The 54815-nt window shown below is 43.7% G+C and carries 51 protein-coding genes (1 of these 51 cut by a window edge); 30 read left to right on the forward strand and 21 right to left on the reverse strand.

The genetic code is table 11. From position 1 onward, the window contains the following. Positions 1 to 1046, forward strand: the 3' portion of a protein-coding gene (locus tag DN068_RS02335) for a beta-ketoacyl-[acyl-carrier-protein] synthase family protein (protein ID WP_165836258.1). It extends 103 nt beyond the left edge of the window; only the last 1046 of its 1149 coding nucleotides appear in the window; the start codon falls outside the window, past its left edge; it ends in the stop codon at positions 1044 to 1046. Positions 1047 to 2195: 1149 nt separating this feature from the next. Here the strand turns inward: DN068_RS02335 and DN068_RS02340 are convergent. The 9 genes from DN068_RS02340 to DN068_RS02380 form a co-directional block, all read right to left on the reverse strand. Continuing rightward, entirely contained in the window at positions 2196 to 3380 is a 1185-nt protein-coding gene (locus DN068_RS02340) for a M20 metallopeptidase family protein (protein ID WP_110997277.1), read from the reverse strand. Further along, positions 3373 to 3807, reverse strand: a complete 435-nt coding sequence (locus tag DN068_RS02345) for an SPOR domain-containing protein (protein ID WP_110997278.1) — start codon at positions 3805 to 3807, stop codon at positions 3373 to 3375. The genes DN068_RS02340 and DN068_RS02345 overlap by 8 nt, the downstream gene beginning before the upstream one ends. A 22-nt stretch (positions 3808 to 3829) precedes the next feature. After that, a complete protein-coding gene (gene deoC, locus DN068_RS02350) occupies positions 3830 to 4495 on the reverse strand; it encodes a deoxyribose-phosphate aldolase (protein ID WP_110997279.1) in 666 nt (221 codons plus the stop codon). Positions 4496 to 4809: 314 nt separating this feature from the next. Beyond that, entirely contained in the window at positions 4810 to 5871 is a 1062-nt protein-coding gene (locus DN068_RS02355) for a T9SS type A sorting domain-containing protein (RefSeq protein WP_110997280.1), read from the reverse strand. Positions 5872 to 6139: 268 nt separating this feature from the next. Beyond that, the gene (icd, locus tag DN068_RS02360; protein ID WP_110997281.1) at positions 6140 to 7408 is read right to left on the reverse strand and encodes an NADP-dependent isocitrate dehydrogenase; all 1269 of its coding nucleotides are present in this window, start codon (positions 7406 to 7408) and stop codon (positions 6140 to 6142) included. Between the two features lie 176 nt (positions 7409 to 7584). After that, positions 7585 to 8643 (reverse strand): sensor histidine kinase, encoded by a 1059-nt coding sequence (locus DN068_RS02365; protein ID WP_110997282.1) that lies wholly within the window; start codon positions 8641 to 8643, stop codon positions 7585 to 7587. Between the two features lie 9 nt (positions 8644 to 8652). After that, complete coding sequence (locus DN068_RS02370; RefSeq protein ID WP_110997283.1) at positions 8653 to 9339, reverse strand: response regulator transcription factor; 687 nt, start codon at positions 9337 to 9339, stop codon at positions 8653 to 8655. 130 nt (positions 9340 to 9469) lie between these two features. Then, positions 9470 to 10525, reverse strand: a complete 1056-nt coding sequence (locus tag DN068_RS02375; RefSeq protein ID WP_110997284.1) for a T9SS type A sorting domain-containing protein — start codon at positions 10523 to 10525, stop codon at positions 9470 to 9472. Positions 10526 to 10628: 103 nt separating this feature from the next. After that, positions 10629 to 11591, reverse strand: coding sequence for a hypothetical protein (locus tag DN068_RS02380; protein ID WP_110997285.1), 963 nt, complete (start codon positions 11589 to 11591; stop codon positions 10629 to 10631). 44 nt (positions 11592 to 11635) lie between these two features. Here DN068_RS02380 and DN068_RS02385 point away from each other — a divergent pair, with 44 nt between their 5' ends. Together DN068_RS02385 and holA are read left to right on the forward strand one after the other, a co-directional pair. Then, positions 11636 to 12403 carry a 3'-5' exonuclease gene (locus tag DN068_RS02385; RefSeq protein WP_110997286.1) on the forward strand — a complete coding sequence of 256 codons (768 nt, stop codon included), beginning with the start codon at positions 11636 to 11638 and terminating at the stop codon, positions 12401 to 12403. A 137-nt stretch (positions 12404 to 12540) separates the two neighbouring features. Further along, positions 12541 to 13551: a DNA polymerase III subunit delta gene (gene holA, locus DN068_RS02390; RefSeq protein WP_110997287.1), complete on the forward strand. Its 1011-nt coding sequence runs from the start codon at positions 12541 to 12543 to the stop codon at positions 13549 to 13551. A 241-nt stretch (positions 13552 to 13792) separates the two neighbouring features. Here the strand turns inward: holA and DN068_RS02395 are convergent, their stop codons facing one another. Next, entirely contained in the window at positions 13793 to 14728 is a 936-nt protein-coding gene (locus DN068_RS02395; protein ID WP_110997288.1) for a bifunctional riboflavin kinase/FAD synthetase, read from the reverse strand. Between the two features lie 1737 nt (positions 14729 to 16465). On the opposite strand from DN068_RS02395, the gene DN068_RS22470 reads away from it, so the two are divergent. The 7 genes from DN068_RS22470 to DN068_RS02430 all read left to right on the forward strand — a co-directional run bounded on the left by DN068_RS22470 (position 16466) and on the right by DN068_RS02430 (position 24839). Beyond that, complete coding sequence (locus DN068_RS22470; RefSeq protein ID WP_394342322.1) at positions 16466 to 18643, forward strand: DUF3857 domain-containing protein; 2178 nt, start codon at positions 16466 to 16468, stop codon at positions 18641 to 18643. A 1053-nt stretch (positions 18644 to 19696) separates the two neighbouring features. Beyond that, entirely contained in the window at positions 19697 to 20224 is a 528-nt protein-coding gene (locus DN068_RS02405; protein ID WP_110997290.1) for a phage tail protein, read from the forward strand. 39 nt (positions 20225 to 20263) lie between these two features. Further along, the gene (locus DN068_RS02410) at positions 20264 to 20797 is read left to right on the forward strand and encodes a phage tail protein (protein ID WP_110997291.1); all 534 of its coding nucleotides are present in this window, start codon (positions 20264 to 20266) and stop codon (positions 20795 to 20797) included. A gap of 30 nt (positions 20798 to 20827) precedes the next feature. Beyond that, positions 20828 to 21358, forward strand: coding sequence for a phage tail protein (locus DN068_RS02415; protein ID WP_110997292.1), 531 nt, complete (start codon positions 20828 to 20830; stop codon positions 21356 to 21358). Between the two features lie 54 nt (positions 21359 to 21412). Continuing rightward, entirely contained in the window at positions 21413 to 22336 is a 924-nt protein-coding gene (locus DN068_RS02420; protein WP_110997293.1) for a methionyl-tRNA formyltransferase, read from the forward strand. A gap of 42 nt (positions 22337 to 22378) precedes the next feature. Continuing rightward, positions 22379 to 23275, forward strand: a complete 897-nt coding sequence (locus DN068_RS02425) for a hypothetical protein (protein WP_110997294.1) — start codon at positions 22379 to 22381, stop codon at positions 23273 to 23275. Between the two features lie 40 nt (positions 23276 to 23315). After that, entirely contained in the window at positions 23316 to 24839 is a 1524-nt protein-coding gene (locus DN068_RS02430; RefSeq protein WP_110997295.1) for a T9SS type A sorting domain-containing protein, read from the forward strand. 111 nt (positions 24840 to 24950) lie between these two features. Here DN068_RS02430 and DN068_RS02435 read toward each other — a convergent pair whose 3' ends face one another. Genes DN068_RS02435 through DN068_RS02450 form a run of 4 tightly spaced genes read right to left on the reverse strand, consistent with a single transcriptional unit; the run spans position 24951 to position 28678 of the window. Beyond that, positions 24951 to 26135 (reverse strand): hypothetical protein, encoded by a 1185-nt coding sequence (locus DN068_RS02435; protein ID WP_110997296.1) that lies wholly within the window; start codon positions 26133 to 26135, stop codon positions 24951 to 24953. A gap of 3 nt (positions 26136 to 26138) precedes the next feature. Continuing rightward, positions 26139 to 26528 carry a hypothetical protein gene (locus tag DN068_RS02440; RefSeq protein WP_110997297.1) on the reverse strand — a complete coding sequence of 130 codons (390 nt, stop codon included), beginning with the start codon at positions 26526 to 26528 and terminating at the stop codon, positions 26139 to 26141. A 37-nt stretch (positions 26529 to 26565) separates the two neighbouring features. Next, positions 26566 to 27627, reverse strand: a complete 1062-nt coding sequence (locus tag DN068_RS02445) for a hypothetical protein (RefSeq protein ID WP_110997298.1) — start codon at positions 27625 to 27627, stop codon at positions 26566 to 26568. 28 nt (positions 27628 to 27655) lie between these two features. Continuing rightward, positions 27656 to 28678, reverse strand: coding sequence for a hypothetical protein (locus DN068_RS02450; RefSeq protein WP_110997299.1), 1023 nt, complete (start codon positions 28676 to 28678; stop codon positions 27656 to 27658). Positions 28679 to 29153: 475 nt separating this feature from the next. Here DN068_RS02450 and DN068_RS02455 point away from each other — a divergent pair, with 475 nt between their 5' ends. Beyond that, positions 29154 to 29741, forward strand: a complete 588-nt coding sequence (locus tag DN068_RS02455) for an outer membrane beta-barrel protein (protein WP_110997300.1) — start codon at positions 29154 to 29156, stop codon at positions 29739 to 29741. 131 nt (positions 29742 to 29872) lie between these two features. On the opposite strand, the gene kynU is transcribed toward DN068_RS02455, so the two are convergent. Continuing rightward, entirely contained in the window at positions 29873 to 31138 is a 1266-nt protein-coding gene (gene kynU, locus DN068_RS02460; protein WP_110997301.1) for a kynureninase, read from the reverse strand. Between the two features lie 135 nt (positions 31139 to 31273). On the opposite strand from kynU, the gene DN068_RS02465 reads away from it, so the two are divergent. From DN068_RS02465 to DN068_RS02485, 5 genes are all read left to right on the forward strand, one after another. Further along, positions 31274 to 31792: a hypothetical protein gene (locus DN068_RS02465; RefSeq protein WP_110997302.1), complete on the forward strand. Its 519-nt coding sequence runs from the start codon at positions 31274 to 31276 to the stop codon at positions 31790 to 31792. 248 nt (positions 31793 to 32040) lie between these two features. Then, positions 32041 to 32631, forward strand: coding sequence for a LemA family protein (locus DN068_RS02470; RefSeq protein ID WP_110997303.1), 591 nt, complete (start codon positions 32041 to 32043; stop codon positions 32629 to 32631). A gap of 94 nt (positions 32632 to 32725) precedes the next feature. Then, a complete protein-coding gene (locus tag DN068_RS02475) occupies positions 32726 to 33187 on the forward strand; it encodes a TPM domain-containing protein (RefSeq protein ID WP_110997304.1) in 462 nt (153 codons plus the stop codon). Positions 33188 to 33254: 67 nt separating this feature from the next. Then, entirely contained in the window at positions 33255 to 34037 is a 783-nt protein-coding gene (locus tag DN068_RS02480) for a TPM domain-containing protein (RefSeq protein WP_243630064.1), read from the forward strand. Positions 34038 to 34554: 517 nt separating this feature from the next. Further along, positions 34555 to 34866 (forward strand): winged helix-turn-helix transcriptional regulator, encoded by a 312-nt coding sequence (locus DN068_RS02485; RefSeq protein WP_110997306.1) that lies wholly within the window; start codon positions 34555 to 34557, stop codon positions 34864 to 34866. On the opposite strand, the gene DN068_RS02490 is transcribed toward DN068_RS02485, so the two are convergent. Together DN068_RS02490 and DN068_RS02495 are read right to left on the reverse strand one after the other, a co-directional pair. Continuing rightward, entirely contained in the window at positions 34863 to 35720 is an 858-nt protein-coding gene (locus DN068_RS02490) for a glycerophosphodiester phosphodiesterase (protein ID WP_110997307.1), read from the reverse strand. The genes DN068_RS02485 and DN068_RS02490 overlap by 4 nt on opposite strands. Beyond that, positions 35720 to 36316, reverse strand: a complete 597-nt coding sequence (locus DN068_RS02495; protein ID WP_123985209.1) for a hypothetical protein — start codon at positions 36314 to 36316, stop codon at positions 35720 to 35722. Before DN068_RS02495 ends, DN068_RS02490 begins: the two co-directional genes overlap by 1 nt. A gap of 152 nt (positions 36317 to 36468) precedes the next feature. Between DN068_RS02495 and cyoE the strand changes: the two genes are divergently transcribed. The 9 genes from cyoE to DN068_RS02540 all read left to right on the forward strand — a co-directional run bounded on the left by cyoE (position 36469) and on the right by DN068_RS02540 (position 42319). Further along, on the forward strand, positions 36469 to 37368 hold the full coding sequence (cyoE, locus tag DN068_RS02500) for a heme o synthase (RefSeq protein WP_243630066.1): 900 nt from the start codon (positions 36469 to 36471) through the stop codon (positions 37366 to 37368). A gap of 7 nt (positions 37369 to 37375) precedes the next feature. After that, the gene (locus tag DN068_RS02505; protein ID WP_243630069.1) at positions 37376 to 37999 is read left to right on the forward strand and encodes a cytochrome c oxidase subunit 3; all 624 of its coding nucleotides are present in this window, start codon (positions 37376 to 37378) and stop codon (positions 37997 to 37999) included. A 54-nt stretch (positions 38000 to 38053) separates the two neighbouring features. Continuing rightward, positions 38054 to 38797, forward strand: coding sequence for a cytochrome c oxidase subunit 3 (locus DN068_RS02510; protein ID WP_110997309.1), 744 nt, complete (start codon positions 38054 to 38056; stop codon positions 38795 to 38797). Positions 38798 to 38830: 33 nt separating this feature from the next. Then, complete coding sequence (locus DN068_RS02515) at positions 38831 to 39283, forward strand: cytochrome C oxidase subunit IV family protein (RefSeq protein WP_110997310.1); 453 nt, start codon at positions 38831 to 38833, stop codon at positions 39281 to 39283. Between the two features lie 16 nt (positions 39284 to 39299). Then, a complete protein-coding gene (locus tag DN068_RS02520; RefSeq protein WP_110997311.1) occupies positions 39300 to 40016 on the forward strand; it encodes an SCO family protein in 717 nt (238 codons plus the stop codon). A gap of 50 nt (positions 40017 to 40066) precedes the next feature. Beyond that, positions 40067 to 40609, forward strand: coding sequence for a DUF420 domain-containing protein (locus DN068_RS02525; protein ID WP_110997312.1), 543 nt, complete (start codon positions 40067 to 40069; stop codon positions 40607 to 40609). Positions 40610 to 40679: 70 nt separating this feature from the next. Then, a complete protein-coding gene (locus tag DN068_RS02530; protein WP_110997313.1) occupies positions 40680 to 40895 on the forward strand; it encodes a hypothetical protein in 216 nt (71 codons plus the stop codon). A gap of 45 nt (positions 40896 to 40940) precedes the next feature. Next, on the forward strand, positions 40941 to 41666 hold the full coding sequence (locus DN068_RS02535) for a head GIN domain-containing protein (protein WP_110997314.1): 726 nt from the start codon (positions 40941 to 40943) through the stop codon (positions 41664 to 41666). Positions 41667 to 41869: 203 nt separating this feature from the next. Next, positions 41870 to 42319, forward strand: a complete 450-nt coding sequence (locus DN068_RS02540) for a DUF2147 domain-containing protein (RefSeq protein ID WP_207798835.1) — start codon at positions 41870 to 41872, stop codon at positions 42317 to 42319. A gap of 178 nt (positions 42320 to 42497) precedes the next feature. Here DN068_RS02540 and DN068_RS02545 read toward each other — a convergent pair whose 3' ends face one another. Then, a complete protein-coding gene (locus tag DN068_RS02545; protein WP_110997315.1) occupies positions 42498 to 43007 on the reverse strand; it encodes a dihydrofolate reductase family protein in 510 nt (169 codons plus the stop codon). Positions 43008 to 43137: 130 nt separating this feature from the next. On the opposite strand from DN068_RS02545, the gene DN068_RS02550 reads away from it, so the two are divergent. The 5 genes from DN068_RS02550 (at position 43138) to ispF (ending at position 50973) form a co-directional block, all read left to right on the forward strand. Further along, complete coding sequence (locus DN068_RS02550; RefSeq protein WP_110997316.1) at positions 43138 to 44304, forward strand: DNA polymerase III subunit; 1167 nt, start codon at positions 43138 to 43140, stop codon at positions 44302 to 44304. 131 nt (positions 44305 to 44435) lie between these two features. After that, positions 44436 to 45863, forward strand: coding sequence for a T9SS type A sorting domain-containing protein (locus DN068_RS02555; RefSeq protein ID WP_110997317.1), 1428 nt, complete (start codon positions 44436 to 44438; stop codon positions 45861 to 45863). 186 nt (positions 45864 to 46049) lie between these two features. Further along, positions 46050 to 47684 carry a PSP1 domain-containing protein gene (locus DN068_RS02560; RefSeq protein WP_110997318.1) on the forward strand — a complete coding sequence of 545 codons (1635 nt, stop codon included), beginning with the start codon at positions 46050 to 46052 and terminating at the stop codon, positions 47682 to 47684. Positions 47685 to 48799: 1115 nt separating this feature from the next. Beyond that, positions 48800 to 50461: a urocanate hydratase gene (gene hutU / locus DN068_RS02565; protein ID WP_110997319.1), complete on the forward strand. Its 1662-nt coding sequence runs from the start codon at positions 48800 to 48802 to the stop codon at positions 50459 to 50461. Between the two features lie 35 nt (positions 50462 to 50496). After that, the gene (gene ispF / locus DN068_RS02570; protein WP_110997320.1) at positions 50497 to 50973 is read left to right on the forward strand and encodes a 2-C-methyl-D-erythritol 2,4-cyclodiphosphate synthase; all 477 of its coding nucleotides are present in this window, start codon (positions 50497 to 50499) and stop codon (positions 50971 to 50973) included. 244 nt (positions 50974 to 51217) lie between these two features. On the opposite strand, the gene DN068_RS02575 is transcribed toward ispF, so the two are convergent. The 3 genes from DN068_RS02575 to DN068_RS02585 form a co-directional block, all read right to left on the reverse strand. Continuing rightward, positions 51218 to 52333 carry an ABC transporter permease gene (locus tag DN068_RS02575; protein WP_110997321.1) on the reverse strand — a complete coding sequence of 372 codons (1116 nt, stop codon included), beginning with the start codon at positions 52331 to 52333 and terminating at the stop codon, positions 51218 to 51220. Positions 52334 to 52623: 290 nt separating this feature from the next. Beyond that, positions 52624 to 53730 carry an ABC transporter permease gene (locus DN068_RS02580; protein WP_110997322.1) on the reverse strand — a complete coding sequence of 369 codons (1107 nt, stop codon included), beginning with the start codon at positions 53728 to 53730 and terminating at the stop codon, positions 52624 to 52626. A 126-nt stretch (positions 53731 to 53856) separates the two neighbouring features. After that, on the reverse strand, positions 53857 to 54600 hold the full coding sequence (locus DN068_RS02585) for an ABC transporter ATP-binding protein (protein WP_110997323.1): 744 nt from the start codon (positions 54598 to 54600) through the stop codon (positions 53857 to 53859). Positions 54601 to 54815: the final 215 nt, after the last annotated feature.

The following is a 54815-nucleotide window of genomic DNA, read 5'->3' on the forward strand; positions in this document are numbered from 1 at the left end:
GTACGGGTATTCGGCAGCATCATGATCAATCGCTTGCAGATGCACCTTTTTGGGGCGCTGTTATAGATCCGCAGCCCTGGCAGTTGGTTCATGCGCAAACCACGTCCTGGCCTCTGACTGCTTTTGAGAAAATGGCCGTTTATTCTGCATTGCACGCGCTGGAGCAATTGGAGCAAATCATTGATCTGAACGAAACGGTTTTTATTCTTTCTACCACTAAAGGCAATATTGAATTATTGGGCGAAGTGCCTGATGAAAAAATCGGACTGATGCACAGTGCGGAAGCGGTTTCTAAAGCACTGGCTATTCCGGCCAAACCGGTAGTGATTTCACATGCCTGTGTGTCGGGCGTAGTGGCTTTACAATATGCACAAGCTTTGTTGCAGTCAGGCAAATACAAAAACGCAATCGTAACCGGTTGTGATCGTTTTTCGAAATTTGTACTCAGCGGTTTCCAGTCATTTCATGCCGTTGCAGACGGACCTTGCAAACCTTTTGATGTGGCGCGTTCTGGTATTAATCTCGGCGAAGCTGCAGCCACAATAGTTTTGAGCACCGAACTGCACAACGAACCGTTGGCGCAATTGCTTTCCGGTGCTACCTCCAATGATGCCAATCATATTTCAGGGCCTTCGCGTACTGGTGAAGAACTGGGTTTGGCAATCAGCAAAGCCTTGTCACTGGCAGGTTTACAATCTTCAGATATCGATATGATTTCTGCACACGGTACTGCGACGCTTTACAATGATGAAATGGAATCAAAAGCATTTGATATGCTGGGTATGAACAATGTTCCGTTGCATAGTTTAAAAGGCTTTGTAGGACACACTCTGGGTGCCGCAGGTGTGCTGGAAAGCGTAATGATTATCGAGAGTCTGCGTCACCAGCAATTGATTCCTTCCGCCGGATTTGAAAATCTTGGTGTGCCAAAATCCCTCAACATTACACGAAGCGCAACAAATGCGAAGATTAACTATGCTTTGAAAACGGCTTCTGGTTTTGGTGGCTGTAATGCTACTGCTGTCTGGAAGGCCGCTGATCTCTAGCTTTTAACTTCGAACTTTGAACTTCAGAAGTAGGGTGTGCCCCTTCGGGTCGGGCTATCCGCTGCAAGTCCTCGCTCCACGCCGTTTCGCTGCGGGCTTTCCGCTACTATCCCTCACACGTTTTCTGTGTATAGTCATATAGATCAATAGTTTTTTCGTACAAAATGTGTTAAGCGTCGTGCAATGCACTAAGCTGCGATTGCATTGCAATACGCGGGCCTTGCAATGTCTTATGCAAGTCGTACAATGCCTTATGCAAGTAGTACACTATCATACGCAAGTAGTACACTGTCATACGCAAGTAGTACACTGTCCTACGCAAGTAGTACACTGTCATACGCAAGTAGTGCACTGTCATACGCAAGTAGTACACTGCCATACGCAAGTAGTACACTGTCCTACGCAAGTAGTACACTGTTATGCGCAAGTAGTACAATGTCATGTGCAAGTAGTACACTGTCACACGCAAGTAGTACGCTGTGTTATTCAGGTAGTTCACTATCCTACTCTGGAAGTGCGATGCCGCAGGTGGGTTATACAATGGCAACCTGCAAGTTGTACAATAGAAAATCAGACATCAGCGATCAGACATCCGACATTCATTCAAGGTTAATAGATGTTAAAATTTGCAATACAAATTTCCACTTATCGTAAATTTAGGATAACAAAAATCAGTCATTATGAGAGGAGGTGGAAACTGGTTGCCGTTACTCGGAGTTCTGATAGTACTATTTCTTTTGGTGAAAGCGATGGAATGGGGCGTACATTATTTAGTGCATCGATTCCGGCACAGAAGGCATGTGCATCATTAATCTGGCGCGAGTGGAGGTTGCGTGAGGGATAGAAACGGAAAGCCCGCAGCGAAGCGAGGACTTGCAGTGAATAGCCCGACCCGCAGGGGCACGCCCAAATAAAATTAGTGCCGATACAATCGGACTGAATTCATTGAACAAGAATCGAGCTTGGAAGACTCGCCAGTTTGGACAATCGGCAGTCAGAGACTGCTATGTAATATAGACACGAGAGCGCTTCGCTAACGCTCGCGCCAGTGAATTATATATAAGAAGAAAGCGCTCCTTCGGAGCGCTTTCTTGTATGTTTAAATGAGTTGACTTTTGACGTTTCACGTTTGTCACCATTCACCATTCACTATTGCCCCAGCGCATTCAGCGCCAGCCAGGTCATCAAACCAGTGCCTGTTTTCAGGGCATCTTCATCAATGTCAAAATGGGCATTGTGTACAGACGCAGTAAATTCAGTACCTCCTCTGTTGGTTCCCAAGCGGTAAAAACAACCGGGAACTTCGTGTGAGTAAAATGCAAAATCATCAGCTGTCATACGGAGATCCAGCAGTTTTACATTGTTATCGCCGAGAAATTGTTTCGCCCATGATTCGGCTTGTGCAGTAAACACAGGGTCATTGAACAAAGATGGATAACCCTTCGGAATTTCCACCGTGCTCGTTGCCCCGTATGCAGCGCAAGTATGATGCGTGATGTCTTTAATCCACTGATGCGCTTCATTGCGCCATTTTTCATCCATCGTGCGGAATGTACCTTCAATTTCCACTTTGTCTGGAATTACATTATTCACATGTCCGCCGCTGATGCGTCCGAAACTTAACACCGTCGGGATAATAGGATTCGCTTTGCGCGAAACGACCTGTTGCAGATTGGTGATGAGTTGTGCAGCGATCGCAATCGGATCAATTGTGGTGTTTGGTAAAGCGGCATGACCGCCTTTTCCTTCTACCGTAATATAAATTTCATCCGTGCTCGCCATATATTGACCCGAACGGAAACCAACCACACCGGCGGGCAGCGTAGGGTATACGTGCTGTGCAATGATTGCCTGCGGACACGGATTTTCCAATACACCAGCAGCAATTAGTAAGCTTGCACCGCCCGGATGTTTTTCTTCACCGGGTTGAAAAATCAGTTTAATCGTGCCTTCCCATTCGTCTTTCATTTCGTTGAGAATGCGCGCCGCACTGAGCAGGCAAGTTGTGTGTACATCATGACCACATGCATGCATGACACCTTCGTTTTGAGAACGGTAGGCTACATTATTAGCTTCGAGAATAGGCAGCGCATCAAGTTCAGAACGAAGTGCAATACAACGTTTGCCCGGATTTTTCCCTTCAATTAATGCGATGACGCCAGTGCCGGCAACTACCGTTTGATTGGTGATACCATATTCCGTCAGTTTCGAAGCAATGAAATTAGACGTCTGGTACTCTTCAAATGAAAGTTCCGGATGTGCATGAATATGATGGCGGATCGCCTGTATTTCAGAAAAGTGTTCTTCTACTTTTTGGCGTATTTCGTTAATCATCTTTTTGTGTGTTGGTTAATTCTACAATGTCTGGCACAATCATACAAGGGGAATATAAAGTGCTGACTTGTTGATATATTTTTTGTGCTTCTGCCCGCGTCGCAAAATCACCCACTTTTACGCGGAATTGCGGTTGTACATATGTCATATAGGTACGGATACCGGGAAAGCGACGCATAAAATCAAGCTTTATTTCGGATGCCTTAGCACGATCGCTGCCGCTGTATATCTGTACGCGGAAGCCGTGTGTGGAGCGAATGTAGTTCCGTTGCTGTGGTGCGTGGCTTTTGGTGACAAGTGCCAGCCTGGAGTCTGCATGAATAACAACTCCGCCGGTATCATTGGCGCTATAAGAAACCTTCATCTGTGCAAAGCCCGTAAGAGCGCTGCAGCAAAGGCAAAAGAAAAAACTTAGAAACAATCGCATGAATAAATGTTTTTGGTCGGAATTATTGAGCGGTAGCTTCTTTTACTATTTGCACACCAGCCGAACAACCGATGCGTGTAGCGCCGGCGTCAATCATTTCCTGAGCCGCTGCGAAGCTACGAATACCACCTGATGCTTTGATCTCAATATTTTCCGACAAATGAGATCGCATTAATTGCACTGCATGGATGGACGCACCACTAGGAGCATAACCGGTAGATGTTTTCATAAAATCTATGCCAAAAGGTGCATAATGTTGGCAGCAGGCTATTATTTCAGCATCAGTGAGTTCGCCGCTTTCAATGATCACCTTTATTTTTTTTCCGGCATTATGTGCCAGCTTTGTACACGAGCCGATTTCTTCCTCGAGTAATGTCCAGTCGTTATTTTTTAATGCAGCAATATTATGTACAATATCCAGCTCGTCCACGCCATCGGCCAGTGCCTGTCTGATCTCTTCTTGCTTGGCACCAACGCTGCTGTAGCCAAATGGAAAGCCAATAACGGTTGCTGTTTTTACCGGCGAACCCTCCAGTAACTGCTTGGCCATTTTTACAAAGTACGGCGGTACGCAAACTGCGGCGAAGGAATATTGAATGGCTTCTTCGCACAGCTGTTTGATGTCGGCGACTGTAGTCGTTGGTTTCAGAATTGTATGATCGATATACGACGCAATGTTGGAATGCATTGTGCTGATTTTGACGCGGTAAAATTAGGTAATTAAAAAGTCAAAAGTCAAAGGTCAAAAGTCAAAAGCACGGGTTATATAATTTCATGTCATGTCGAGGTAACAAGACACTCGCCCAACACGGGATTGTAGAATTCAACGTGAGTAATACAAAAAACGGATCATTGCGAAGAAGTACGACATGGCAATCTTTCCGATTGTTTGGAGCATCGAGCGGTTGTGTCGCCGCGAGAACCTTTCGGTTCAATTTATGGTGACAAAAAAAGCCGCTGTGAACAGCGGCTATGTGTAAAAGCTTATTTGAATTTTCAGACTTATAATTTCTGGATCGTTGTAAAGCCGATCTGATCAGCACCGTTAGATGTGCGAACCAGATACTGTCCTGCAGCTTGCTTGCTGAGGTCGATATCTGCTTTACCACCTTGAGCTGCTACCAGTTTGCCGCTCATATCATATACTTCAATTGCAAATTCACGCCAGTTTGCAGGAATATTGATGTGGAAAACGCCGTTAGACGGATTCGGATAAGCGCTAACAGCTACTTTTTGAACAGTTACATTGTTGATACCGGTAGGTTTTGTACGGTAGATATCACGGTAGCGGGTAAACATCGGAACAGTAACGCCACTAACGGTAGCGGTTTCAATCCACAATGCCGGGAATTGATCGTTTTGAGTCAGCCAGTAGTAATCGGTTGTGCTTCTGGTGATCGCGAATGAAGCACCGTTGTAAGTGATAGAATCAGTTTCCACTGATGTAGACGCAAGGCGCAAACAGCTGGTAGCCGTAGGATAATAAGGCGTTTTAATAGTACCCCAGCCATCTACATCAGAAATACGGTAACCTTTACCTTTTAGTGAACCGACACTAGGTACCGAAGCACTAAATGCAAAAGTGGTGCTGTCGTGGTTCCCAAAGTTCATTGGGAAGATGTACCATTCGTCTTCATCCTGATAGTTTGCTGCTACCGGAAGGCCCATGAGGGTAATGCCGTAGGCTACAGCATTTAAGCTGGATGCAGAACCGTTCGTTCTTTTCAGGAAGAATGTATAAGGATCGTGTACCGTAATACCGCCGAAGCCAATAGAGTCAATCAGTTTGAAACCAAAAGCATTGGTGGGAACACCAAATAAAATGAAACCGGAATTTGCCTGTGCTACCGTTTTCCAGCTCTGAACATTTTGTGTGTCCATAACCATTGTTGAAAAATCCCAACTCATATTAGCACCTGTGGCCAATGACAGGTTGCTGTCTACCGGCGTGCTGTAGCGGAATGTATCACCGGCAGCTGCAATGATGTTATCCTGGATGGTAATTTGTGCTTTCGCGAGTCCTGCAGTAATGAGCAGGGAAAACATGAGTAAGATTCTTTTCATAATTTCTGATTGATGATGTGAAAGTAATATGTTTTAATACAACTGTTACCAGGGGTTTCTACTTATATTTGATTTTTTTCTTTTCCTGCGACATGTTGCAGATAACGAATGACTTAGCGCAATTTTCATGCCATTTTTGAAGCAGCGGAGTCATTATTCTTCAAAAGCGGCTATTACCAAGCTAAATTTTTTTTGAGCGCAAATATGAAAAAATAAAGTCCGCCAATTGGCGGACTTTCCTTTGTAGTTAATCTAAAGCAGAAATAGATTAGAGGTTTTTAACCAGTTCGTGTGCGAACTCGCTTGTTTTCAGCAAGGTTGCATCGTTCATCAGGTTGTAGAAATCGATTGTAACGCGTTTGCGCATGATTGTTGTGCTCAGTGCGTTTACAATTGAATCCGCAGCTTCTTTCCAACCCATGTATTCCAGCATCATCACACCGCTCAGCAGCAGAGAAGACGGATTCATCGTGTCGGTATTTGCAAAGCGCGGTGCGGTACCGTGTGTCGCTTCGAATACTGCGTGACCAGTTACGTAGTTGATGTTTGCACCCGGAGCGATACCGATGCCTCCAACAGCCGCAGCCAGCGCGTCAGAAATATAGTCACCGTTGAGATTCAGCGTAGCTACTACCGCGAAATCTTTCGGCGCCAGCAGGATTTGCTGCAGGAAGTTATCGGCAATCACATCATTTACGATGATTTTACCGTTTGCCTTTGCCATTTTGATTTCTTCGTTGGCCGCTTCTTCACCGAGGTTTTTCTTAGTTTCTTCCCATTGAGCCCAGGTGTAGACTTTATCACCAAACTCGCGGGTAGCCAGTTCATAGCCCCAGTTTTTGAAACCACCTTCGGTAAATTTCATGATATTGCCTTTGTGCACCAAGGTCACAGTTGGACGGTGATGTTCAATAGCATATTCGATGGCCGAACGGATGAGGCGCTCAGAACCGTCTTTAGAAACTGGTTTTACACCAAATGAAGTTGTTTCCGGGAAACGTACTTTTTTAGAAACACCCAGTTCCTGCAGCAAAGCGAATACTTTTTTCGCTTCAGGAGAGTCGTAGTTAAATTCGATGCCGGCGTAGATATCCTCAGTGTTTTCACGGAAGATTACCATGTCCACATTTTCCGGATGCTTCACCGGTGAAGGCACACCCTGGAACCATTGTACCGGACGCAGACAAACGAACAGGTCGAGTTCCTGGCGCAGTGCAACGTTGAGGGAACGGATACCACCGCCTACAGGTGTAGTAAGGGGTCCTTTGATAGAAACAATATATTCACGGGCAACATCCAGTGTTTCGGCTGGCAGCCATTGTCCCGTTTGGTTAAAAGCTTTTTCTCCGGCCAGCATTTCTTTCCATTCGATGCGGCGTTTTCCGTTGTAGGCTTTCTCTACAGCTGCGTCGATAACAGTTCTGCTGGCGCTCCATACATCCGGGCCGATGCCGTCGCCTTCAATGAAAGGAATAACTGGGTAGTCAGGCACCTGGAGTTTTCCATCAGCACCCATAGTAATTTTTTGCGGAGTCATATTATATTAAGCTGAATTTTAAAAGAGCGTAATTGCGCTGCAAAATTACGACAATTCAGCTATTTGGGCAATTGGTCAATTCGTTAATTCGTTAAATGGGCGATGTGCTAAATATGTTGAATGTGATTAATGTGCATGTGGGTTCACATTGATCGCATTTAGACACATTCGTCACATTAAGAAGTGCGTCCATGATCCAGCGTAAACCCAAACGATGAGCCTACTCCGAGTTTACTACGGACGGTAACGGTTTGATTGTGGGCTTCTACGATGTGTTTCACAATAGCGAGGCCAAGACCTGTACCGCCGATATTGCGGGCCCGGCTGCGATCGGCCCGGTAGAAACGTTCGAAAATACGCGGCAGATGTTCTTCGCCGATACCAGGACCATCATCTGAAATTTCTACGTAGACATGTCCTTCATCCATTTCATAACAGCCTGCAGTTACAGAACCGCCTTCATAGCCGTATTTCATGCCGTTTTCAACCAGATTGACCAACACCTGGTGGATTTTTGGTTTGTCTGCATAAACGACGATTGGTCGTTCTGTGCCCTTTTTAAATTCGAGGTGAATATTTTTTTCCTTTGCTTTCAGCGAAAGCTCTTCGTAGATGTCTTTAATTAAATCCTGGATAACGAACGATTCCTGGATAATTGGAATTTTACCGGATTCCAGCTTGGAAATCTGATTCAGGTCATCGACCAGCTGTACGAGGCGATCAATGCCTTTGGAAGCGTTTGTAAGGAATTTTTTATTGACATTCGGATCTTCCAGTGCACCACCGAGTAATGTATCTACATAACCCTGCACTGTAAAGATTGGCGTGCGCAACTCATGTGCCAGGTTACTGAGAAATTCCTTGCGGAAACGTTCATTTTCCTGCAGCGATTCAATTTCGTCTTTCTTCTGTGTTGCCCATTTCTGCACATCCTTGCTTACTTCTTCAATCGATTTCTGCGGGAGAATATTGTTGTAGAAAAACTCTTCTTTTTTGGTTGCTTTAGTCTGGTAGATAAATTTATAGATCAGTTTGATCTTGCGGTAAATAAAACGCTGCAGGGTATAGTAGTATAAAGAATAAGTGATCACAAAAGTGATCACAAATACTATAATCGGTAAATACCATTCCGATTTTACAATAAGACTGAGTAAGGCGTTGGCTGATGAAATGATTAATGCCGTAATGAACGACAGTAATCTTGGGGAAAGGTTTTTTGTATCAAGAAAAGACATGGTTTAAAACTACGCCATTTCAAATTTGTAACCTACACCTTTCACCGTTGTAATCAGATCAATCCCTACCTTCTGGCGGATCTTGCGGATATGCACGTCGATCGTGCGATCACCTACAATTACATCCGTACCCCAAACGCGTTGCAGAATTTCATTACGTAAAAACACGCGGCCTGGTTTAGAAGCCAGCAATGTCAGCAATTCAAATTCTTTTTTCGCGAGCGAAATTTCTTCCGCTTTGTAAGTAACGCTGAATTTCGTTTTGTTGATTTCCAGATCGCCGAAATTGAGTTTCTGCTCCTGATCTTCCTCTTTGCGGGTACGGCGGAGCGCAGCGCTGATACGCGTGGCCAGCAGTTCCGGTTTGATTGGTTTGGCGATATAGTCATCAGCACCAGTTTTAAGACCGGCGATTTCTGATTTTTCATCGCTCAAAGCGGTGAGGAAAATGATGGCCGTATTTTCAAAGTCTGGCATCTGACGCAGTTCTTTCAGCGTTTCAATACCGTCTTTGTTTGGCATCATCACATCGAGTAGAATGAGATCTGGCATAAATTCACGAGCCTTGCGGATCGCTTCAACACCATCGCGAGCTGTAGAAATATGATAACCCTTGCTCTTGAGGTTATAACTGATGAATTCCACGATATCTGGTTCATCATCTACGATTAGTATTTTTCCTGGTAGCACTTCCATAATTTCCTGACGCAATAATAGGACACGTAAAGTTAACTAAAGTTGGGAGGCGTATTATGTTTGTGTTAACATAGCGCGTATTTAATGTTAAGTGGCACTTTACTTGCTGGCATCCAGTTGGTAAAACTGGTTAATTTTTTATGAATTGTTGATTAATATGCACGCCGGAAATGTTCAGATCTGCAAAATAAATGCCGGCGGCGAGCTGATTGATGTTTAACGGTAGTGTTGTGGCGCCGGATTGACCATAATGATTTTCTTGCTTAAGCACTACGGTACCATTAGCAGCCATCACTTTTACCACTACATCGCCTGGCTGTTTTAGCTCGAAACCAAGATTGACGGTATTCTGTGCGGGATTCGGAAAGCAGGTAACCTTGTATTTCTTAGCGACAATTTCGTTGACTGCAGTTGGGGTACCAGTTGCATAAAAGAAAGAAGTGCCGCCCGTATTCGTTATCGATCCGTTGGGATGAAAAATTTGCCCGAAATCACTTTCAGAATATAGTAGAGGCGTGTGAATGCCAGGATACAGCCAATAGGTTTCTATGGTTAGATCTATGTAAATGTCTTGTTGCATGTAAGTAGTATCTGTGGTGGTACTAGTTATTTTTAATACGTTGTTAAATGTGCCAGAAGGCAACGTCAAACTTCCATAAGCAACGACATTGCGATCAATGATACCGTGTGTGGTCTCCGTGTCGTTACTTGACGGCGCAGTAAAAATTTCATTAATTGTGTCTATATAGTGCGTATTGTAAGTAAGCGGATATCTAAAAACCGAACGAGGATTTGTTACCCAGCCAATGGCCCCACCCGAAGTATCCCCATATCCGAGGTATTTGTAGCTGCTACTGTCAGCATTGTAATAATAATAAATAGTGTCTGACGGATTGTATTGAATGCGAAGGTTCGCGTCTGGGAATGAAAATGCCCCCGGTGTACCAACGGGCGATGAGTAAGCAGATGTAATTGTATTAATGTAACCTTGGGTTTGCGATAAATTGGAAAAATCCCACGCTTGATTTGCCCCGTTTGCTCCTAAATTTAAAGATTGATTGTTTTTCGATTTTATTTCAATTGTTTCTCCTGGCACCGGATTTACATCATACCCATGAATAACAGGCTGTGCATAGACGCCGATAAAAGAGGCTACAGAAAGGAGAAATAGTAATGTTTTTTTCATTTTTTAGGATTTAGCGTAAATAAATTTAATGTAGTAGCAGGAAAATAAAAAGCCTCCACAGCATACTGTGGAGGCTTTTTACACTATTATGAAAATTGTTTGCTTAGTGCAGTGTTACACTGCCGCTGCCTACTTTATAACCATCGTTATAAATTTCGATAGCGTATGTACCTTTTTGGTAGTCGCTGTCTTGATGCCAGTCGATTGTTACGTCTTTCACTGGCTGATTTTGCTGCAGTTGAACCGTTTTAACCATCGTATAGTTCAGAGACGCGCCGTCAGCTGTAGTTGTAATACCTGATCCGTAAGCAGCATTGCTCAGCAGTTTGCCATCAGGACCAGAAACACGCAGATACAGTTCTTTCGGACCGTTTTCGGCGATGCGGTTTTCATCGATATCGAAATAAATGCGCAGAAGATCTACACGTTTAGCTTTTTCTGTTTCTTTTTCTTTTTTACCACCACGACGCAGATCAATTGGAACCATGCGAATATTAGAAGCGTGCAATACCGCGCCCAGACGTACTTTTTGTTGCAAGCCTGTGTTTGCGGTCACTGTGGAGTCACGTTCTTTGGTCAGTGACGTATTCGCGTCAGTCAAATTTTTGTTTTCGCCTTCTAGTTCAGCAATGCGTTCTTCGTAACCTTTTACTTTACCGTTCAGTTCTTCGATCAATTGATGAGCGCGGCGCAGTTCTGCTTTAGATGCGTTTGACTTGCTCATGATTGATTGCACTTCCGCTTTCATTTTTGCGATTTCACCGTCTTTATCAGTGATTTCTTTGTTCAGCGCAGTGTTTTTCGAAACCAGGTCATCCAGTCTTGCCAGAGCGGCGTCATATTCTCCCTTGACAGTGTTACGGTCCAGGATGGTAGAGTCTACCGTTGTGACCATTTGTTGATTCTGGGTAGAAAGCTTATTTCTGTCGATGAGTAAATAGATAATGATAGCGGCGAGTGCGGCAATGATAATCCCAAAGATGAGATTGGTGTTGCTTTTGGGAGATTGATTCGGACCTTTTGACGGGTTTTGTTGAGATGTCGGTTGATTCATTTCTTGACTCATGTGCAACGTGTTTTTTGTTTTACTTTTAGTTATAAATATGCTCAATGAATTTTACTGCTGACCAATTAAGTGCGGTCCTTTTTATCGATATAGAAACCGTGCCATGTGCCCCATTATTTTCCCAAATTTCCCCGGGTTTGCAGGAACATTGGCTTCATAAAGCAAGATATATAAAAAACGCGAATGCTGAAAGTGCTACAGACGAAGAACTTTTTAGTGAGCGGGCGGGGATTTACTCGGAATTCGCCAAAATAGTGTGTATTGGCCTTGGTTGCCTGGTTAAAAAAGAAAAAGAATGGAATTTATTACTCAAATCGATCCATGGAGACGATGAATTTGCGTTACTAAATTCGTTTAATGACGCAGTAAAAAAGTTTGCAGACAATCATCGCAATTTTCGTTTTTGCGGCCATAATATTAAGGAGTTTGACATCCCTTTTATCTGCCGCAGAATGATGATAAATGGCATTCCGTTGCCGCCATATCTGGACCTTGGCGGAAAGCGCCCATGGGAAGTTTCACACATCGATACGCTGGAACAATGGAAATTCGGAGACCACAAACATTTTACTTCATTAGGACTTCTTGCGGAAATTTTCGGTATTCCTTCACCCAAAGATGATATTGATGGTAGCATGGTTGCAGATGTGTACTGGAAAGAACAGAATTTGGAGCGCATTGCAAAATATTGTTCGCAAGATGTGGCTACCGCAGCGAAAGTATTGCTGAGCATGAGTAATTACAGGAACATAATTCCGGAGATGGAAATAATTAATACCCAAACACCCCCATCCCCTGAAGGGGCGTCTTAGCGCGGGCTTCGCTAACAGTTCAGAACATGCAACTGACAATTTGAAATATTGTTTAATAAATGTGGATGCTCGCGCAATGATACCCTTTCAGAGGATAGGGTATTGACCATTCACCATTGACCATTACTTTTGCATCCATGACCGCCGAGTTTAAAAAACTGATTCAATCGCTGCAATCCAAACAATATGCGCCTGTGTACCTGATAGACGGGGAGGAACCGTATTATCTGGATCAGATCACGGAGTATTTTGAGGATCAGATTTTGCAGCCCTCGGAAAAGGATTTTAACCTGATGGTGCTTTATGGTAAAGAAGTAAGCTGGGCGGATGTGGTCAACGCCTGTCGCCGTTTTCCCATGTTTGCCGAGCGCCAGGTGGTGATTCTGAAAGAGGCATCACAACTGAAAGATTTCGGAGAATTAGCGGGCTATATTGAAAAACCATCGCCATCAACCGTTTTCCTCATTGAACACCGTTTTAAGAAAGCGGATGGAAGAAGTAAAGTCGTGAAACTGGCTAAGGAGAAAGGTTTCTATTTCACATCCGAAAAGATCAGAGACGAGCAGGTGCCTGGCTGGATTAACCAATATGGTGATCAGATCGGATTTAAAATTGGTCATCGTGAGTCTGAAATTCTGGCAACTTATCTCGGTAACGATCTGCAGAAAATTGCCAATGAAATACAAAAAGTACGGATCAACGTTCCCGAAGACAAAGAACTGACGGCGCAGCTTATCCAGAAATACATTGGTATCAGCCGTGATTACAATATTTTCGAATTCCCGGAAGCATTGACGAGTGGCAACAAAGAGAAGTTGTACCGCATGCTGTCTTATTTTATTTCCAATCCAAAATCGGCACCGATGCCGTTAGTAGTTGGCGCATTTTATACTCATTTCAACCGGATGTATCAGGCGCAGTTTTTACAAGGCAAGCCGGAGAAAGAAGCCGCTGCAGCACTTGGTACTTATCCGAGCCGCTTGCGGGAAATCATGGCTGCCGCACAGCGTTGTCCGTTGCCTAAAGTAGAACGCTGTCTGATGTTGCTCGCTAAATACAGTACTTACGCAGTTGGTATCGATAACCTTACCGACGATAGTGAATTATTGAAAGAGATGATTGGGAAAATGGAATTGGCACTTTCTTAAAGTCAAAAGTCAAAATATCAATTGACAGTTGACAATGGACAGTTACTTGTGTTGTTGTGTGAATCTTGCAATGTGGCTTCGTCTCCGCTCAGGGGTGACCCTCGTTTTACTATACTCATGCTGTAAAACATGAACAATTACGCGTGTTTGTTATGCCGACGCAGGAGGCATCTCACGTAATGTGAAGTTCTCCTTCTTTGGAAGAGTTAGAGGAGGCAGATACCCGCGCTGTAACTCCCCTTTAGGGGTTGGGGGTTAATATTTGCGTTGCAGTCTCTTTATCGTTGTGCAGTGCTTGTTTCAGTTCATCCAGCGATCCGAATTTCTTTTCATCGCGAAGGCGGGAAATAAAAGCCACTTCCAGCGTTTCGTTGTAAATATCTGCGTTGAAATCAAATAGGTTTACCTCGATATGGCGGATCTTCTCTGTGGTCACCGTAGGGTTGAAACCGATGTTCAGCATGCCATTTAGCCAGGTTTCATTGTGACGCACACGAACAGCGTATACACCATTTGCAGGTACTAGTTGTTCCGGATCAGATGGGCGGATATTGGCAGTAGGGTAACCAATCGTACGGCCTCGCTGTGCGCCGGCGATTACTGTTCCTTCAACACTGTACGGGCGGCCGAGCATATGTGTAGCCTCGGCAACGCGGCCATCATTGAGTGCTTTACGGATTTTCGTAGAACTCACAGCAGCGGCATCAATCAGTTGTGCAGGAATTTCATCTACATGATAATGGCATTTGCCCGCATATTGCTTCAGCAAAGAAATATCACCGGTACGGTCATGTCCGAATTTGTGATCATAACCAATGATGATGCAATCAGGGTGGAAATTCTTTACCAGAAATTGCTCGATGTATTCGGTGGCACTAAGGTTGGCGAATTCCTTCGTAAAAGGAATTACCACTACATGTTGTATGCCTGCTTCCATGATAAGCGAAACTTTTTTTGAAAGCGGAGTCAGTAATTTTAAGGGCTGGTCCGGAAACAACAATTTACGTGGATGCGGCTCAAAGGTCAATACCACTGATTCGCCATGCCGTTCTGCTGCCAATCTTTTCAGTTCTCCGAGAATCGCCCGGTGACCGAGATGTACGCCGTCGAAAGTACCGATGGTAATCACGGCATTGTGAAAGGCGGGCAGTTTTGTGATATCGTAAAATACAGCCATGAGATACGTTGCCGCGCAAAGGTAGCAGATTCCTTCATTTAAGGCGACAGATAATAAAATAGAGGTATAAACGTTGGTTGAAAAACCCTTAAAAATTTACTTTTAAAATTCGTGCAAACGCTTATTTTGTGAGTCTATTAAGCATTTTTAGATTTGAAAAATATGAAACGTCTCGGATTATTGACCCTACTGGTGGCGTCCACCATGACAGCTGCATTTGCACAATCTTATCAACAGGGAATAGACCTTCTGAAACAAAACAAACGGGCTGAAGCGATTTCCGTTTTTGAAAAATTACAGAAAAACGAAAAAGATGGCCCTAAAGCCTCTTTGGCTCTGGCTTTGATCGATGCTGGCAACGGGCATTATCTACAAGGTTTTCGTCATTTTAAAACATTTTTTGATGGCTCCTCTAATCCATATGCTTATGTTTATGCCTTATCCAATTCAGGAATATTTACCTACGGAGAAAGCGCTACCAGCAAGGAAGTGAAGCAATTCCTGGAACAATTGGCCGAAGATCCGAAAGCGGATGAAACCACGCGTTCATTTGCCTACGAACAAATTGCCAGTCGTATGGAGGATGTGGGTAAAATTGAAAACGCCAGAGAGACTTATAAAAAGCTGGCCGATATTGGTCCGTGGACAACGGTAGGTACATTTGAAAATGCTTCCGGAAGCGGGTTTAATAAAGATTACGGTGTGCTCACACATCCTGATAAAACATACAATTTCACCAACAGGACCGGCGCGCAGGTATATTGGTTTGATATGCCAGTTCCGCGCAATGACCGCTGGTGGGACAACGAATACCAATATGACATCACCAATTCGCTGATCTATTCGCAGACATTCGTCAACAGCGAGACAGATCGCGATGTGGTAATGATGGTTGGCGTTTCCGGTTCGATGAAAATATGGGTGAATGATTTTCTCGTTGGTTCAGAAAGTGAGGAAAGAAACACAGACAACGATGTGTATAACTATGTTGTCAAACTGAAAAAAGGCTACAACCGCATTTTGTTGCAGCTGGGTGCCAGTGAAATTACCAACTCTAATTTTATGGTGCGTTTCACAGACACCAATGGTCATCTCATCACAAATCTGACGGCAACAGGCGCATCAAAGCCATATACCAAAGCAGATCCTTACGAAGTAAAACAAATACCGTTTACACCGGAGGAATTCTTCGAAAAACGTACTGCTAAATATCCGGATGACATGGTTGCCAAAATCATGTTGCTGAATGTGTATAACCATAACGATAAACGTTACGAAGCACGTAAAGTAGCTGCGAATCTTAAAGCTATAGCGCCTTCTTCTACACTCGTTTCCGAGTACATCATTGAGGCATTGAGCCGCGATAAAAACAGTACTGATGTAACTAAAGAAATGGAGGCCATTAAAAGCAAAGATCCCGAAAGTCTGTATGGTCTGATACTTCGCTATGATGATGCATCCGGCAAAGAAGACTGGGATGCTTGTTCCAAAATACTGGATAAGCGGATTGCGCTTTATGGCTCAAATGAAGATACACGAGCTAAAGAAATAGACTTGCTGAGCGAGAAAAAAGAGTCAGATAAACTATTAAAAGCAGTTGAAGATGCTTACCGCGATTATCCGAACAGTATCACTTTTGTAACGCTGGAATATCTTTTCAAAGCCAACGGCTCAAAGGATTTGAACGCTGCCGGTTCTGTATTGAGAAACTATCTGAACCGAAACTATAATGTAAAAATGTATGAGCTGCTGATTTCAAACGATCTGAAAACAGGCAACGTTGAGGACGCCATCGGCATTTATAAACGACTCATCAAAGACGCACCGTATGGCATTGGCTATTACACGAAACTGGCCAATATCTATGATGAAATGAAAGACTACAGTTCGGCTCTGGAATGGCAGCAGAAGGCGATTGACAGAGCGCCATACATTGGTTCATTCTACTATGATAAAGGTATGATGTATGATGCGATGGGCGATAAGGACAACGCGAAGGAGATGATGAAGAAAGCCATCATGTATTCGCCCACAAACTATGAAGCACGTAAAAAACTGCGTACACTAGATGGTAAGAAAGATTTGTTCGAATACTTCAGGCCAAATGATGCTGAAGCGCTGTACAAGCAAGCTTTAGCTGATAAAAAAGATATCAAGGAAAATGGTGTATTTCTACTCGATGATAAACAGCAGGTAGTGTATCCGGAAAACGGAGCTGTGGAAGAACATGTGGAATACCTGATACAGGTAGTTACGCAATCGGGTATTGATGATTACAAAGAAGTGAGCCTGCCTTACAATGCATACACACAACGTCTGATTGTAGAGAAAGCAGAAATTTTTAAACAAGACGGCAGCAAAGTGCAGGCAGAAACAAACGATAATGATCTTGTCTTCTCTAGTCTTGAAAAAGGCGATGCAATTCACATTTCATACCGTTTGGAAAATTCTTATTACGGCAAACTGGCGGAGCATTTCTGGGATGATTTTAATTTCAATGGTAGCTATCCGGAGCAGATTGCACGTTACAGCCTGATTGTTCCTTCGGATAGAACCTTCCAATACAAAGTATACAATACCAAACTGGATCCTGTAATCTCTGACGCTGATGGTTACAAAATGTACGTGTGGGAGAAAAAAGATATTCCATCGCTGGAACCAGAGCCGTATATGCCTGCGCGTGCAGACGTTGCAGAAAAGCTGGTGATCACTTCCATTCCTGACTGGAACTATGTAGCGAATTGGTACAATGATGTAAGCAGTGTAAAAGCAAAAGCAGATTTTGAAGTAAAAGAAAAAGTAAAAGAACTGCTCGATACTTACAAGCCACAAACCGATCTGGATAAAGCCAAGGTATTCTACAATTACATCGAATCAAATTGCCATTACAGCAACGTTCCTTTCCTGCATAGCGCACTGGTGCCACAGCGTGCATCGCGTACGCTGAGCACGAAACAGGGCGACTGTAAAGATCTTGCAACTCTGTTTGTGGCGATGTGTAAAGAAGCAGGATTGAACGCTGGTTTAGTGCTCGTGGATACACGAAATAACGGTGATAATAACCTTGATCTGCCTACCATCGGATTTAATCATTGTATCGCGCGCTTGCAAGTTGCCAGCGGCGAAAATTATCTCGTGGAGCTGACTGATAATCATCTGCCGTTTGGTGCGATGGGCTCCGAACTGATCAATGCAAACGGTTTGTTTATTCCACACGAAAATGAAGTGATTACCAATGCCTCGCTCGTAAAGCTGGATTCTAAACTTCGTGGTACAAATATTAGCGACAGACAGACTACGCTTGCTTTTAATGGCTCACAGGCATCCATTCGCCGCGTGGTTTACAAAACAGGAGCGGAAGCATCAGAAATTCGTTCCGGTTATGTGGATACCAAACAAGATGACCGCATTAAAGGGCTGAACAGTAATCTGACTTCAGAATTCAACAAAACGCTGAAGATTGATAATTTTGATCTGAAGAACCTGGAAAGCTTGTCGGACAGCGTAGTGATGGATTACAAATTCACAGTAGATAATTTCACGAGCAATATTGTAGGCATGGAAGTGTTTAAAATGCCTTGGGCCGAGTCTTTCAAATCGGTAGATTTTGTTTCTCTGGATAAACGTAAATACAATCTCACGCTTTATGGTTTGAATGAAACGCCAATAGAAAGAGAGATTATCACGGTGAAACTGCCAACGGGTAAAAAACTCGCGGAGCTGCCGAAAAACATTTCAATCAAATGCCCGATTATGACGTATGATCTGAGATATAGCGTAAAGGCGGATAAACTCGTAGTAACGCGTGAAGTGAAATATCTGAAGGATGCAGTGACGCCGGAAGAGTATACTAGTTTCAAAACCTTTATCAGCAAGGTGAACGAAGCTGATAATAAACAAATGGCTTTGAAATAAGCTAGCAGAAATTAAGGATACAGAGCCGGTTCGTAAGGACCGGCTTTATTTTTTGTTTTTAAGTCTGTCGTTAACAACTCCGTTAAGAATTTCTGTCGGCGAAAAAACTGTTCAGATATTGTAGTTGTATTCTTTTTGAAATGCCTGCCAGTATTGTGTTTAAGGGGAGCTGACAGTGTTCCGGAAATCGGGGATTATAAAATAAATAATCACCTATTCGATAATAGCGTGTTAACGGTCCTTTGGTAAGGTATTCGTTTACATGTCGTTAACCACATATGGTGAAAACTTGATCCATCTTTGTGTTATCAAACGAAGCGAAAAACAATAACGAAAGCAATAATTAGAAACGAAATAATAACCCGGCCGAAACGAAAGCAGCAACCAAAGAACAAACGAATACTAAAATAACGAAAGCGGAAACTGAAAGCGCGAAAGCAACAAACCGATACCCCGAAACGAAGCAACGAATTAATTATAGCAGCAAAAAGATAGTCCCTAAAGAAACGAAAGCGCCCAAACAATAAACGAAGCGACTAACTAAAGAATAAAAGAACCCCTTAAGTAACGAAAGCCGAAACGAAAACAAACCAAAGACAAAGTGTAAGAGTGATAACCAGGGAGTTAAAATATATTTTCTGAGTGCGCGAAAGTAACAAACCGATTTTCTAATCCCCGAAGCGGAAGCAGGCTTTACATAGGGGAGAAAAAGCGAGGCAGTAGATACTGCTTCGCTTTTTGTTTTCTCAGAGGGTACGTATTTTGTTGTTTGTTAATGTATTTTGGGCATTTTCGTTAGAAAACGTATTTGATTCGTGCCCTTATTTACGCAATTTGATTGGTAATTCTTTATATAGTTTAATTAATCAAAAAAAAAGCCCTCAGTCCTACTAAATTCCAAAGTAATTTATACTTTAGCATCCGGATCATATGAGTACTTCTGTCAGGAACGAATGTAATTAAGAAGAATCGTCCTATTTACTGGGGAGGAAATAGAAGATAGAAACGAAAGATCCCAAAACCGTAACGCTTAACCATCAAAACAATAATTCCATGGATCAGTATCTGGGAGAAATCCGCATGTTCGGCGGCAATTTCGCGCCGATCGGCTGGGCTTTATGCAACGGCCAAACATTATCAATTTCCGAAAATGAAGCACTGTACAGTTTAATTGGCACCACTTATGGTGGCGATGGCGTGCAGACATTTGTGCTGCCTGACCTGAGAGGTCGTGCACCTATCCACCAGGGACAGGGTAACGGCCTGACTAACCGCGTAATGGGCCAGACAGTTGGTACTGAAAGCGTGACGCTGAACACGCAGCAAATGCCAGCGCACTCGCACGGCTTTAATTCGTTCAACAATTACGGCACTGCAGCGAGCCCTGCTCAAGGTTTTCCTGCGAAGTCTACAGATGCACAGTTTAATGGTACGCCTAATTATGCGACTTCAACGAATGGCCTGATGAATGCGGCAAGTGTACAACCATCTGGAGGCACACAACCGCATGAGAACTTTCAGCCTACGCTTGCAATTAATTACATCATTGCAACGACCGGTGTTTACCCAACGCAGGGGTAGTAGCTAAATGCTTTTTTCACAAACAAAAAAAATTCGATAATGGATAATGTATATGTAGGAGAAATTCGCATTTTCTCTATGGGCTTCGCGCCAAAAGGTTGGGCGCTTTGCAATGGCCAACTGTTGTCAATTCAACAGAACCAAGCGCTGTTTTCCCTGTTAGGCACTACTTACGGTGGTAATGGTACAACTACTTTCCAATTACCAGATATGCGTGGTCGCGTAGCATTGAATTCCGGCCGTGCACAGAGCGGTACTATTTATAATTTGGGGGAAAATGCAGGTACAGAAAACGTAACCCTGCAGATCAATAACCTGCCAATGCACAACCACGTCGTGGCTGCGATCACCACTCCCGGTACAATTGGCAATCCTGTGGGCGGGTTTTTCGCCAATAGTCAGGATGCAACTTTTAACGGTGTTCCGGTATATGTTCCTTCGGGTCAAAATGTAATCATGAATCCCGGCGCCATCACCAATACAGGTGGCAATCAGCCGCACAATAATATGCAGCCAAGCCTGGTAACCAATTTCTGTATCGCATTGCAAGGCGTTTATCCGTCAAGAAGCTAAACCAATTTCACACAAACAAAACTTTATATCATGGAACCATACGTAGGTGAAATCCGCATGTTTGCGGGTAATTTTGCACCAGCAGGCTGGGCGCTCTGTCAGGGTCAGCTCATGGCTATTCAACAAAACACTGCATTGTTTTCTCTTTTAGGAACAATGTACGGTGGTAACGGTACTTCAACCTTTGGCTTGCCTAATCTTTGTGGTACTGCTCCGGTGGCATTTGGCCAGGGCAACGGTCTGCAGGAATGGGCACAAGGTGAAGTACAGGGTTCAGAAGGCGTCACGCTTTTGACTACCGAAATGCCGGCACATAACCACAACATCGCTGCTAATAACCAATCTGGTAGTGTAGATATTCCAACTAACGCTTATCCGGCCAATTCGCAGGATCCGCAATTTAACGGTAATACGATTTACGCTACTACTGCACCGAATACGACAATGAATCCAATGGCACTCGGCGTTACCGGCGGCAGCGTACCACATAACAATATGCAGCCTTATCTGGTTGTCAATTATATTATTGCGCTTCAGGGTGTGTTTCCGCCAAGAAGCTAGGCATAACTAATACCCGGGGTTGCTGTAACTTTACAGCAACCCCTTACCATTATCATGAAAATCGGAATTATATCAAACGGGGACGTTTGTACTGCGCTGTTGTATTTTTTGAAACAAAACAGAGCAGACGTTCATTTATTTCTTGAAAAATCACGCGATAAACAAGAGGGAGTAATGCATGCCTGTCATGCAATGCAAATACCGCTGACACATGCCGCTGACCAGTCGCTTTATGACTGGGTTTCTACTCTTGCTCCAGATATCATTTTTGTAGTTGGCTACGGCCAGCGTATCAAAATCGCTGCTTTTCCTTCGATTCCTCAGGGTGTCTACAATGTCCATTTTGGCAAATTGCCTGAATACCGGGGTCCTTCGCCTGTTTTCTGGCAAATGAAAAACGGTGAGCCAACAATTGGCGTGACCATTCATAAACTTGTTCCGAAATTGGATGCAGGCGCCATTGTCTGGCAAAAGGAAATTCAGAATGAACCGCATTTTACCTACATCTACGTTAATGCTGTTTTAAGTAATGCTTTCCTGGAAGGTGTTGTTTACATTCTGCAAAATTTATTGACAGGTAAAACATTGTCTGAAACAGTTCAGGACGAAACACGTGCGCATTATGATGCACGACCTGCATTGAAAGATATCGTCATAGATTGGGAAACGATGTCTGCAATGGAGATCAGAAATCTGATACGTGCCTGTAATTCCTGGAATATGGGCGCAGCAACACTTTACGAAGGGATGGAAGTGAAAATTCTTGATGCAGACTGCGGTTCGGCGATACATGATTCCGCTCCAGGTACTATTCTGACGCTTAATGAACAAATGCATGTTGCCTGCCGCAACAATGAAATACTGTTCATTAATATATTGAACCTCGATGGTTCTATAGTACCGGCAAAAAATGCCGCGTTATTCGGCTTTATAAAACAAAAACAATTTAAGGGAATAAACCAATTACAAACAACCTAAACAACAATTTTAGAGAACATTAATTAATTAAACAAAACAACCATGAAAAAGATCGTTACCTCCATTGCATTATTATTTGCTGCCGGATTTGCAAATCAATCGGAAGCCCAGTCTGTAGCTATCAACAGCACTGGTAATGCTGCAGATACTTCTGCGCTCCTCGACCTCACCAGCACTGCCAAAGGTATATTGGTGCCCCGCATGACTTCTACACAAAAAGCTGCTATCTATTTGCCGGCAACAGGTTTGATGGTATTCCAGACAGATGCGCCAGCGGGTTTTTACTACAACTCTGGCACGGGTGCAAGTCCGGTTTGGAATTTATTGCAAACTTCCATTGCGAATGTGACCACTCAAGGCAATACTATTAATGCGGCCAGTGGTTTAGTAAAATTGGATGCTTCCGCAAAAATGCCTGCTGTGGATGGTTCTGCGCTCACAAATTTGAACGGGTCCAATATTTCTTCTGGTACAGTAGCTGATGCTCGTCTATCTACCAATGTTACAATGTTTGGAAATACTACAGTGAATACGGCGAATGGCCTGGTGAAACTTGATGGCTCTGCTAAACTTCCTGCGATTGACGGTTCTCAGCTGACTAACCTGCCAGCTTCTTCACAGCCGCAATCGCAGCCGATATCAATACCTCTGGTAAGTGGTACTGGTTATACGATAACGGCGTCGGCTAACAGAATTTATCTGCTCAATTTTCAAACGGTGGTACCAGGTACGTTTACCGTTACTTTGCCTGCTGCTAATTCTTATACTTCAGGGACAATACTTCATATTTCCTGGGTAAATGCGGGCGGATCGATCACTTTGTATGTGGCTTCTACGTCAAACATTTATGCAGCGGGTGCGCCGGCCACTTCTGTCAATTTGGGCAACGTTAACAACACACAGTTTATTACAGACGGCACAAACTGGTATCGCATTTAGTGTATAAAGTTTTATTCTTTTCACCTCCAATTTTTGAACCATGAAAAAATATCTCTTTATACCAGTCGGGCTGCTTGCATGTATGCAGGCCGATGCACAAACACCAGTGCTTAATTTACACACCAATGTTCAGATGGTTACTTCAGGTGCCGTGCACGTGGTAGTGACTAACGGCAGCACTAATATCGAATCAGGCAGCACTATTAATATCTCCTCTGGTAGCTTAACGATGCATAGCCTGATTACCGGCATCGGTGGCTTTTCGAGTGCTGGTACCGGCGATCTTAAAATGTTACTGACTAATGTAAATGGTAATATTGGTACGTTGAACCTGGCTGGCAGCAACACTATCAAAAGTCTCTCGGTAAGCCTTACAGGAACCAACTCTCCGTCTATAACACTGGGCAGTGATTTGACCGTTACCAACAACGTTACGTTTACGAGCGGTTACATAATGCTTGGCAACCACAATCTCACTGTGGCGAGTAGTGCTTCGGTAACTGGTGGCAATAGCACCGCTTATGCGGTAACTAATGGTACCGGCCGGTTTACGATCCAAAATGTCGGTACGGGGGGTAAAACAGGTTTGACTATTTGGCCCATAGGGGCAGTTGTAGGGTCTTATACACCAATGGGTTTAACAAATAGCGGTACTGCCGATAATTTCAGCGTTGGCGTGTTGGGAGGCGTTTATAGTTCGTACAGCAATGACGTTCCTTCTTCTGCACCACTTACTACGAACGCGGTAAACCGTACCTGGATAATTTCAGAAGGGACCCCCGGTGGTTCTAATGTAGCGTTAACGGTACAATGGAATACGGCTGAAGAACTTTCAGGCTTCACCAGATCGGCTTGTTATCTGTCGCACTACAGCAATGCCACTAATAGCTGGACGCCAGGAGCAACAAGCTCAGCTTCCGGTGCTAATCCGTATATCAAAACACTGAGCGGTATCACCAGCTTTTCTCCGTTTGGTATCGGCAGTGGTGTATCCCCATTGCCACTTGATCTCGTAGCGTTCACCGGCAAAATGACCGGCGAAGATGCAATGATCAACTGGACGACAATGAATGAAAGTAACGTGCGCGATTTTGTGCTGGAACGTTCTGTTTCCGGTTCTGACTTTACGGCGATCAGCACTATGAAACCGCTGGCAACTGCGGATCTGCAGAAACAATATCAGTATCGCGATGCAAACATTACAACATTGAATGCACCACAAGTTTTCTATCGTTTGAAAATCGAAGACAATAATGGCGAATACAAATATTCGGATGTAGTTGCACTAAACGTGGATCGTACTAACCAGCCGGCCGTGGCAATTGTGCCAAATCCGATAAGTGGAAACGTACTGACTTTAAACACGAGTGGCAGCACCAAAGGAAATGCTACTGTGAAAATCGTAGATCTTACGGGTCGTGTTCAGTTAGCTACAACCATTACGGAACAAGACTTTCAGAGCAGTAAAATCTCTTTCGATGTGGCGAATCTGATTCCAGGTTTTTACATTCTTCAGGTAGAAAGTAACGACTGGAAACAGTCTCTGAAATTCAGCAAGCAATAATTTTTCTGAATTCGATCTAAATAAAATGCCCGCAATTTTGCGGGCATTTTATTTTAAGTAAAAATCAAAATGGGGAAGCAATCACAAATCTTCAATCACCAATCGTCAATATCATTGCGGTAAGCTGGCTTGTTCATTTCCGAAGCCCCAGGCAATGCCGAATAATGTAAGCAGCTTCGCTTTCTCTACGCCGAAATCCTTGCCGAACGTGCCGTTGAGGTAAAGGTTGTCACCAATACGGTAGTTGATAAAACCAACCAGTCTTTGTGACTGTAATGATGGTCCTGTAGAATAGTTTCGGTAGACACCTTCTGCACCAATATTTAAACGGTCAAATTGTAGTGAAAGTTTTCCACCCACATCAATTGCGTTAGATGAAGTGACCACACCATTGTCAAGCGTATAACCATCGTACATGTAACGCGCATAACCAGCAATGCTAAAATAGTTTTTTGTGGAATCGCCAATGCCCAATGGAAGGTTAAGTGAAACAGTTGTCCAGACGCCCAGTCTGCCCGTTTTCCAGGTCGTATCTCCAATACCGTACATCGCATAAGCGCCCGCAAAATCCCATGCGAAAATAGGTTTCTCGTCTAGCGTACTTTGAACCTGTGCGGCTAATGCATCCGCTGTCATTTTTTTCGCAGCCTTAAGACTGTCTCTCATACCCGCGAGCTCTTTCGACCGCGATGCTTCTAATTGAACATTACCGGTTCGGGCTGCCGATCTGTAAATACTGTCGTTCATGTCATCGCCGATTTCAGCCAGGGCAGTGTTATGCCAGGCGTCAATTGCATTACCTAGTTTTTTTGCATAACCTGCGCGGTGAATTTTAATCAGCGTTGTACGGACACCCGCTGAAAATACTTTTTGTGTAGTGGTAAAGGTATCAGGCACCATATCCTTATTCACAAAAGCCATTGATACACTCGCGAATTTGAAGGAAGAGAAAGCATTTTCTTTCCATTCGTCTGCATTGGTAATATCGTTGTGTTGTTTTTTTAGTCCGGTAAAATTGTACACATTTCTATTGGCTGGTAAAACCCACCAGTAGGGAGTAAACTCTGCAGAATAGTTCTGTGGCCATCCCTGGGAGTTTTCAATATTCTGCAATACACCCAGTGTAAAAGCTTTTGGGGTGCTTGGCGTTTCTATCAAAGTAGGTGAAACATCCACCAGTTTAAAAGCACTGGATTGCGGAACACTTAGCTGACTCACATCGAAGGTTGGTGTGGTTTGGGCATTCGCTAAATAGCCACCCAGCAATAAACCAGCGACGATAAATAATTTTTTCATGATCTAGTAAAGACTGATGTTTTTATAAAGCTCTACATCTGTGTAATCGCCGTAGATATCGTTCTTAAAGTCGAAAGAATATTCTGCGTGTCCTTGTTGTCCGTTATCTAGTACATACAATGCTTTTAAGCCGTTAAATTCTGCCTGGCGCGCGTTTATATCTTTACCCGTGATGTGGATTTTTGTAGTGATAGAAAGTGTAGATCCCTGAATACTAGCGGCTGTTCCAATAGTCGTCTGACGAATATCGCCGGTGGCATCGCTGGAAGCTGCTACTGATGTCGTCGTAGTGTCGGTCAGCGTAAAAGCTCTTGTAGCGGCCATTCCTGTTGTTGTGATATCAACTGCAAGTTTCACCTGTTGTGTTCCGTTTCCGGTTTGGTACTTGTCCATGGTGTGTTTTTAATGATGATTTTGATGGTGAAAATTATTAGTAACTATTCGGTTTTTTATTGGTAACTGCTGTTGCAATTTTGTTGGAAGCATAAGGAACAACACCAAGACCCAATGCAATCAGTACTGCCGAAAGTCCGCTTAAATCAGGTGCTTTGCCAAAGCTGATATAATAGTAAATGAAAAAGCAGCTCAAACAGGTAGCGAGCGTAAGCGTAATCACCGAAGAGAAAAACGCAATCAGACGACTGCTGCTCGGGCGATAATTTCCTTTCACTTTTTGTATCGCATCTGCATATTCAGACGCTGTCATTTTTGGTTTTACAGGTATTGCATTTGGTGTAATTGAAGTTATTTTTTGTCCACCCTGAATTCCCGAAGTGCTTGCCTCCGAATCTCCGCTTCCTGTGTCGGATGTGCCGGCTGTTGCCGCATCTGTTGAAGGCGCCGGAATTGAAATATTTACATTAGTTGTAGTCAGTGATCCCGCATCTGTATTTATTTGTGGCACGTTCAGATCATTTACCGGCGCAGGTGTAAGTGGAGGCGCCGGTGGGGGCGCAGGGAGCTGGTCGGTATCGGCATCCGCTGCCGGATTTTCTGTCACTGTTACACTTGCTGCTGGCATTGCATCCGGACGGAAGAATGTATTGGTGATTTCAATTGTGGCAGGTAATACCGAAGGAATCATGGTCGCATCTTTCGACGCCATTTGCACTAATGTCGCCGGATTATAGGCAGGATTTACCACGGTTATTTTGGCTTCATCATTTTCTGTAAGGGCTTCACGTAAATTAAATTTCTTCAATGCCCCAAGACCTACAACCATGAGCACAATAAAGAATGCTGCGGGAAGCAACGCAAATAAATACGTCATCGGTTTATAAGCCAGATCAGTTGGCTGCGGCGGCAAGAACGAATTGTTTGTATCTGCGATTGCTGTGCTGATTTGCGTTTGAACCGGCGGTGGGGCAGTAGATGCATTGGCTGGCATTTGTGTATTTGCGCCGTCGATATTTTGTGTGCCTGCACTATCATTCTGTGCAAATGAAAGTGTCGCAGAAAATAACAAAAACAGAAAAATGAAAAATGGTCTCATGATGTATTGATTGATGTAACGGTTGTGATTATTTAGAAGTATTGTCTTTAGAATCGTCTGGTTTATTACCCACCGATCGGATGTTTACTACGCGGTTCATCAGATCAAACCAATAGCTGGCATTGAGTTGCAGCGCAAAAGTCGTAATGAGAACGCCGAGTAATTTTAGCAGAAAATGTTTACTCCATTCAGTTTTAAACTCGCCGTTGTAGCCCAGTTTATAACCGGCAGATTGTTCATATACCACTTTCAGGTTTTGTGTCTGACTCATAAGCGTATTTACGCTGATACTATCTTTTGGAGTAGTACTGTACTTTCCGGCAGTGGTGTAAAATATTTTGCCTGCAGAGTCTTTCACGATGATTGAATCGTTTTGCACTTGTATTTGCGAAAGATGTGCTGCAATCTGATCGGCCGTTTTGCTCAGGTATTTTGGATCGCGGAGTGTGTCATTTGCAATCTTGATCGTATCGATGTTCAATGCGACTGAAATGATGAAGCCTACTATCAGCAGTATTTTCCGAATGTCTTTTTTGTACCAGCCGGTGGTGCGGTCCATCACATTGTTGTAAAACTCTTCGAGCTTTTTCTCGAAAGTGGCAATGTCATTTTTTGCTTGCGCCAGCAGATCTAAAAGCACTTTTTGGAATTGTTTTGGTAGAATGCTGTTTTGGATACCTGCTTTGATTTTGTCCGGCGTATAATTTTCCGCTTTGATCTGTTCAACAACTGTCAGTACAAAATTTGAAGAGGAGATATAGGCAGGAAATTGTCCTTTTGCTTTTACCAATGCCTGAATATGAGGGCTGTTCATAAAATGATTGCGGATGAACGGTTTCCATCCCGGGTCATTGAACATATTTTCCAGCGCTTGCCTGAGGTGCTTCTGGCGTAACTCAAGGAAACCTGCCAGCGCTTCATTAATGGCGGAAAGCACCAGGCTGCCTACGAAATAGGTAAATGAAAGCAGGATCACCAGATCCAATACCGGAGAGTCAAACATATTCGTGGTGGAGGTTTTTATTGTCGTTGTCTTAAAAGCCGGCAACATTGCGCCATTTCTGTTCAAAAAAACTACAATCGCTTCAAGGTAATGTAACTGTAAAACTATTGTATATATACTATTTTGTCAAGATGTAGTGGTGTTGCAATAGATGAGGTTTAGAAGGAAATGATCATTTAAACTTATTGTTGCACCTTTCCTTACAAAACTAAATATTTATTATTTATAAAATGAATTTATCGTTAACAATGTATAAACGTTTATATCCATACCCCCATCATATCTTTACTCTGTTTTCATAGTGATAGGGTTTAGGGAGTGGGTTTCTACCCACTCTTTTTTTTACCCCAAGCCCTGAAGGCGAATTCCATCGCGGGTATTCGCATTTTACACATCTCCCATATTGAACGCATTCATCATCGCGTTCCCACGTTATCCGATCATCGCATTCTTTTAGGTTTTGACTTTTGAATTGGGATATATTTGTTTATATTACAATGTATTTTAATCAAAAAGCCTGTATATGAAAAAAAGCTTACTCACCTCGATCGTCGTTTGTCTTTTGTTATTTACCGGAAAATCGATAGCCCAGCCGTTGGTGGGCGGAAGACATGAATTTGGCGCTTTGATTGGTGTACAAGGTGCGCAGTTTTCTGCAGATCCTAGTATTGACCAGAATATGAAAATCTCCGTCGGTGGAAAATTATACTGGAACTATCTGATTGTGGGCAATTTATTATCTATCCGTGCTGAAGTGGGGGTGGATAACTGGGGTACGAAGATGAAATCAGATACCAGCCTGAATTTATTATATCTCACATTGCCAGCTGTTGCCGCTCAGGTGAAATTTGGTCCGTTAAAAGTTTACGTAGGTCCTCAATTGAATCTATTGCTTTCGGCCAAACAAAAAGACGGTGGTTCTATAGATGCGAAGGATTTGTTTAAAAGCACCGACATTTCAGGAATGGCGGGTGCGGAGGTAAATCTGCCATTTTTCATTATGCTCGGCGCCCGTTATAATTTTGGGCTTTCCAATATTTCGGACATCAGCGAGCAAAAGATTAAAAATGGAGCCTTTATGGTTTATGTGGGCGTACATTTCCGCCGTTAATATTCATTACGTTTTTTCTTCATCGCAATAACCCATAAACAAAAAGAGTACGGTTCGTCCCGTACTCTTTCTATTTTTTTACAGCTCAAAGCTAACGTATAACTTAAAGCTTATAACTCATAGTTTAAAACTTATTCCATTTCTTTCAGCACTTCGTAAAAACGGTAGCAATCTTCGTAAGTATTATACAAAGGCACCGGAGCAATACGAATTACGTTTGGTTCACGCCAGTCAGCAATTACACCTGCTTCGGTCAGTTTATCAAACACTTCGCGGCCACGTTCTGCAAACAGCATTGATAGCTGACAACCGCGACGGTTGCTTTCTGCCGGTGTGATGATCGTAAACGGTAAATGACTGATATCTTTCAGCAAATATTCCATGTAAGCCGTCATACGCAGGCTTTTTTCGCGCAGTGCAGGAATACCGGCTTTGTCATAAATATCAAGAGAAGCACGATGTGCGACCATGTTAAATACCGGAGCATTACTCATTTGCCAGCTTGCAGCACCTTTTTGCGGGGTGAAGCCTTTTTCCATTTTGAAACGGCCTTTTTCTTCATTGCCCCACCAGCCGGCAAGACGGAATGTTTTTGGGTTGTTGCCATGGTGTTCGTGAACGAATGCGCCCGCTACGCCGCCTGGTCCTGAATTGAGGTATTTGTAAGAACACCAGCAAGCGAAATCTACGTTCCAGTCGTGCAACTGTAGTGGTACGTTACCAACAGCATGCGCCAGATCAAAACCTGCATAAGCACCAACGCGATGAGCTGCATCTGTAATGCGTTTCAGATCAAAGAATTGACCAGTATAATAGTTCACACCGCCAAACATTACCACAGCGAGGCTGTCGCCTGCTTCCTGAATAGCAGCAAGAATGTCTTCTTCTTCAATAATGTGTGCACCTTCACGCGGTTTCATTTCAATAATCGCATCTTCAGGATCGTAGCCATACATGCGCACCTGCGTTTCCATTGCGTATTGATCGCTAGGGAAAGCGCCTGCTTCCATCAGAATTTTATAACGGCCTTTTTCAGGACGATAAAAAGAAAGCATCAGCAAATGAAGATTTACAGTCAGCGTATTCATCGCTACCACTTCTTCTTTATTGGCGCCTACGATTTTGGCCAGACTTTCAGAAAAGTTGTGATGGTAAGAAAACCATGGATTGCGTGCCTGGAAATGTCCTTCCACACCATATTTGGCCCAGTCTTCCAGTTCCTGGTTCATCAGGTAAGACACACTTTTAGGCTGAAGGCCCAAAGAGTTGCCGCAGAAATAATAAACGTCCTTACCATTGTGTTGCGGAAAAAGAAAACGTTCACGGAACGGATACAGGAAATCTACCTGATCCTGGCTTTGCGCATATTCCAGTGTAGCTTCAAAATTGGCTTGCATGCAATCATTATTTGCCCGCAAAAATAGTAGCCTCTGCCAATAAATTTATCGACCGCCACCAAAAAAATCCTTGTTTTATTTTTATGGCATCATTTTCAGAAGGTATTTAGTTCATAATTCATCAAAACATTCAATATGAAGAAGATTGCTTATGCATTTTCCGGGTTAGTCGCAGGTGTTTTTTTTGCGTCAAATGTACAGGCGCAAGGAAGTAATCTCGGTCTCGGTTTGCGTATGACTCCAGACGGCGGCGGCTTTACTTTAAAGTATTTTTTTGATCAGAATCTGGCGATCGAAGCGCAGCTCAATGCCGGTGGTATCATAGCGCTGGAAGGCCAGAGCGTTACTGCAGCAGGTTTGGTTGAGTATCACATTAATCTTCCTGATCCGCAATGGCGTATATTCTTTGGTGGCGGCATGCATTTCGGAAATTGGGACAGAGATGATTACCGTGGCAGCCAGTTTATTTTAGGTATTGATGGTATCGGTGGGGTGGAATATGTATTTAAGAAAATACCATTGGGCTTAAGTGGCGATTTCCGTCCTGCGGTCAATTTTTTGACTGATGTTGAATTCTTTCCACACAATTTGTTTGGTGCGGCGGCTCGTTATTATTTTCCGTCCAAGTCTCATGCAAAACATCCGAAGGGATAATTTTCAATTCGTAGTTGACGAATGTTCAAAAACATTGTAGCTGCACGGGACAATCGCAAATCAGAAATATCCAATCTTAAATAAAATAAGTGCAACGGCGAACCAGCAGCCTGGATAGGTGAAAATCCTTGAACGGCCAGGCAGTTCGCCTTTTTGTGTGAATTAGGAGAATTTATATTTACATCATTCATAATTCACCATTTACGAATCATAAAATTCACGTAGGTTTGGATAAAATTTGATTGTCTATGAAAGGAGGAACTATTGCGTTAATCGTTTTAATTCTTATAGTAGTGATTGGCGGATGTGGCACCTGTAACCTGCAAAGATCTATGGTGACCCTCGATGAAAATGTAAAAAGTAAATGGGGTGAGGTGCAAAACCAATATCAGCGTCGTTCAGATCTCGTTCCAAACCTTGTAAATACAGTAAAAGGTGCAGCTAATTTCGAAAAATCTACACTGGAAGCGGTTACCCAGGCGAGAGCCAGCGCTACCAGCCTGAAAGTAGACCCGAATGATCTGTCTCCGGAAAAAATAAAAGAATTCCAGGCGCGTCAGGGCGAATTGAGCCAGGCGCTCGGTCGTTTGCTCATGGTGACTGAAAATTATCCGCAGCTGAAAGCGAATCAAAACTTCCTGTCGCTGCAGGATCAGCTGGAAGGAACGGAAAATCGTATCACTGTAGCACGTAAAGGTTTTAATGACGCGGTACAACAATACAACACCACTATTCGTTCATTCCCGAACAATATTTTGTCCGGTATGCTCGGCTTCCACGTAAAAGGTATGTTTGAAGCGGACGCTGCGGCGCAAAAAGCGCCGACGGTACAGTTCTAGTGGACGTTAGCAGAAATGGTTAAGAATTGTCGGGAATTCACAACTGACAATTGACAACTCACAGTTTGTATTGTTCACCCATTATAGACGCTCTATGTTCTCTTTTGGAAAGAAGAAAAAAGCTTTACTGGCCCCCGAAGTTCAGGAGCTCGTAGTTGATGCGATTAAAAAAGCAGAAAGCAAAACTACCGGCGAAATCCGGGTATATATAGAGTCAAAATGCGATTATGTTGATGCGATGGACCGTGCCCGGGAAATATTTGTAAAGCTCGGCATGATACATACCGTACGGAGAAATGCAGTATTGGTTTACATTGCATTCGATCATCAGCAGTTTGCTATAATGGGTGACACAGAAATCTATGATAAAGCAGGCGGATCGGCCTTTTGGAACGATGCAGCGAAGAAATTGAAACAATATCTCTCCGGCGGCATGGTTGCAGAAGGGCTGGTCTTTTGCATTGAAGAATTGGGTAAAGCATTGGCACAGCATTTTCCTTATGATCCCGATGTGGCCAAAAATGAATTGCCCGATGAAATTGTATTTGGCAAGTAAGCGCCTTTAAATGAAACAATCTTTTTTACATACACTCCGGTCAGCCGTAATTTTTTTATTGTGCGTCGTGTGCAGTTTCAATGTACTGGCGCAGGCAGACAATGAATTGCCACCGCGTCCGGAGCCACCTCACCTCGTTAATGACCTTGCGCACATTCTTACGCCAGATCAGGTACAGCAGTTGGAGGATAAACTGGTTGAATATGATAAAACCAGCTCTACACAAATTGCCATTGTAACGTTGGAGAGTATCGGTGTATACGAACCTGCGGAATACGGTACGGCGCTTTTTAAAAAATGGAAGATTGGTAATGAAGGGAAGAATAATGGGGTGCTGGTGTTGGCCGCTGTAAAAGATCATAAGATCAACATTACCACCGGTTATGGCCTGGAAGGTGCCCTGCCAGATGCTGTCTGCGGGCGCATTATCCGTGAGGAAATGAAGCCAAGGTTTCAGCAGCAACAATATTTTGAAGGATTTAGCGCAGCAGCGGATAAAATCATTGCGGCTACCAAAGGCGAATACACCGCGGATGCGAATTACAACAATCGCAGCGATGGTAAAAAAGGCATTGGTGCGGGTGCTATCATCATTATTATCGTACTGATCTATTTCATCGTCTGGATGTCTGGTCGCGGCGGCGGCGGCGGCGGAGGAGGAAATTACATGAGTGGACGAGGTTATCGCCGTTGGGGCGGTGGCTGGGGTGGCATCGGTGGTATTGGCGGGTTCGGCGGCTTTGGCGGCGGCGGCTGGGGTGGTGGAGACTCTGGTGGTGGCGGTGGCGGTGGATTTGGCGGCTTTGGTGGCGGCGATACCGGCGGTGGCGGCGCTTCTGGAAGTTGGTAGCCCAATCGCTGATTTGCTGATCGCTGATGTCTGATTTTTCTCGCTCTGATTTTTATTTTTCTCACGACTACATTAGGACGGGTGATATTATTTCCCCTAAAGACGTTGAGCCCCATAAAAGCACAAAAGATCTGTACACTTACTCTGGGCGATACCTTTTGGACTTTTACTTTTTACGTTTCTTAGCGTAAAACCAAAATCAGACATCAGAAATCAACGATCAGTGATTTTGGTTTTTGACTTTGAATGGCATAGCTGTGGCTATACAAGAAAGTATTTACCACAGAGTTTTTCATAGAGAAAGAAAAGAGGGGCTGGAAACGTAATTGCAGGTTAGGAGTTGTACGTTGTAAGTTTCGCCTGGGTCTTTTAACTCAAAACATTAACTTAAAATCGTAGCATTGCAGGCTCAATCCTCCTTGTAGTGTAAAAAGCTGGCACTTATTACGTGCTACTTTTAACTAAGGAAGGCCAAATATATTCATACCAATTACCCATAACAATTAGTCAGAAAATCATGACCACCCAAAACACTAGCACTGAATGCCCGGCTTCACGCCTTTTAAAACAACTTTCCGGAAAATGGAAACCACAGATATTTTTACAAGTGCTGAACGGCCCCGTAAGGTTTAATCAATTGTTGCGGGATCTGGAAGGCAGTAATAAACAATCACTTTCCACTGCGCTTCGCGAAATGGAGGAATTAGGTTTTCTGCAGCGGCATATTATCTCTGAAAAACCGTTGCATGTGGAATATCATCTTTCAGAATCCGGTCATCAGCTGATTCCGATTTTCAGAAGCATTGAAGATGCACTGAAGGCGATTTAATAAGCGAGAATATTTTGCACGAGTTCAATATCGTCTGCCAGATAATAATCAGGCGCTTTATTGAGCGCATCCACTGTGCCGTTTTTTCCCTGCCCGCCATAAAGTTGCACTTTGAGGCCTTTTTGGTGGGCATATTTCACAAGGTCGGCAGACATATCGGAAGAATTGCCGGCCACGCCCATACAACCGTTTGCAGCCGCAAAGTCCACATCTGAAGAGTCGGCGCAATAATCAAACAATGTTTGCATCTGCGGACAATGATTGTGCACATAAGTAATCAAGCCTTTTACCCCTGATTGTATATGCACCCAGCCATAGCAATTTTCCGCGGCAAACAGTCTGTTGAGCACATTCATTTCATGGAAATAATAACTGCCTTCTTCAAATTTTGTGTCCACACATTCGCTGTTGGAGTGCACATCGAAAAAGAGCATTGGTTTAATACTTCTGCTTTGAAAATGGGTAATTATTTCCTGGAGTGGTGTAAGATGATCTCCCGGAATCTGGCCTTGCACTGATTTGAAAATACAATCGCACAGCGCAGCTGAATCGTAGGAGTACAGGCAACCAATGCAGGAGCTCGATATCTCGAGGTTCTGATCATGGTACATGAAAATTGCGGTGTCGCGCGTCATTTGAATATCGATCTCAGAGCCTTCAGCACCATAGTATTCAATAGCCCTTGTTACCGATGACCATGAATTGGGCGGATAATTATTGATAAGGTAAGAAAAACCACTTCCGCCATGGCCAATCACGGAGATATGACCACCGCTGATGTTATCATAGTTCCGCGTCGTTTTCTTACAACCAGCACAGATGAGTATAGCGAGGAAAAGAATCAGGATGCGCATTATTTGAAGATTTTATAGCCAATAGTGAAGGTGACCATATTCGTCCGGCCGAAATTCCGGTTCACTTTACCGATGACCAGGTCATGATAACTTTCAGAGAAAAAGCCGCTGCCAATATCAAGTCCTACATAATAGCGGCGCTCTTTGGTGAAATGATAAAACAGAGAGAGCACCACAAACATTTCATGAATTTTGTTGTGTTTGTTACCTACGTCTAGGTTGTAAGGATTATTTGGTTTATAAAAAGCGGATTGAAAATCGAAAGAAATACCGCTGCGCCAATGCTTATAGGTCATGATGTCATATCTGTAGTTGATATTATAACCCCATACATTTTTATAAGGTACATAACTATCGCTGACCACATATTTCGGCCCGATAGAGAGATTATGTTTGCCATAACTTACTTCCGGCATCAGATACATATTAAAGCCCGTGTAAGACAATCCTGAGGAAAGACCGATTCCTCCTGACCAGTGTGGTTTGGTGTTTGAGGGCGGATCAGATTGCGCGAAACATAGATTGGGTAACGACAGATAAATAAAAAGAAATAGAAAGCGGTGGAAACCTGGCGTTGGAGTAGATTTTGCAGTCATACAACTAGCTTTTTACTTATTCAATATGAATGTAATATATTTTTAATTGTAAAACGATGCGTGAGATTAGTTTCAGAATCAATAATAATGGATAGCGGCGTTTAGAACTTATTGCCTACCTTTGCAGCCAGTTTTCATTTTATCTGCTGTTCATGTTACGGGAAGAAACAATTGATTCTAAATGGTATATGCCTGTGCAGGACCGTATAAAGGATTATAGCCAGCTCTTAAAGCCAAACCTGAGTTTTATGGTGGTTTTTTCCAGCGTAATCGGTTATTTGCTCGCACCTCATACGCAATTTGCCTGGAAGGAAGTAAGTGTCCTTTTTCTGGGAGGTATCCTGGTAACGGGCGGTGCTAATACGATCAATCAAATCATTGAGCGTGAAGGCGATGCGCTGATGAAACGCACCATGAACCGTCCGATTCCTACCGGACGTATTTCAACAACAGAAGCCTGGATTCTGGCTGCAATTGCAGGTATTTCCGGCGCTTTACTACTTGGCCTTTATTTTAATCCGCTGGCCGGCGCACTTAGTTTTCTTTCTTATTTATTATATGCTTTTGCCTATACACCAATGAAGCGCGTGCATCCGATCGCCGTGTTTATTGGCGCTTTCCCGGGTGCGTTCCCTCCACTTTTAGGTTGGGTGGCTGCTACAGGAAGCATTGGCGTAGGCGGTATCGTTTTGTTCCTTTTTCAGTTCTTCTGGCAGTTTCCGCATTATTGGGCAATTGGTTGGGTTGGTTATGATGAATACAAGAAAGCGGGCATCAGCATGTTGCCTTCTCAGGAAAGAACTTCAAAATTCACCGCATTACAGTGCATGTTTTATAGTCTGATACTGATTCCGATGGCTATAGTTCCGCGTACTTTAAATATTACCGGCAATATTGGCATGTATGTTTGTATTGCAGCAGGTATTTTTTACTTCGCTTCTTCGGTTGCTTTTTATCGGAAAAATGATCTGCAGACAGCGCGCCGCGTAATGTTCAGCTCCTTTATTTATTTGCCAACTGTGTTGCTGGCTTTGTTGTTTGATAAGCTTTAAAAAAAGAATGATGGAAGGTACTATGTCTTCATCTCCTGTTCAAAGAAGGAAAATACATCCTCAAAAATTTGTACTGTGGATTGCAATGGGCAGCATCGCTATGATGTTTGCCGGTTTTACCAGTGGTTATATGGTGCGCAAAGGCCAGGACAACTGGCGTATTTTCCATCTGCCGCCAATTTTCTGGGCATCTACGATCTGTATTTTACTGAGTAGTGTTACTGTTGCATTAGGGCTGCGTGCGTTTAAAAAACGCGAAATGCCAAAATATCGTGCTTTGATTTCTACGACACTGGTATTGGGTATTTTATTTGCTGTATTGCAGGCAATCGGTTTCTACGAATTATATCATCAGCCTCAGGTAGTAAACATCAGCGGCGTGGTTGAACAAACGGCAAAAACCGTTCGTGTAGACGGCAATCCGAGTGAATCTTTTCTGTTTATTATCACTGGTATGCACTTATTGCATATCTTGGGTGGCGTAATTGCTCTTTTGATTGTATTTTTCCGGGCGTTTAGAGTGCGGGTAAAAGTCTATAATGCAACGGGTTTAGAGATCGTTGCTACATATTGGCATTTTGTTGATATATTATGGATTTATTTATTCGTGTTTTTTCTGGTAAATCAATAAAATTTTTTCAAAATTTGCACTCGCATAATTCTGCGTTCTGTAATTAAATAGTCTATGGCACAAGCAACAACAGCAGCTTCTGAAACTAAGATGTGGGGTGGTGGACGTTCTCCGTTCAATGTGAGCTATGGTAAGATGATGATGTGGTTTTTCCTGTTATCGGATGCGTTCACATTCGGCGCATTCCTGATCTCTTATGGTACAACCCGATACTTCAGCGCCGTTTGGCCTGATCCAAACCAGGTTTTCAAATCATTCCCACTCATGGGTGAGGCAAACTTGCCTTTGATGTTCGTGAGTTTGATGACCTTCATTCTCATCCTGAGTTCTGTAACAATGGTACTGGCGGTACACGCAGGCCATTATGGTGATAAAAAAGGTGTTATTAAATGGTTGTTGTGGACAATCATTGGTGGTATTGCGTTCCTGAGCTGTCAGGCTTGGGAGTGGACACACCTGCACAGCGAAGGTGGCTGGTGGGGTTCTTTCACAGATCCTTCTACGCCAATCAGCGCTATCCACCATTTCTTCAAGCATGACGAAGCGGTTCAGGCGATGATTCCTGCACACGGTCTGCAAGCAACACATGACTTCTTCAACTACTTCTTTACGATCACCGGTTTCCACGGTGCGCACGTAACCAGCGGTGTGGTATTTAACATCCTCGTTCTGGTAAATGCAGTAAATGGTACTTACGAACGTCGTGGTCACTACGAAATGGTTGAAAAAGTAGGTCTCTACTGGCACTTTGTAGATCTCGTTTGGGTATTCGTATTCACTTGTTTCTACCTGCTCTAATCTTTTTTATCACTAACTAAAATATTTACGATAATGTCATCACATCATCATACCGACGATATTCAGCATTTATACGAAGGAGATCAGTCAAAATTGTATTCTGGTGTATTAGCACATCACGAAGGTGATATCAACTCAGGTGCAAGTAAAGCTCAGGTAAAACGTATCCTGATGATCACTCTTTACCTTTCTATCATTACAATCGTAGAAGTAGGTCTGGGTTTGATCTCTCACAGTTCAGGTATCCCAATGACGTTCTATAACTTCGTCTTCCTGATGCTGACTTTGCTGAAAGCATTTTTGATCGTACGTGTATTTATGCACCTTGGCGACGAGAAGAAAGGTTTCATTACTACAGTTCTGATGCCACTCGCATTCTTCGTTTGGTTTATCATTGCATTCCTTGCAGACGGTGCGTTCTGGCTGCACATGAATTCTCACGTACGCGCAGGTATGCCTGCTCAGACTACTGAAGCAACTAAATAAAAAAACGATTCAGATAATGAATCAGAAAAATAAAGCTTACAAGTACATTTTAGCGATAGCGGCAGCCTTTGTGTTGCCGCTATCGTTCTATTGGATAACCAAGTATTATTCTAAAGATCATATAGTACTGCCTCGTTTCTATGTGGCTGACCGCGTGGATAGCCAGGTGGTAGGTGGGAAGATGGAATATGATACGGTTTTCCATCAGGTGGCGGACCTGGAATTGACCAATCAACTTGGGGAAAAAATATCGTTGAATAAGGATCTTAAAGGAAAACTGATCGCGATCAATTTTTTCTTTGCGAACTGTCCGACTATTTGTCCGCGGTTGACCAGGAATATGGCTTTGTTGCAACATGCTTTCAGAAGCACGGCGATGAAGAATAATGATACGCTGGTACAGATTATCTCCATCACCGTAAATCCGGAACGCGATAGCTTCCAGGCTTTGCGCGTGTATGCAGATCGCTATGGTGCGAATCATGATCATTGGTGGTTTCTAACAGGTGACAAGAAGACAATCTATGATTTTGCACGAAACCAATTGCATCTCTCCGTAGGGCAGGGTGACGGCGGCGCTGATGATTTTATTCATACGGAACAAATCGTAGTGTTAGATCGTAACCGTTATATCCGCGGTTATTACAATGGTCTCGATAGTATGGAAATTCAGCGTTGTGCTACAGACCTCGGCTGGATAGACCTGCAGAAACCGCATAAGATGAAACACTAATCACCAGAACGGAAATACTCCTTTAGTTTTAATCCAAACAGTAAAGAAAAATGTTAGCTCCGGTATTAAAGAAGAATGACAAGCAGGCACGTCTGCTCATTTTGGTTGTATCGTTTGTTGTGTTTGCTGCGGTTGCACTTTTGTCTAAGTTCAAGTTGGAAGTAGATCTTGGATTTAATCCACATCTGTTTGCTACGTTCAACGCGGTGATCAACACAATGGTGTCGATCTTGCTGGTGGCTGCATTGATAGCGGTGAAGAAAAAGAATTACGAGGCGCATAAGAAAATGATGATGACGGCAATGGTGTTGTCCATTCTTTTTCTGGTGTCTTATATCGCACATCATCTGCTCGCCGGTGAAACTAAATATGGTGGCACAGGGGCGTTGCGTTATATCTACTATTTCATTCTTGCCACGCATATTCCGCTGGCGGCGATCATTTTACCATTCATTCTGTTTACTGCATACCGTTCGTTAACCGGAGAATTTGCGAAGCATAAAAAGCTGGCAAGATATACCTGGCCTTTATGGTTTTACGTGAGCGTTACCGGAGTGTTGGTATACCTTTTAATTGCTCCTTATTATTCATAATCACGGGAGTTGTACCTTTGCGAAGCAATTTGCTGAAGACAATTATTAATTAAAAAGACTATCTTCAAAGATGAAACGTGTGTTGTTTGTATTCTTGTTTGTGCTGATGGCAGGAGCAGCAATGGCTCAGGGTTGTTCGGTTTGTACAAAAACGGCCGGTGAGTTGGGTGAAAAAGGCGCGAAAGGGTTGAACATGGGCATCGTTTATCTTGCGTTCATTCCACTCGGCATTATCGGCACACTCGGTTTTATGTGGTGGAGATCGCAATCACACCGCGAGTCATAAGCAGCATCAGCACGTTTCTTCATAACCTTTTTCAAAAACACCATTATGAACAAACGTATTTTCCTGATTGCATCATTGCCTGTCTTGGCACTTCTTTCCTGTAAGCAAAATTACATTACCGGTCATGGACAAGATAAGTCCGAAACCAGATCTACGGCCGGGTTTTCCAAAGTAGAAATCTCTGCGCCTGTAAAGGCGGTTATTCATCTGCAAAATGGTGCTACACCGTCCGTTCAGCTCAGCGGATATGAAAATCTTGTCAAAGAGATTAAAACGGAAGTAAGAGGAAACACACTTTATATTTCCATTCCGGAAGCTACCAATTTTGAAACTGATAAAGATGTGGTGGCCGATATTACCATGCCTGCCATTGAAGATTTATCGCTTACAGGTTCCGCAGATGTGGATATCAAAGGCAATCTGACCGGCAATAATTTTTCGCTCGCTATTACCGGCGTAAGTGATGTACTTGCTGAAAACATAAGCGTTTCCAATTTTGATGTGGACATTACCGGTGCGGGCAGTCTGAAAGTGGAGAATGGCAGTGTGCAGAAAGCTAGTTATACCGTTACTGGTTCTGGCGATATCAATGCATTTCCCTTAAAAGTTGCAGAAGTAAAAACTACAGTTTCCGGTGCTGGTGATATTGAGCTCAGTGCAGAACAAAAGCTGGACGTATCAATCAGTGGTGCGGGAGATGTGCATTACAAAGGTCATCCGACCATCAATTCAGAAACTACGGGCGCTGGTTCACTGGATGATGCGAACTAATTGTGAGTGGTGAGTTGTCAGTTGTGAGTATGCTAAGTGAATTCACTCGCGTTTGTCACAAAAGCTAAAACCTTAAAGCTTGTGCGTCTTTGCGTGAAGTTTGTTGCCGTTAATATCGGTAATGTTTGGAATCGCGGTATGGAGAGTTAATGTGTGAAATAATGATTTTCTACCTTATAACGTACAACTTAAAACGTACAACTATGAAAATTTGGAAACGTATTTTACAGTACAGTCTGCTGCTGGTAATGATCTTCAGTTTTACCAATCGTGCCTTCGCGCAAAAGGATCAGGTGGAAGGTTTGTGGCTGAATGAAGAGAAAACAGCCAAGGTTAATATTTATCTGGCCAAAGACGGAAAGTATTATGGCAAGATCGTCTGGCTGAAAGATCCAAACAAAGATGGCAAGCCGAAAGTAGATGAAAAAAATCCGAAGGAAAATCTGCGCAATACACCATTGATGGGTTTGCTGATTTTAAAAGGTTTTGAGAAAGACGGCAGTGCCGGTTACGAAGACGGAACCATCTACGACCCAAAAAATGGAAAGACTTACGATTGCAAAATGACCTTTAAAGGAAGTACACTTGATATTCGCGGCTACGTTGGCATTTCGCTCATCGGGCGAACGACCACCTGGACACGGACTGAGTGATGAGTTATAAATTATGAGTTATAAAAAACGGTCAAACGGCTTAGCGTCGTCTGACCGTTTTCTTTTTTGGGTTTCTGCAAAGATGCGTAAGGGGCAAGACGCCAAACACTCACAACTGGCCGTCACCCAGAGCGGAGGCGAAGGGCACCACTCACATTTTTAGTTTTTGACTTTTGAATTATTTCCTCACCGCATATCTCGATTGCACCAATCCTGTATCATAAACCTTGCTCGAAAGCAATTCCAGTTGAATGCGGTGTGCGCGTTCACCGAACAGCGTTTTGCCGGAGCCAAGCAAAATAGGGTGCACAGCCAGTAATAGTTCATCTACCAAACCCATTTCCAGAAAATAATTCGTTAGTTGAGCCCCGCCGAATAGCCAGATATTTTTACCCGGTTGTTGTTTCAGCATTTCCACCGCACCCAGAATGTCCTTATTAATTACAATGGCACCTTCGGCTGCAGGCAACGTATTGGAGAAAACATACTGTCGCTTTGCTGCAAACGGATTACTGCCAGATTGCATCAGTACCTCATAACTTCTGCGGCCGTAGAAAATGCTGTCAATACTTTTTAGGAATTCCTCCATACCATAGTCCTGGTCGTCATAACACCAGTCGTATTCGCCATTTGGACCTTCAATAAAACCGTCAAGTGATATAGCGAGATTCAGGATAATTTTTTTCATGTTCTAATTTAAGCATAAAGCTTAACGCTCAAAGCATAAAGCCTGCCCATGCTGTATTTCGTTCGTAAACTTTTTGGTCAGGAGTTTGCAATGTATGGTTAATGCAATACCATGAGAAGCTTTAAGCTTTATGCTTTACGCTTTACGCTATCTTTACCGTATGTTATTTCGTAACGTAGTAGGGCAGCAAGCGGCAAAGGAAGGATTGTTAGGAATGTGGCAACATGATCATCTGCCGCACGCATTATTGCTGGCGGGTGCCGAAGGTACCGGCGGACTGCCGCTATCATTGGCGCTGGCGCAATATATTTTCTGCAAGAACAAAACCGGAAGCGATAGCTGTGGTGTTTGTGCCGATTGCCAGAAAGTAGCCAAACTGGAACATGCCGATCTTCATATGAGCTTTCCGAGCATTCCGCCAAAGGCTGGCACCAAAGCAATGAGCCGTTATTTTATTTCCGAATTCAGAGAATTCATCAGAGATACGCCTTATGGCACTACTTATGATTGGCTGCAATTCATCAACGCAGAAAACAAACAGGGTAATATCACTGCCGAAGAATGTCGTGATATCATTGATGTGCTCAATCTGAAATCATACGAAGGCGGGAAAAAAATACAGATCATCTGGCGTCCTGAATATCTCGGCAAAGAAGGAAACATTCTGCTAAAGCTTATTGAAGAGCCGCCGGTAGATACCATTATGATATTGGTTGCGGAAAACATTGAAGATATTTTACCGACAATTCTTTCCCGCACTCAATTAATTCGCCTTACGCCTGTTACTCCGGCGCAGATAGAACTGGCTTTGACCGAAAGTATGGTGGCCGAACCACGTAAAGCAGCGCAAGTGGCACAAATGGCCAACGGTAGTTATACGGAAGCGTTGCGCGTTGTGAAGCACGCAGATAATGATCTGTTCCCCGAGTTGAGAAACTGGTTTAATGTTTTATTCACCAACAATGGTTTAGGTATTGCAAAATTTGCGGAAGAATGGTCGAAAGCGGGTAGGGAGCAGCAGAAGAATTTTCTCAATTATGTGATCCAATTGCTAGAACAATCACTGAGAGCCATGTATTTGCCGGATGTACCTATTGCATTGCCTTCAGAAGAAGCTGGCTTCGTACAAAAACTGGCCGCCCGCGGATTACCCTACGATGTGCTGCAGGAAATGGTAAAAACAATCTCCCAAAGCATCTATTTTATTGAACGGAATGCACATTCCCGCACGCAATTACATGCGCTTTCCATTCGTTTGGTATACATTATTCAGCGTAAGCTCATAGTAGAAATGTAAATTTTTTGTAAAGTTTTGTCGTTATAAATAAACCAGTTGCGTAAAACCCGCAGCTGGTTTGCTTTTTCATGCCCAACTAATCACGACTGGTCTTCGTCTTTTTTCTGATAATACATTAAAAATCCTTTTTTATGAAAAGACTACTACCACTACTACTGCTACTCATCTTTAGCTGCTCTATAGCAGCGCGTGCCACTCACTTAATGGGGGGTGATCTGATTGTTACCCATAATTCTGGAAATAATTATACCGTAACCATTACACTCTATCGCGATACAACGGGCATCCCGCTTACTTCGGTCGATTTTCTGTATGTTGACAGTCTCAGCGCAACTACCAATCAGTTTGTAGGTGTGCTGCAAACTACGGTTAATCGTAACTGGACATTAGGCACGGCGCTGATTCCGAGCTTTCCCTATGGTATTGAAGTGGGCGTTTACACTTATGATGTCAATCTGGTTCCTGGCAATACTTACCGGTTTGTATACTCCAATTGTTGCCGGAATGGTGCGATACAGAATGCAACGGCGCCACTCAATGAAAACATGGTGCTCTACACCGATTTTCAAGCTCCGGCGGCCGCTAATAACAGTTCGCCGGATTTCCTTGCCATGCCGGTTGCCTATTTTCCGGTCAATACGCCAATCACCTACAATCCGCTGCCCTATGACCCCGATGCCGATTCCATCGCCTGGGGATTAAACACGCCGATTGGCGCTTATCAGGCACCCACTGCAATGGTCAGTGTCGCGGGTTTCACAACACCTCCCGGGGCAACAACAGGACCTTTCACAATGAACCCGGTTACAGGAGAAATCAGCTGGCAGCCAAATACGCTGGGTAATTTTATCCAGTCTTTCGAAGTGAAAGAATACCGGAACGGTGTGCAAATTGGCACGATCATCCGCGACATGCAATATGTGGTGATTCCGGGTGGCGGTGCTACACCGTCGTTCTCAATGGTGTCTCCGTACATGACGAATTCGGGGGATGGCTATTATTATGTGTATTATGATCCGGGTCAACAGCTGAATTTCAGTATTTCCGGACAGGAAGCAAGTAGTACGGCTAATTTACAGATGCAGGCATATGGAGGTGTTTTCCAGATGGCTGTTCCTGCCATGTTTGGTGTAACAGGAAGCGGCAACAACATTACCGGAAACTTTACCTGGACACCGCCGGTTACTTACACCAAAGACGAAACCATTGTTTTCCGCCTTCGCGATGGCATGTTCTCGCAGGATTTTACGCTGGTGATGCGTAAAAATCCTTCGCCGGCATCTGTTGGCAATGTGACTGCTGCGATGAATAGCGTGCGTATTTTCCCGAATCCGGCGCATGATCAGGTAACTGTGATGCTCGATTTGAAAAATGATATTCAGGGGAATATATGTTTATACAATGCCCTGGGTCAGAAGGCTCGTACTATTTATGACGGGAAACTGGTAAAAGGCAAATACCAGCTCAGAGACGATTTCAACCTACCGGCGGGCATGTACCAGCTGGTAGTGCGGGACAACGGCCAGGTATTAAAAACAGAACGTTTACTTGTCCAATAATCTATTTTCCTCAATCTGTAGAAAGCCTTCTAGTAAAGAAGGCTTTTTTATTGTAAATTCGCAGACTAGGTAATATTTTTTCACAATCGGTTACAGAAGTTGTAGAGATAAGACAGATATAATATGTCTTGAATCTGTGAACAGGAGCGAACTTGCTGGGCCGTCTATATAAATTTATAAATCACAATGGGATGTGGCAATTGTGGGTCCGGCGCAAGCGGAAAACCTGCTGGTTGCAAGAGCAATGGTGGATGTAGTACTGGTGGATGCAACCGCATGAATGTTTTCGACTGGCTGAGCGCTTTACCCCTTCAAGATAGCTTAAAACCTTATCCGGTAATTGAGGTAACGTTTAACAAAGGCAGCAGAAAGGACTTCTATAGAAATAATACTCCTAATATCTTTGAAAAAGGTGAGATGATCGCTGTAGAAGGTGTGGGTGGTTATGACGTAGGACAGATAAGCCTTACCGGAGAACTGGTAAAACTGCAAATGAAAAAGAATGGCGTGGAAGACAGTCCGGCCATCAAGCGTGTATTGCGCCCTGCTTCTGATGAAGATCTGAGACATTTTTCCGATCAGAAAGACCGTGAGCAGGATGTAATGGTTCGTTCCAGAGCCATTGCCCGTCATCTGAAACTGGAAATGAAGGTTTGTGAGGTAGAAATACAAGCCGATGGCAAAAAAGCTACCTTCTTCTATACCGCTGATTCGCGTGTGGATTTCCGTGAACTGATTAAAGTGTATGCTTCCGAATTTAAACTGAAAGTGGAAATGCGCCAGATCGGTGCACGTCAGGAAAGCGGAAAAGTAGGCGGTATCGGTTCCTGCGGACGCGAACTCTGCTGTAGTACGTGGTTGACTGATTTTAAATCGGTGAATACAACAGCAGCACGTTATCAGAATTTGTCTATCAATCAGACGAAACTTTCCGGTCAGTGTGGCAGATTGAAATGCTGTCTGAACTATGAACTGGATACGTATATGGATGCGCTTCGGATATTCCCGGATCATGCTGAATCTATACAGACTATTCAGGGTACAGCGAACCTTCAGAAAAAGGACATCTTTAAAAATCTGATGTGGTATAGCTATTCTGATAGCAATAAACAATACCCTCTGTCGATCACTCGCGTAAAAGAAATACTCAGTCTTAATAAACAAGGTATTAAACCGGATGAACTGCAGCCGGTGGAAATTGAAACTAATGCTGAGAAAAAAGGTATTAAGGTAGATGTTGGCTTCGTGAATGACGTAGGTCAAATTAGCCTGAAAACTTTGGAGAAATCCAGCAAAAAGAAAAAATCTGGCAGTGGTGGCAACAAACCGCAGCAGCAAGCTTCCGACAAACAAGGAAAGCAACCGCAGCAGCAAGGTCAGCCGAAGCAGCAACAACAGCAGCAAAAACAACAGAAGGCACAGCAATTGGGTGGTGGCAACCAGGTTCAGCCGAAGCAGCAAAATCAGCAGCAGAAAGCGCAAGGACCTCAGCAGCCAAGACCACAGCAACAAGCCGGAGGTCAGCCAAACCAACCGAAGCAGCAACAGGCAAAACCGCAACAACAAGGCGGTAATCAGCCAAAGCCGCAAAATCAGCAAGGTCAGCAGCAACCTCGTCCGGACAATCAAAACCGTCCGTCAAAACAGGAAGGTGTACCAAAGCCAAAACCACAGCAGCAACAGCAAAAGCCTAATAATCAAGGTAACGCTGGCGGTGAGCCGAAGCAAGCACAAAATCAGAATCAATCACAGCAGCCAAGGCCGCCGCGTCCGCCAAGACAACAGCCGCCGCAGCAACCAAAGCCGCCTGTGCAGGAATAAAATTTTAAAAAAGCGCCCCCAACTGTAATTGTTGGGGGCGCTTTTTTAGTTGACAGCGAACAGCTGACAGTTAATTCAGTTTGTCATGGTGAGCGGAGTCGAACCATGGGAGTGTTGACTTATGTTACCGCCCTTCGACGCCGCTCAGGGTGACAAAAGTGAGATAGACAACATGCGAATTGTGTTAAAATGCGTGTCATGGTGAGCGGAGTCGAACCATGGGAGTGTTGACTTATGTTGCCGCCCTTCGACGCCGCTCAGGGTGACAAAAGTGGGATAGACAACATACGAATTGTGTTAAAGTGAGTGTCATGGTGAGCGGAGTCGAACCATGGGAGTGTTGACTTATGTTACCGCCCTTCGACGCCGCTAAGGGTGACAAAAAGTGAGATAGACAACATACGAATTGTGTTAAAGTGAGTGTCATGGTAAGCGGAATCGAACCATGGGAGTGTTGACTTATGTTACCGCCCTTCGACGCCGCTCAGGGTGACACTTATTTTACCACAGTCCACGTTTTAGCATTCGCATCATGGTGAGGTCTGAGTTTATCCCGCCCAGCGGGAAAGCCATCTTTCTTCCCGGCGCGAAATCAGGTTGCTACTTCGTTTCTACAGCTTTGCTGTTTGCCAACTCATCGCAATGACCGTGTTTTTGTGTCATTTATTATGTGAAACTCGCTATGGGAAACACTTGCGCGGGATAATACTCACGATGGATAATACTCGCTCGAGTCATCCCGATGACGAGGTACGAGGAAGTGGGGATCTGATTTCGCTCAGGGAAAGGTTTAATAGTAGTACTGACGATGAACGGAGCGACGCAACTATGTTTGAACGGAGATGAAATGCTGGTGGCAAAATGTTTTGACTTAAACGCGAAATCAGGTTGCCACGTCGTCCTGCCTCCTCCTCGCAATGACTGTGTTTTATATAGACTGTGTTAATAAACTCGCATTGAGTAATGCCCCCTGCAATCGCATGGGCAACTGTCAATTAATCATTGGGATTCATATGGTTGATTTTGGCTAAAATCCGAATTATCGGTCGTTCCTGCCATTTGTCAACTGTTCTTGTTAATTTCACGCCGCAAACGTTAATAAAATACCTTTTTATATGTCAGTAGCAACAGGAAAGCGCGTGATTAAAGCGCCTACAGGTACCGAACTTCATTGTAAAAACTGGGTAACAGAAGCAGCTTACCGTATGATTCAGAATAATCTGGATCCGGAAGTGGCGGAGCGTCCTGAAGATCTCGTCGTTTATGGCGGTATCGGTAAAGCAGCGCGCAACTGGCCGAGTTTCGATAAAATTCTGGAATGTCTGCGTAATCTGAACGAAGATGAAACGCTGATGGTGCAGTCTGGTAAACCTGTTGGTGTGTTGCGTTCGCACAAAAATGCGCCGCGTGTACTGATCGCAAACTCAAACCTGGTGCCACGCTGGGCTACATGGGAACATTTCCGTGATCTGGAAGCAAAGGGTCTGATGATGTATGGTCAGATGACTGCAGGTAGCTGGATTTACATTGGCTCACAGGGTATCGTGCAAGGTACTTATGAAACATACTTATCACTGGCAAGCCAACATTATAACGGTAGCCTGAAAGGCACGCTCAACGTTACTGCTGGTCTTGGCGGTATGGGTGGCGCTCAGCCGCTGGCCATCACGATGAACGAAGGTGTTTGTCTGGCTGCGGATGTGGAAGAATGGCGTATTCAAAAACGTCTGGATACACGCTACATCGATAAAATGAGTCATAACATTGACGAAGCAATCGACATGGCGCTGGATGCAAAAGCAAATGGCGAAGCGATTTCTATCGGTGTTGTTTGTAATGTGGTAGATCTGCTGCAACGTATGATCGATCGCAACATCACTCCTGATACATTGACTGACCAGACTTCTGCACACGATGAACTGGTGGGTTATTTCCCTGAAAATATGAGCGTGGAAGAAGCAAATGCTTTGCGCGAAGCGAATCCGGAAGAATACATCAAACGTTCTCTGGATACAATGGCGCGTCACGTACGTCAGATGCTGGAACTGCAGAAACGCGGTGCTATCACTTTCGATTATGGTAATAACCTTCGTGGTCAGGCGAAAGATAAACGTGGTGTAGAAAATGCGTTCGATTTCCCTGGTTTTGTACCGGCTTATATCCGTCCGTTGTTCTGTGAAGGTAAAGGTCCTTTCCGCTGGGTAGCGCTGAGCGGCGATCCTGAAGATATTTATACAACAGACAAAGCACTGGCTGAGTTGTTCCCTGAAAACAAAGGACTACAACGCTGGCTGACTTTGGCTAAAGATAAAATTGCGTTCCAGGGTCTTCCTGCACGTATTTGCTGGCTGGGTATGGGCGAGCGCGAGAAAGCAGGTTTGCTGTTTAACGAACTCGTTCGCACTGGTAAAGTAAAAGCGCCAATCGTAATTGGTCGTGATCACCTGGATTGTGGTTCGGTAGCTTCACCAAACCGTGAAACAGAAGCAATGAAAGATGGTAGCGATGCGGTTGCGGACTGGCCGATTCTGAATGCGCTGATCAACACTGCTGGCGGTGCGAGCTGGGTTTCTTTCCACCATGGTGGTGGTGTTGGTATGGGTTATTCACTGCATGCCGGTATGGTAATTGTTGCGGATGGTTCTGCTGATGCTGACGAACGTCTGCGTCGTGTGCTGTACAACGATCCTGCAATGGGTGTACTGCGTCACATGGACGCTGGCTACGATGAAGCATACGAAACAGGTGAAGAGTTCGGATTGAATATCTGGAAATAATTTTAGCGGTAACGCAAAAAATAAACAACAACAGAATGTACAGAATAGGCCAGGGTATAGATTTTCATCAGTTGGCGGAAGGGCGTGAACTATGGCTGGGAGGTGTGTTGATTCCGCATACAAAAGGTGCGGTAGGGCATTCGGATGCGGATGTGTTGCTGCACGCTATTTGTGATGCAATGCTTGGTGCGTTAGCGTTGGGCGACATTGGTAAACACTTTCCGGATACGGATATGAGCTTTAAAGGCATCGACAGTAAAATTCTGCTGAAACGTAGTTATGATCTGATCCGTGGAAAAGGATACAAGCTCGTGAATGTAGATAGCACGTTGTTGCTGCAAGCGCCAAAAATTAAACCGTTTGTGCCGCAAATGCAGGAAGCAATTGCCGGCATTTTGGAACTCACTATTGACGATGTTTCCATTAAAGCCACAACGACGGAGACGCTGAGTTTTATTGGCAGAGAAGAAGGTGTCGTGGCGACTGCGAATGTGTTGCTGGTTAAAATGTGATTAATGTGGTGGAATGTGTTTAATGTGCTGCGCAGCATTTTACTAATAGGAAATGATTAATGCGATGACGAGATAATGAGTAATGTGATAAATGTGATGGAATGTGATTAATGTGCTGCGCATTATTTACTAAAAAAAATAGAAAATGGCTTAAGGAGCAATCTTTAAGCCATTTTTCATTTCACTAGCTTGATAAAATTTGAGGAAACACATTTTCCATATTGAACACATTTAGACACATTGACTAAGATCGTTTCCGGTAATTAATGACTGCCCAGCTGTTCAATACTAATGCAAATGCACAGATAGTGAGTAGTTGTGTTTTTATTTCTTTGAACCCGCTTCCTTTGAGTACTACCATACGCATCACATCAATCAGATAAGCTACCGGATTGAATTTGGCCACCGTCTGCGCCCAACCTGGCATGCTATCTATTGGCGTGAACAGACCGCTCATGAGATTGAAGATGAGAATAAAAAAGAATGCTACGGACATCGCTTGTTGTTGGTTGTTGCAATAGGTGGAGATTAGCAAACCAAAGCCCAGTAAGGCGATGAGATACACGGCTACGAATAAGTATAACGCTGGAATACTGCCCATCGGAAAAATTCCGTACGCTAATCTTGCGATAACGAATAAGCCGATTGTAAAAATGAACATGCCCAGAATCCAGAATGGGATAAGCTTTCCGATGATGAAATGATATTTTCGGATTGGCGAAACATTGATCTGCTCAATCGTTCCGATCTCCTTTTCAATTACAATATTCAGGGCACTCATTAATCCACCGACGAGCGTTACCAACAATGCAAGAATTCCCGGCACCATGTAATGCGTGTATTCCATATGCACATTGTACCAATTGGATGAAGCGATGTCAATGCCTGGTGTGATCATGTTTGGTTGGGTCCATTTCATGCGTATTTCGCCGTTGAAATCTGCGATGATCCTGCCGAGGTAAGCGCCACCCAGTCCGGCTTTGATGCCATTGATCGCATCGACAGCAACAAAAACTTTTTGCGTATTTTCCCGAATCAGATCACGTTCAAAACCTTGTGGTATTTCCAGGATCAGATCAGAAGCGTCTCCTTCAATCTGTTTCAGCGCTTCTTTGTAGGAATTGAAATTACCCGCCAGACGAAAATATCCTGATGCGGTGATTTTAGAAGTCAATTTGTGCGAATAATCAGAATGATCATGATCAACAACAGTCAGGTTAATGTTCTTCACCTCGTAATCTGCCGCCAGCGGCAATATGAGCAACTGCATGATTGGCGCCACAAATAATATTGGCAACAAAGCCTTGTTCCGGAATATTTGCCGGAATTCTTTTTGCAGTAACAAGATTATCGTTCTCATTAATTAAAGTTGACAGTTGACAATGGACAATTGACAGTTAATGTTTCGTTGTCTCACGAGTTGTTTTTTACACTTCGCGAAATCAGTTTGCCACGTCGACCCCACAGCTTCGCTGCTTGGTCTCTCCTCGCAATGACCCGCGGCTTGGTACAAATGAGATGTATAAGCACTCAATGCGGTCATCGCGAGGACGAGGCAGGAGGACGTGGCGATCTGATTTCGTGTTTTAATTTTCATTGCATTTGTTTTATTGCAGGTCGTATCAACTTGTCAACTTTCAACATATAAACTTACTCGAGCCTTTTTTTAAATGATTTCAAACTGACGCCCAGCAAAACCACCGTCATCCCTATGAGCACTAGTGTTTCCTTCCAAATTGACTGAAAGCCCAAACCCTTTATCATGACCGATCTTGCGATGATGTAATACCATTTTGCGGGAATGATATTCGATATCCATTGAAAAACTTTTGGAAGGTTTTCAATCGGGAACATAAAACCGCTGAATAGAATTGTTGGCAGCATCATGCCCACCAGCGAAATCATCATCGCCGTTTGTTGCGAAGAAGTTTTGGTAGAGATTAATAAACCCACAGAAAGCGAGGTCATGATAAACAGCATGCTTTCACCGAGCAGCAGTAGTAAGTTTCCTTTGATTGGAAGGTCTAATAAAAACACACTCAGCAGAAGAATCGTAATCACATTTACAAAAGATAAAATGAGGTAAGGAATTGCTTTCGCAATGATTACCATAATCGGCTTGAACGGTGATACCAATAAGACTTCCATGGTCCCTAATTCTTTTTCACGCACAATTGCTACAGAGGTCATCATAACACAAACCAACATTAATACGAGTGCCATTACACCCGGAACGAAGTTGGGAGCGCTTTTCAACTGCGGATTGTAAAGCATCGTCGTTTCCGCATTGATCTGATAAGGTACCTGACCATTTTGTGCCTGCTGTGTCTGGTAATCGTAAATGATGGACGTCAGATAATTGGTAACTGTTGTTGCTGTATTTGGGTCAGAGGCATCGGCGATGATCTGTATCTGCGCTTTGTTGAGATGCGTTAATTCCGAGTAAAAATTAACAGGGAAAACCACTGCTGCTTTGATCTTTCCTTCTTTGAATGCCTGTTCTATTTTATGCGCATCGTCAAATGTTTTCTGTAGTTGAAAGTATTGACTAGCTGCAATCTTCTGTGTGATTTCCTGCGATGCAATATCCTTCGCGTTATCCACCACTACAATCTTTACATTCTTGATTTCATTGCTCAATGCAAATCCAAACAAAATGATCTGCGCCACCGGTAATCCAAACAGCATCAGCAACGTTTTCCGATCGCGGAATACGTGCGCAAATTCTTTTCGTATGAACGCTAATAATTGCCGCATTATAGTTGACAATTGACAGTTGACAATTGACAGTTGTGTTTTGGTCGATTCATTTGTTGTTCGATATTTTTTGTGATAATTACATGAGTACTCGCGCAGAGACGCCCCTTCAGGGGATGGGGGTGTTTACTCCGCTCTCGTAGCCCCTCGTGCCAGTTCATAAAACACTTCGTCCATTGATGCCGCTTTGAATTGTTGTTTGAGATTTTCAGGAGTGTCCAGTGCTTTAATCACGCCATCAACCATAATCGAGATACGATCACAATATTCCGCTTCATCCATATAGTGCGTGGTTACAAAAACAGTAACGCCATTGTGTGCTGCTTCGTAAATCATGTCCCAGAATTGTCTACGCGTTACCGGGTCGACGCCACCGGTGGGTTCATCCAGAAATACAATCGTTGGGTCATGAATGATTGCCACAGAAAAAGCGAGCTTTTGTTTCCACCCTAAAGGCAATGAACCAACCAGTTTTTTTGCTTCTTTCTCAAAGCCAAGTTTACGTACCACATCGTCGCCTTTCTCTTTGATCTGTTTGTTCGATAAACCATAAATGCCACCCCAGAATTTAATGTTTTCGAGCACCGTCAAGTTTTCATACAAGGAAAACTTCTGACTCATATAACCAATGTTCTTTTTGATCTGCTCCGTTTGTTTGTACACATCAAACCCCGCAACAGTTGCGCTTCCGGAAGATGGGATGGACAAACCGCAGAGCATACGCATCGCTGTGGTCTTACCCGCTCCGTTCGCTCCAAGAAAACCAAATATTTCGCCCTTGTTTACTTCAAACGTAATCTCGTTGGCCGCAATGAAATCGCCAAATCGTTTGGTAAGCTTGTCTGTACTAATAACCGTGTTCGAATTCAAAAGTCAAAATTCAAAAGTCAAAAAATGTGGACTTCTTGCCCGCGTTTGTCATGTCGACGATAGGAGACATCCTGCATAATGTGATGCCAACACACTATGGTTCGACTACGCTCACCATGACATCTGTACCTTGTTTGCTCACCAAGACATCTATACCTTGTTTGCTCGCCATGACATCTATATCTCGTTTGCTCACCAAGACATCTGTACTTTGT

This window comes from Taibaiella soli, from assembly GCF_003236175.1.
GTDB lineage: Bacteria > Bacteroidota > Bacteroidia > Chitinophagales > Chitinophagaceae > QKTW01.

Bases quoted from the DNA above. Each gene is read 5' to 3' on its own strand.
- DN068_RS02340 (WP_110997277.1), bottom strand. From the start codon at position 3,380: ATGATTAACGAAATACGCCAAAAAGTAGAAGAACACTTTTCTGAAATA.
- DN068_RS02345 (WP_110997278.1), bottom strand. From the start codon at position 3,807: ATGCGATTGTTTCTAAGTTTTTTCTTTTGCCTTTGCTGCAGCGCTCTT.
- deoC (WP_110997279.1), bottom strand. From the start codon at position 4,495: ATGCATTCCAACATTGCGTCGTATATCGATCATACAATTCTGAAACCA.
- DN068_RS02355 (WP_110997280.1), bottom strand. From the start codon at position 5,871: ATGAAAAGAATCTTACTCATGTTTTCCCTGCTCATTACTGCAGGACTC.
- icd (WP_110997281.1), bottom strand. From the start codon at position 7,408: ATGACTCCGCAAAAAATTACTATGGGTGCTGATGGAAAACTCCAGGTG.
- DN068_RS02365 (WP_110997282.1), bottom strand. From the start codon at position 8,643: ATGTCTTTTCTTGATACAAAAAACCTTTCCCCAAGATTACTGTCGTTC.
- DN068_RS02370 (WP_110997283.1), bottom strand. From the start codon at position 9,339: ATGGAAGTGCTACCAGGAAAAATACTAATCGTAGATGATGAACCAGAT.
- DN068_RS02375 (WP_110997284.1), bottom strand. From the start codon at position 10,525: ATGAAAAAAACATTACTATTTCTCCTTTCTGTAGCCTCTTTTATCGGC.
- DN068_RS02380 (WP_110997285.1), bottom strand. From the start codon at position 11,591: ATGAGTCAAGAAATGAATCAACCGACATCTCAACAAAACCCGTCAAAA.
- DN068_RS02385 (WP_110997286.1), top strand. From the start codon at position 11,636: ATGAATTTTACTGCTGACCAATTAAGTGCGGTCCTTTTTATCGATATA.
- holA (WP_110997287.1), top strand. From the start codon at position 12,541: ATGACCGCCGAGTTTAAAAAACTGATTCAATCGCTGCAATCCAAACAA.
- DN068_RS02395 (WP_110997288.1), bottom strand. From the start codon at position 14,728: ATGGCTGTATTTTACGATATCACAAAACTGCCCGCCTTTCACAATGCC.
- DN068_RS22470 (WP_394342322.1), top strand. From the start codon at position 16,466: ATGTATGAGCTGCTGATTTCAAACGATCTGAAAACAGGCAACGTTGAG.
- DN068_RS02405 (WP_110997290.1), top strand. From the start codon at position 19,697: ATGGATCAGTATCTGGGAGAAATCCGCATGTTCGGCGGCAATTTCGCG.
- DN068_RS02410 (WP_110997291.1), top strand. From the start codon at position 20,264: ATGGATAATGTATATGTAGGAGAAATTCGCATTTTCTCTATGGGCTTC.
- DN068_RS02415 (WP_110997292.1), top strand. From the start codon at position 20,828: ATGGAACCATACGTAGGTGAAATCCGCATGTTTGCGGGTAATTTTGCA.
- DN068_RS02420 (WP_110997293.1), top strand. From the start codon at position 21,413: ATGAAAATCGGAATTATATCAAACGGGGACGTTTGTACTGCGCTGTTG.
- DN068_RS02425 (WP_110997294.1), top strand. From the start codon at position 22,379: ATGAAAAAGATCGTTACCTCCATTGCATTATTATTTGCTGCCGGATTT.
- DN068_RS02430 (WP_110997295.1), top strand. From the start codon at position 23,316: ATGAAAAAATATCTCTTTATACCAGTCGGGCTGCTTGCATGTATGCAG.
- DN068_RS02435 (WP_110997296.1), bottom strand. From the start codon at position 26,135: ATGAAAAAATTATTTATCGTCGCTGGTTTATTGCTGGGTGGCTATTTA.
- DN068_RS02440 (WP_110997297.1), bottom strand. From the start codon at position 26,528: ATGGACAAGTACCAAACCGGAAACGGAACACAACAGGTGAAACTTGCA.
- DN068_RS02445 (WP_110997298.1), bottom strand. From the start codon at position 27,627: ATGAGACCATTTTTCATTTTTCTGTTTTTGTTATTTTCTGCGACACTT.
- DN068_RS02450 (WP_110997299.1), bottom strand. From the start codon at position 28,678: ATGTTGCCGGCTTTTAAGACAACGACAATAAAAACCTCCACCACGAAT.
- DN068_RS02455 (WP_110997300.1), top strand. From the start codon at position 29,154: ATGAAAAAAAGCTTACTCACCTCGATCGTCGTTTGTCTTTTGTTATTT.
- kynU (WP_110997301.1), bottom strand. From the start codon at position 31,138: ATGCAAGCCAATTTTGAAGCTACACTGGAATATGCGCAAAGCCAGGAT.
- DN068_RS02465 (WP_110997302.1), top strand. From the start codon at position 31,274: ATGAAGAAGATTGCTTATGCATTTTCCGGGTTAGTCGCAGGTGTTTTT.
- DN068_RS02470 (WP_110997303.1), top strand. From the start codon at position 32,041: ATGAAAGGAGGAACTATTGCGTTAATCGTTTTAATTCTTATAGTAGTG.
- DN068_RS02475 (WP_110997304.1), top strand. From the start codon at position 32,726: ATGTTCTCTTTTGGAAAGAAGAAAAAAGCTTTACTGGCCCCCGAAGTT.
- DN068_RS02485 (WP_110997306.1), top strand. From the start codon at position 34,555: ATGACCACCCAAAACACTAGCACTGAATGCCCGGCTTCACGCCTTTTA.
- DN068_RS02490 (WP_110997307.1), bottom strand. From the start codon at position 35,720: ATGCGCATCCTGATTCTTTTCCTCGCTATACTCATCTGTGCTGGTTGT.
- DN068_RS02495 (WP_123985209.1), bottom strand. From the start codon at position 36,316: ATGACTGCAAAATCTACTCCAACGCCAGGTTTCCACCGCTTTCTATTT.
- cyoE (WP_243630066.1), top strand. From the start codon at position 36,469: ATGTTACGGGAAGAAACAATTGATTCTAAATGGTATATGCCTGTGCAG.
- DN068_RS02505 (WP_243630069.1), top strand. From the start codon at position 37,376: ATGATGGAAGGTACTATGTCTTCATCTCCTGTTCAAAGAAGGAAAATA.
- DN068_RS02510 (WP_110997309.1), top strand. From the start codon at position 38,054: ATGGCACAAGCAACAACAGCAGCTTCTGAAACTAAGATGTGGGGTGGT.
- DN068_RS02515 (WP_110997310.1), top strand. From the start codon at position 38,831: ATGTCATCACATCATCATACCGACGATATTCAGCATTTATACGAAGGA.
- DN068_RS02520 (WP_110997311.1), top strand. From the start codon at position 39,300: ATGAATCAGAAAAATAAAGCTTACAAGTACATTTTAGCGATAGCGGCA.
- DN068_RS02525 (WP_110997312.1), top strand. From the start codon at position 40,067: ATGTTAGCTCCGGTATTAAAGAAGAATGACAAGCAGGCACGTCTGCTC.
- DN068_RS02530 (WP_110997313.1), top strand. From the start codon at position 40,680: ATGAAACGTGTGTTGTTTGTATTCTTGTTTGTGCTGATGGCAGGAGCA.
- DN068_RS02535 (WP_110997314.1), top strand. From the start codon at position 40,941: ATGAACAAACGTATTTTCCTGATTGCATCATTGCCTGTCTTGGCACTT.
- DN068_RS02540 (WP_207798835.1), top strand. From the start codon at position 41,870: ATGAAAATTTGGAAACGTATTTTACAGTACAGTCTGCTGCTGGTAATG.
- DN068_RS02545 (WP_110997315.1), bottom strand. From the start codon at position 43,007: ATGAAAAAAATTATCCTGAATCTCGCTATATCACTTGACGGTTTTATT.
- DN068_RS02550 (WP_110997316.1), top strand. From the start codon at position 43,138: ATGCTTTACGCTTTACGCTATCTTTACCGTATGTTATTTCGTAACGTA.
- DN068_RS02555 (WP_110997317.1), top strand. From the start codon at position 44,436: ATGAAAAGACTACTACCACTACTACTGCTACTCATCTTTAGCTGCTCT.
- DN068_RS02560 (WP_110997318.1), top strand. From the start codon at position 46,050: ATGGGATGTGGCAATTGTGGGTCCGGCGCAAGCGGAAAACCTGCTGGT.
- hutU (WP_110997319.1), top strand. From the start codon at position 48,800: ATGTCAGTAGCAACAGGAAAGCGCGTGATTAAAGCGCCTACAGGTACC.
- ispF (WP_110997320.1), top strand. From the start codon at position 50,497: ATGTACAGAATAGGCCAGGGTATAGATTTTCATCAGTTGGCGGAAGGG.
- DN068_RS02575 (WP_110997321.1), bottom strand. From the start codon at position 52,333: ATGAGAACGATAATCTTGTTACTGCAAAAAGAATTCCGGCAAATATTC.
- DN068_RS02580 (WP_110997322.1), bottom strand. From the start codon at position 53,730: ATGCGGCAATTATTAGCGTTCATACGAAAAGAATTTGCGCACGTATTC.